50 protein-coding genes and 1 pseudogene (1 of these 51 running past the window's edge) are annotated in these 57139 nt (G+C 71.7%); 28 read left to right on the forward strand and 23 right to left on the reverse strand.

Features of this window, described 5'->3' with window-relative positions; genetic code table 11:
* The 8 genes from AB0B68_RS07970 to AB0B68_RS08005 all read left to right on the forward strand — a co-directional run.
* Positions 1–352 (forward strand): methyltransferase domain-containing protein (locus AB0B68_RS07970; protein ID WP_357258469.1); only part of this gene is annotated, 352 nt, incomplete at its 5' end.
* Positions 352–1659, forward strand: a complete 1308-nt coding sequence (locus tag AB0B68_RS07975; protein WP_357258472.1) for a glycosyltransferase family 2 protein — start codon at positions 352–354, stop codon at positions 1657–1659. The genes AB0B68_RS07970 and AB0B68_RS07975, both read left to right, overlap by 1 nt.
* A complete protein-coding gene (locus AB0B68_RS07980; protein WP_357258475.1) occupies positions 1652–2818 on the forward strand; it encodes a glycosyltransferase in 1167 nt (388 codons plus the stop codon). Before AB0B68_RS07975 ends, AB0B68_RS07980 begins: the two co-directional genes overlap by 8 nt.
* Positions 2815–4131, forward strand: a complete 1317-nt coding sequence (locus AB0B68_RS07985; protein WP_357196352.1) for a hypothetical protein — start codon at positions 2815–2817, stop codon at positions 4129–4131. The genes AB0B68_RS07980 and AB0B68_RS07985 overlap by 4 nt, the downstream gene beginning before the upstream one ends.
* Entirely contained in the window at positions 4128–5075 is a 948-nt protein-coding gene (locus AB0B68_RS07990) for a glycosyltransferase family 2 protein (protein WP_357258479.1), read from the forward strand. The genes AB0B68_RS07985 and AB0B68_RS07990 overlap by 4 nt, the downstream gene beginning before the upstream one ends.
* Entirely contained in the window at positions 5075–6274 is a 1200-nt protein-coding gene (locus tag AB0B68_RS07995; protein WP_357196358.1) for a glycosyltransferase, read from the forward strand. The genes AB0B68_RS07990 and AB0B68_RS07995 overlap by 1 nt, the downstream gene beginning before the upstream one ends.
* Entirely contained in the window at positions 6274–8283 is a 2010-nt protein-coding gene (locus AB0B68_RS08000) for a hypothetical protein (RefSeq protein WP_357196360.1), read from the forward strand. Before AB0B68_RS07995 ends, AB0B68_RS08000 begins: the two co-directional genes overlap by 1 nt.
* 87 nt (positions 8284–8370) lie before the next feature.
* Complete coding sequence (locus AB0B68_RS08005; protein ID WP_357196362.1) at positions 8371–9234, forward strand: TylF/MycF family methyltransferase; 864 nt, start codon at positions 8371–8373, stop codon at positions 9232–9234.
* Between the two features lie 68 nt (positions 9235–9302).
* Here AB0B68_RS08005 and AB0B68_RS08010 read toward each other — a convergent pair whose 3' ends face one another.
* Positions 9303–10349 carry an LCP family protein gene (locus tag AB0B68_RS08010; protein WP_357207252.1) on the reverse strand — a complete coding sequence of 349 codons (1047 nt, stop codon included), beginning with the start codon at positions 10347–10349 and terminating at the stop codon, positions 9303–9305.
* 188 nt (positions 10350–10537) lie between these two features.
* On the opposite strand from AB0B68_RS08010, the gene AB0B68_RS08015 reads away from it, so the two are divergent.
* The 6 genes from AB0B68_RS08015 to AB0B68_RS08040 all read left to right on the forward strand — a co-directional run bounded on the left by AB0B68_RS08015 (position 10538) and on the right by AB0B68_RS08040 (position 16402).
* Entirely contained in the window at positions 10538–10687 is a 150-nt protein-coding gene (locus tag AB0B68_RS08015; protein ID WP_357207250.1) for a peptidase, read from the forward strand.
* Positions 10684–11226, forward strand: a complete 543-nt coding sequence (locus tag AB0B68_RS08020) for a hypothetical protein (RefSeq protein WP_355006645.1) — start codon at positions 10684–10686, stop codon at positions 11224–11226. The genes AB0B68_RS08015 and AB0B68_RS08020 overlap by 4 nt, the downstream gene beginning before the upstream one ends.
* The gene (locus AB0B68_RS08025) at positions 11216–12769 is read left to right on the forward strand and encodes a glycosyltransferase family 2 protein (RefSeq protein WP_357258482.1); all 1554 of its coding nucleotides are present in this window, start codon (positions 11216–11218) and stop codon (positions 12767–12769) included. The genes AB0B68_RS08020 and AB0B68_RS08025 overlap by 11 nt, the downstream gene beginning before the upstream one ends.
* Positions 12770–12775: 6 nt before the next feature.
* Positions 12776–13639: a choice-of-anchor P family protein gene (locus tag AB0B68_RS08030; protein WP_357258485.1), complete on the forward strand. Its 864-nt coding sequence runs from the start codon at positions 12776–12778 to the stop codon at positions 13637–13639.
* A 6-nt stretch (positions 13640–13645) separates the two neighbouring features.
* On the forward strand, positions 13646–14806 hold the full coding sequence (gene wecB, locus AB0B68_RS08035; protein ID WP_357207244.1) for a UDP-N-acetylglucosamine 2-epimerase (non-hydrolyzing): 1161 nt from the start codon (positions 13646–13648) through the stop codon (positions 14804–14806).
* A 126-nt stretch (positions 14807–14932) separates the two neighbouring features.
* Entirely contained in the window at positions 14933–16402 is a 1470-nt protein-coding gene (locus AB0B68_RS08040; RefSeq protein WP_357207242.1) for an acyltransferase, read from the forward strand.
* Positions 16403–16467: 65 nt separating this feature from the next.
* Here AB0B68_RS08040 and AB0B68_RS08045 read toward each other — a convergent pair whose 3' ends face one another.
* The 5 genes and pseudogenes from AB0B68_RS08045 to AB0B68_RS08065 all read right to left on the reverse strand — a co-directional run.
* Complete coding sequence (locus AB0B68_RS08045) at positions 16468–17670, reverse strand: putative sulfate exporter family transporter (protein WP_357258488.1); 1203 nt, start codon at positions 17668–17670, stop codon at positions 16468–16470.
* A complete protein-coding gene (locus AB0B68_RS08050; RefSeq protein ID WP_357207237.1) occupies positions 17670–17816 on the reverse strand; it encodes a hypothetical protein in 147 nt (48 codons plus the stop codon). The genes AB0B68_RS08045 and AB0B68_RS08050 overlap by 1 nt, the downstream gene beginning before the upstream one ends.
* Before the next feature lie 174 nt (positions 17817–17990).
* Entirely contained in the window at positions 17991–18071 is an 81-nt protein-coding gene (locus tag AB0B68_RS08055) for a putative leader peptide (protein WP_355006783.1), read from the reverse strand.
* 177 nt (positions 18072–18248) lie between these two features.
* Positions 18249–20042 carry an adenylyl cyclase gene (locus AB0B68_RS08060; protein WP_357208491.1) on the reverse strand — a complete coding sequence of 598 codons (1794 nt, stop codon included), beginning with the start codon at positions 20040–20042 and terminating at the stop codon, positions 18249–18251.
* Positions 20043–20575: 533 nt separating this feature from the next.
* Positions 20576–20701 (reverse strand): annotated as a pseudogene (locus AB0B68_RS08065) (GlsB/YeaQ/YmgE family stress response membrane protein); the annotation flags it as partial.
* A gap of 463 nt (positions 20702–21164) precedes the next feature.
* On the opposite strand from AB0B68_RS08065, the gene AB0B68_RS08070 reads away from it, so the two are divergent.
* Complete coding sequence (locus tag AB0B68_RS08070) at positions 21165–24206, forward strand: BTAD domain-containing putative transcriptional regulator (protein ID WP_357258491.1); 3042 nt, start codon at positions 21165–21167, stop codon at positions 24204–24206.
* Positions 24207–24213: 7 nt separating this feature from the next.
* On the opposite strand, the gene AB0B68_RS08075 is transcribed toward AB0B68_RS08070, so the two are convergent.
* From AB0B68_RS08075 to AB0B68_RS08100, 6 genes are all read right to left on the reverse strand, one after another.
* A complete protein-coding gene (locus tag AB0B68_RS08075) occupies positions 24214–24768 on the reverse strand; it encodes a dihydrofolate reductase family protein (protein ID WP_355006634.1) in 555 nt (184 codons plus the stop codon).
* A gap of 73 nt (positions 24769–24841) precedes the next feature.
* Complete coding sequence (locus tag AB0B68_RS08080; protein WP_357203981.1) at positions 24842–25408, reverse strand: hypothetical protein; 567 nt, start codon at positions 25406–25408, stop codon at positions 24842–24844.
* Between the two features lie 17 nt (positions 25409–25425).
* Complete coding sequence (locus tag AB0B68_RS08085; RefSeq protein WP_357258494.1) at positions 25426–27273, reverse strand: S9 family peptidase; 1848 nt, start codon at positions 27271–27273, stop codon at positions 25426–25428.
* Positions 27274–29052, reverse strand: coding sequence for an N-acetylglutaminylglutamine amidotransferase (locus tag AB0B68_RS08090; RefSeq protein WP_357258497.1), 1779 nt, complete (start codon positions 29050–29052; stop codon positions 27274–27276).
* Positions 29053–29150: 98 nt separating this feature from the next.
* Complete coding sequence (locus tag AB0B68_RS08095; protein WP_357203975.1) at positions 29151–31820, reverse strand: carboxylate--amine ligase/circularly permuted type 2 ATP-grasp protein; 2670 nt, start codon at positions 31818–31820, stop codon at positions 29151–29153.
* Positions 31821–31932: 112 nt separating this feature from the next.
* Complete coding sequence (locus tag AB0B68_RS08100) at positions 31933–32499, reverse strand: DJ-1/PfpI family protein (RefSeq protein WP_357258500.1); 567 nt, start codon at positions 32497–32499, stop codon at positions 31933–31935.
* A gap of 53 nt (positions 32500–32552) precedes the next feature.
* Here AB0B68_RS08100 and AB0B68_RS08105 point away from each other — a divergent pair, with 53 nt between their 5' ends.
* Positions 32553–33497, forward strand: a complete 945-nt coding sequence (locus tag AB0B68_RS08105) for a DJ-1/PfpI family protein (RefSeq protein ID WP_357258503.1) — start codon at positions 32553–32555, stop codon at positions 33495–33497.
* Positions 33498–33621: 124 nt separating this feature from the next.
* Here AB0B68_RS08105 and AB0B68_RS08110 read toward each other — a convergent pair whose 3' ends face one another.
* The 5 genes from AB0B68_RS08110 to AB0B68_RS08130 form a co-directional block, all read right to left on the reverse strand.
* On the reverse strand, positions 33622–34974 hold the full coding sequence (locus AB0B68_RS08110) for a cellulase family glycosylhydrolase (protein ID WP_357258507.1): 1353 nt from the start codon (positions 34972–34974) through the stop codon (positions 33622–33624).
* 176 nt (positions 34975–35150) lie between these two features.
* Positions 35151–35351, reverse strand: coding sequence for a dihydrofolate reductase family protein (locus AB0B68_RS08115; RefSeq protein ID WP_357203968.1), 201 nt, complete (start codon positions 35349–35351; stop codon positions 35151–35153).
* A 70-nt stretch (positions 35352–35421) separates the two neighbouring features.
* Positions 35422–35988, reverse strand: a complete 567-nt coding sequence (locus tag AB0B68_RS08120; protein WP_357258510.1) for a helix-turn-helix domain-containing protein — start codon at positions 35986–35988, stop codon at positions 35422–35424.
* Positions 35989–35992: 4 nt separating this feature from the next.
* A complete protein-coding gene (locus AB0B68_RS08125; RefSeq protein WP_357203964.1) occupies positions 35993–36553 on the reverse strand; it encodes a carboxymuconolactone decarboxylase family protein in 561 nt (186 codons plus the stop codon).
* A 32-nt stretch (positions 36554–36585) separates the two neighbouring features.
* Positions 36586–36945 carry a hypothetical protein gene (locus AB0B68_RS08130; protein WP_357203962.1) on the reverse strand — a complete coding sequence of 120 codons (360 nt, stop codon included), beginning with the start codon at positions 36943–36945 and terminating at the stop codon, positions 36586–36588.
* 172 nt (positions 36946–37117) lie between these two features.
* On the opposite strand from AB0B68_RS08130, the gene AB0B68_RS08135 reads away from it, so the two are divergent.
* On the forward strand, positions 37118–38095 hold the full coding sequence (locus AB0B68_RS08135; protein WP_357258513.1) for an aldo/keto reductase: 978 nt from the start codon (positions 37118–37120) through the stop codon (positions 38093–38095).
* On the opposite strand, the gene AB0B68_RS08140 is transcribed toward AB0B68_RS08135, so the two are convergent.
* On the reverse strand, positions 38092–38859 hold the full coding sequence (locus AB0B68_RS08140; protein ID WP_357258516.1) for a DUF2071 domain-containing protein: 768 nt from the start codon (positions 38857–38859) through the stop codon (positions 38092–38094). The two genes, AB0B68_RS08135 and AB0B68_RS08140, sit on opposite strands and share 4 nt — an antisense overlap.
* Before the next feature lie 166 nt (positions 38860–39025).
* Between AB0B68_RS08140 and AB0B68_RS08145 the strand changes: the two genes are divergently transcribed.
* The 3 genes from AB0B68_RS08145 to AB0B68_RS08155 all read left to right on the forward strand — a co-directional run bounded on the left by AB0B68_RS08145 (position 39026) and on the right by AB0B68_RS08155 (position 41530).
* On the forward strand, positions 39026–39949 hold the full coding sequence (locus AB0B68_RS08145) for a sigma-70 family RNA polymerase sigma factor (protein WP_357258519.1): 924 nt from the start codon (positions 39026–39028) through the stop codon (positions 39947–39949).
* 114 nt (positions 39950–40063) lie between these two features.
* Positions 40064–40948, forward strand: coding sequence for an alpha/beta hydrolase (locus AB0B68_RS08150; RefSeq protein ID WP_357258522.1), 885 nt, complete (start codon positions 40064–40066; stop codon positions 40946–40948).
* 120 nt (positions 40949–41068) lie between these two features.
* Positions 41069–41530 (forward strand): DUF5709 domain-containing protein, encoded by a 462-nt coding sequence (locus tag AB0B68_RS08155; protein WP_355423851.1) that lies wholly within the window; start codon positions 41069–41071, stop codon positions 41528–41530.
* A 54-nt stretch (positions 41531–41584) separates the two neighbouring features.
* On the opposite strand, the gene AB0B68_RS08160 is transcribed toward AB0B68_RS08155, so the two are convergent.
* The gene (locus AB0B68_RS08160) at positions 41585–43165 is read right to left on the reverse strand and encodes a DHA2 family efflux MFS transporter permease subunit (protein ID WP_357207481.1); all 1581 of its coding nucleotides are present in this window, start codon (positions 43163–43165) and stop codon (positions 41585–41587) included.
* Positions 43166–43386: 221 nt separating this feature from the next.
* Positions 43387–43962 carry a DinB family protein gene (locus AB0B68_RS08165; protein WP_357258527.1) on the reverse strand — a complete coding sequence of 192 codons (576 nt, stop codon included), beginning with the start codon at positions 43960–43962 and terminating at the stop codon, positions 43387–43389.
* Between the two features lie 198 nt (positions 43963–44160).
* On the opposite strand from AB0B68_RS08165, the gene AB0B68_RS08170 reads away from it, so the two are divergent.
* Positions 44161–45585 (forward strand): aldehyde dehydrogenase family protein, encoded by a 1425-nt coding sequence (locus AB0B68_RS08170; RefSeq protein WP_357258530.1) that lies wholly within the window; start codon positions 44161–44163, stop codon positions 45583–45585.
* 298 nt (positions 45586–45883) lie between these two features.
* The gene (locus tag AB0B68_RS08175) at positions 45884–46717 is read left to right on the forward strand and encodes a helix-turn-helix transcriptional regulator (protein ID WP_357258533.1); all 834 of its coding nucleotides are present in this window, start codon (positions 45884–45886) and stop codon (positions 46715–46717) included.
* Here the strand turns inward: AB0B68_RS08175 and AB0B68_RS08180 are convergent.
* Entirely contained in the window at positions 46625–47527 is a 903-nt protein-coding gene (locus tag AB0B68_RS08180; RefSeq protein WP_357258536.1) for an AraC family transcriptional regulator, read from the reverse strand. The two genes, AB0B68_RS08175 and AB0B68_RS08180, sit on opposite strands and share 93 nt — an antisense overlap.
* Before the next feature lie 50 nt (positions 47528–47577).
* Here AB0B68_RS08180 and AB0B68_RS08185 point away from each other — a divergent pair, with 50 nt between their 5' ends.
* On the forward strand, positions 47578–48000 hold the full coding sequence (locus AB0B68_RS08185; protein WP_357207495.1) for a DUF2000 domain-containing protein: 423 nt from the start codon (positions 47578–47580) through the stop codon (positions 47998–48000).
* Positions 48001–48096: 96 nt separating this feature from the next.
* Positions 48097–49710 (forward strand): ricin-type beta-trefoil lectin domain protein, encoded by a 1614-nt coding sequence (locus AB0B68_RS08190; RefSeq protein WP_357207497.1) that lies wholly within the window; start codon positions 48097–48099, stop codon positions 49708–49710.
* Between the two features lie 52 nt (positions 49711–49762).
* Here AB0B68_RS08190 and AB0B68_RS08195 read toward each other — a convergent pair whose 3' ends face one another.
* Together AB0B68_RS08195 and AB0B68_RS08200 are read right to left on the reverse strand one after the other, a co-directional pair.
* Positions 49763–52294 carry an ABC transporter permease gene (locus AB0B68_RS08195; protein WP_357258539.1) on the reverse strand — a complete coding sequence of 844 codons (2532 nt, stop codon included), beginning with the start codon at positions 52292–52294 and terminating at the stop codon, positions 49763–49765.
* Complete coding sequence (locus AB0B68_RS08200) at positions 52291–53049, reverse strand: ABC transporter ATP-binding protein (protein WP_357258542.1); 759 nt, start codon at positions 53047–53049, stop codon at positions 52291–52293. The genes AB0B68_RS08195 and AB0B68_RS08200 overlap by 4 nt, the downstream gene beginning before the upstream one ends.
* 146 nt (positions 53050–53195) lie before the next feature.
* Between AB0B68_RS08200 and AB0B68_RS08205 the strand changes: the two genes are divergently transcribed.
* The 4 genes from AB0B68_RS08205 to sthA form a co-directional block, all read left to right on the forward strand.
* Positions 53196–54392, forward strand: coding sequence for a histidine kinase (locus AB0B68_RS08205; protein WP_357258545.1), 1197 nt, complete (start codon positions 53196–53198; stop codon positions 54390–54392).
* A complete protein-coding gene (locus tag AB0B68_RS08210) occupies positions 54389–55027 on the forward strand; it encodes a response regulator transcription factor (RefSeq protein WP_357207217.1) in 639 nt (212 codons plus the stop codon). Before AB0B68_RS08205 ends, AB0B68_RS08210 begins: the two co-directional genes overlap by 4 nt.
* A gap of 88 nt (positions 55028–55115) precedes the next feature.
* Positions 55116–56138 (forward strand): fibronectin type III domain-containing protein, encoded by a 1023-nt coding sequence (locus AB0B68_RS08215; RefSeq protein ID WP_357258548.1) that lies wholly within the window; start codon positions 55116–55118, stop codon positions 56136–56138.
* A gap of 53 nt (positions 56139–56191) precedes the next feature.
* Positions 56192–57139, forward strand: partial view of a Si-specific NAD(P)(+) transhydrogenase gene (sthA, locus tag AB0B68_RS08220; RefSeq protein WP_355006606.1) — the 5' portion only. It continues 456 nt past the right edge of the window; only the first 948 of its 1404 coding nucleotides appear in the window; its start codon is at positions 56192–56194; its stop codon lies off the right edge, out of view.

Genomic DNA, 57139 nt, shown 5'->3' on the forward strand with positions numbered 1-57139 from the left:
CGCACACACCGCCCTCACCCCCGGCGGCTGGCTCGCCCTCGAAGTACCCAACATCGCCTCCGCCGCCGCCAACCGACTCGGCACCGACTGGCCCGGCCTCCAATCGCGCTACCACCGTTGGCACTTCGCCCCCGACACCCTGGTCCGGATGCTCGTGGAGTCCGGGTTCCGGGTGATCTCCCACGACACGGTCTTCTCCCGGTTCTACTGGCAACCGGCGGCACGGCTGCGCAACGCCCGCGATCTGCTGGTCGCCGACGTCGCCGCCAGCCGGTCGCCCCGGGTGACGCACCCACAACTCGGCGACCTGCTGCGGATCTTCGCCCGCCGCGACGACCGGGCGGTGTCCTGATGGGCGCCCCGCTGCTGTCGGTGCTCCTGATCAGCTGGAACACCCGCGAGCAGACCCGGCAGTGCCTGGAGTCGCTGGCCTCGACAGTCGACCCCGACCTGGACTACGAGGTGATGGCCGTCGACAACGGCTCGTCCGACGGCTCGGCCGAGATGCTCAGCGACCAACCCCGGGTCCGGCTGATCCGCAACAACCACAACACCGGGTTCGCCGCCGCCGTCAACCAGGCGTACCGCCGGGCGAACGGGCAGTTGATCCTGCTGCTCAACAGCGACATCCGGTTCCATCCGGGCGCGCTGTCGCGGATGATCGACCACCTGCGGGAGCGGCCGGACGTGGCGGGGGTCAGCCCGCTGTACCTCAACCCGGACGGCACCTTCCAGCAGCACTACGTCCAACAGCCCAGCTTCACCGCCACCATCGCGCTGGTGACCGCGCTGCGCCGGCTGCCCGGGTTCCGCCAGGCACTGCACCGGTTCCAGATGCGCGGCGAGGACTTCAGCCGCCCCCGGCAACTCGCCTCGGGCAGCTGCATGCTGCTGCGCCGCTCGGTGCTCGGACAACAGACCATCTTCGACGAGGCGTTCCCCGTCTACTGGAACGACGCGGTCCTCGCGCGGCAGCTCGACCAGGCCGGGCACCAGCTGTGGATGCTCCCGGACGCCGTGGTGACGCACAGCCGGGGCGCGTCCTGCCGGCTGCTCGGGCCGACCATCCGCTTCCGACACCTGCTGGGCAGCCTGGTCGGGTATCTGCGGTTGACCCAGCCCCGGTACCGGTTGCCGGTGTTCCGGGCCGCGCTGCTCGCCGACCACCTGGTCAAGCGGCTCCTCGGTCGATCCGTACAGCTGGGTCTGGGCGACCTGCTCGCCGCGCTGCGCGGCGACGTCGGTCCGCTGCCCGACGGTGACACCCGCGACTGGGTGGTGCTGTTCAGCCGGACCCGATGGTCCGTCGACGGGCATTCGGCGGTGCTGGGGAAGTTGGCCCCCGGGCAACGGTTGCTCTTCGTCGACCCGCCGGGACGCCGGCCGCGCTGGCGGTGCGAGGTGACCCCGATCGGTGCGGCGGCCTGGCACGCCGTCGCACCGACAGCGCTGCCGCTGGGTGATGCGGTGCCGCTTCTCAACTGGATCAACCGGCGGATCGCGGCCGGAGCACTGCGTGGCTGGCTGGACCGGCACGCGGGCGCCCGACTGCTGCGACTCGACGACGAGCGCGCCCGCCCGGTGCTCGGCCGCCTCGGCGAGGACGAGTTGCTGCCCGCCGAAGCGCCACGGCCGATGGAACGGTCGGGCCGTGGCTGAGCACACGAGCACCCTGCAACCGGCGACCGCAGCGGTCGTGCCGCCCGCCGACGGCGACCGCGACTGGGTGGTCATCTTCAGCGGCACGCCGTGGGCGAACGGCGCCCACCGGCAGCACGCGCTGGCCCGCGAGCTGGCCGTGGACCACCGGGTTCTCTTCGTCGACCCGACCGGGCACCTCCCGCGCTGGCGGGTCCAGGTCCGGAAGGTGGCCGACGGCCTGTGGCAGTGCGCCGGTCCGGCGCTGCTGCCGTTCGGTAGGCACCTGCCTCCGGTCAACCGGGTCAACCGCTGGCTCGCCGCGCGGGTGCTGGGCCGCTGGTTCCGCCGGCGTGGGGCATCCGTACGACTGCTCTGGCTGGACGAGGACCTGGCCGCGCCGGTCGCCGCCCGGCTGGACGCGTCCGCCGTCGTCTACGACGCCACCGACCTGGACTGGACGTTCACCCGCCCCTGGAACCGTTGGCACCTGCGCCGCGCGCTGCGCTCCGCCGTCGGCGCCGCCGACCTCGTCCTCGCCTCGTCCACCGCGCTACCCGACCGGATGCCCACCTCCGACCCGGCACCGGTGGTCCTGGCGAACGGATGCGACCCGGACCGCTTCTCGCCGGACGGCCCGGTCGCACCCTGGTTGCTCGGCCTGCGCCGACCACTGATCGGCTACAGCGGGGCGGTCGACACCCGGGCCTTCGACGCGGACCTGGTCGCCTCGGTGGCGCGCGCCCACCCGGAGTGGACGTTCGTGTTGGTCGGGCCGTCCACCCGGGCCGGCCGTGCCCCGCTCGCCGGACTGTCCAACGTGGTGCTTGTCGACGCAGTCCGCTTCGCGGACGTGCCGGGCATCCTGCGGGCCTGCGACGTCACCATGATCCCCTACCGGGTTGGTGGGCTGATCGACTACGTGCACCCGAAGAAGTGCTACGAATACCTGGCCCTCGGCAAGCCCGTCGTCGCGACGCCGCTGCCGGCGCTGCGGTCCCTGGGCGACACCATCGCCCTCGCCGGCGACCCGGCGAGCTTCGCCGCGGCGCTGGCCGACGCGCTGGACCGCGCCGGCGCGCCCGACGACGCCGCCCGACGCCGAGAGGTCGCCGCCCGCAACAGCTGGTTGGCGCGGGGCGTCCAGCTGCGTTCCCTGTTGGCGGGGTTGCCGCGATGAGAGTGCCGATCGTCGCGCCCGGTGTGGTGCTCGCCGGGGCCGCGCTGGGCGGTGTGGTGACAGTGGTCACCCTGCTGCCCGGGCCGGTCGGCCTGGCCGCCGCCGTCGGAGTGCTGTGTTTCGGCGCGTTCCTGCTCTGGCCCTGGGCAGTGCTGCCGGTCGGCATCATCGGCGGCGCCGTGGTGGGTGCTGTGCTCAGCGGCGGCGACGTGCGCGGCTACATCGCGGTGAAGGTGCTGCTGCTGGCCGCCGGCGGTGCCGCGCTGGCCACCCGCCACTGGCTCGGGGCGGAGCGGGGCATCCGGCGTACCGCCGCCGACGTGGGGATGCTGGTCCTGGTCGGGTTGACCGTCGTGGCGGCCACCTACGGCCTGGCCGTCGGCAACCTCCCGGCCGAGGTACTGGTCGCCGCGTACCAGGTGGCCACGATCCCGGTGTACTTCTTCGTCGCCACCCACACCCTCACCACGCCCCGTCGGATCCTGGCCGCCGGCATCCTGTACGTGGTGCTGGCGGGGGCCTTCACCGCCATCTCGGTGACGGCACCGGGGCGCCACGGCGGGCTCATCACCCTCATGGCCATCCCCGCGCTGATCTGGATCGCCGGTCGGGTGCGGGGTTGGCGTCGGGCCGGTGCCCTCCTGCTCGGCGGGTTCTTCGCCGTCGACGTGCTCCTCGCGTCGTACCGGGGGATCTGGCTCGCCGCGGCACTCACCGGGCTGATCATGCTGGTTCGTGGCGGTCGCACGGTCCGCACCGGCCTGGCCGCCACTGCCGCGGCGGCGGTCGCGGTGGCCGCGATCCTGGCCCTGCAACCAGGGGTACGGGAGCGCGCCACGGAGATCACCAAAGGGTTCGAGCAGTCCGCCGGTTACCGGGGGGTGGAGTCCGAGGTGGGCCTGGGCGTCTTCGCCGACCAGCCGTTGGTCGGGGCGGGCCTCGGACAGACCACGCCGGACATCTACCTGTCCGGCTTCACCTTCACCGACGTCGGTCCGGTGTACCACGCCTTCTACGTCACGGTGCTGGCCAACCTCGGGCTGGTCGGCCTCCTGCTGGTCCTCTGGCCGATCCTGCGCAGCATCCGCGTCGGCCTGCAAAGTCGGGACGGGATCGCGCTGCCGTTCGCGGCGCTGTGCTGCGGTTTCCTGGCCGCCGCCCTCTTCGCCGCGCCGACCGACGGGCACTGGGAGTTGGGCCTGTTGCCGGCGCTGACCCTCCTCACAGCACACCACGAGGGGACGCGGCTGCGGCGAACCGCACAACCGCCGCTGCTACGCGACGTCCTGGCCCGAACGGGTGTGGCGGCATGAGCGCGGCCGACGCCACCGCGGTGGTGGTCACCCACAACTCGGCAGGACAGATCGTCGCCGCCCTGAGCGCGCTGCGGCAGGCGCAGGTGCCGGTGCGGTTGGTGGACAATGCCTCCACCGACGCCACTGTCGAGCTCGTCCGACGCCGCTTCCCCGAGGTGACGGTCCTCGCCAGCCCCACCAACACCGGGTTCGCCACCGCCGTGAACCGGGCCGCGGCCGGGGTCGACACCGACGTCGTGCTTTTGGTCAACCCGGACTGCGTGGTCACCCCCGGTGCGGTGGCGGAACTGGTCCGGGTGCTACGCGACCGACCGTCGGTGGGCATCGCGGGGCCACGGCTCACCGACGCGCACGGCCGGGTCGCGATCAGCGCCCACCGCTTCGAATCCCTCGCCACGGTGCTGGCCAGCCGGTTCGGTGGGTCGCTGGTGCCGGTCTCGCTGCGACGGTTGCTCAGCGGTCGGCAGCGCCGGGCCGCGTACGACGCCTGTGTGCGCGGGGCGCAGCCAGTGGCTGTGGACTGGCTCTCCGGTGCCTGCCTGGCGGTGCGTCGCGACCTGTTCGAGGCAATCGGCGGCCTCGACGAGGGCTACTTCCTGTACTACGAGGACGAGGAGTTGTGCCTCCAGGCGGCCCGGCACGGTGCCCAGGTGCTGTACGTGCCCTCGGTGACCGCCGTGCACACCGGCGGGGCGAGCAGCTCCGACCCGGCCTGGATCTGGCCCCACCTGTACCGCAGCATGCTGCGGTTCTTCGCCCGCCACCGCGCCGGCACCCTGCGCGCGGTACGCGGCGTGGTGCTGCTGCGCGCACTGATCGGCATCGGACTGGCCGGGGCGCGGATGCCGGTGCAACCCCGGGCCGGGACGGCCCGGCTGCGCGCCTGGACCCGCGTCGGCCGAATCGCTGTCAACAGACCTGAAACGAGAGGAGGAGCGTGATGCACGTCCTGACAACGGTCGTCGGCAAGCGCACCGAACACTGGACGGACCTGTTCGACGTCCTGTGTGAACAGCCGGACGTCACCCTCACTGTGCTCGCCGCGGACGTGTCCCCGACGACCCGACGCGAACTGGCCCGGCTGGCCCGTCGACACCACCGGCTGCGGTACCACGTCGTTCCGCATCTGCTCGGCGAGTCGCTGACCGGGCACATGGCCTCGGTGCTGTTCCGGCTGCCCGGCCAGCACGACGTGACCACCGCCCGCCCCGACATCCTGCACGTCATCGGCGAGGCCGCGTACCTCACCACCTGGCAGGCGCTGCGGCTGCGTCAACGCTGCTGGGCCGGGGTGCCCACCACGTTGTACGCCGCGCAGAACGTGGTCACCCGCTTTCCGGTGCCGTTCCCCCGGATCGAGCGACAGTCCTACCTCTCCGTCGACCACGCCTTCCCGATCACACCCGCGGCGCTGAACGTGCTGCGGATCAAGGGTTACCGGGGCCCGGCCACGATCGTGCCGCTCGGCGTGGACACCCGGATGTTCCGGCCGCTGCCCACCGATCCGGTCGCGCGGCCGTTCACTGTCGGGTTCGTCGGGCGGTTCGAGCCACACAAGGGCGTGGTCGACCTGCTACGAGCCGCCGAGCTGATCGACTGCGACGTGTCGCTGGTCGGGGAGGGCAGCCTCGGCGCCGAGATCGAACGGGCCGCCGCGCGCCGACCGGGCCGGGTGCACCGGCACGGCTGGGCCGGGCACGCCGAGTTGCCCACGCTGCTGAACGACATGGACGTGTTGGCGATGCCATCGATCGAGGTGGTGCAGCGCAACACCCTTCCGTGGATCGGTATCCCGCTGCGCGAGCAGTTCGGCCGGGTGCTGGTCGAGGCGATGGCCTGTGGCGTACCCGTCGTGGGCAGCGACGTCGGCGAGATCCCCTACGTGGTGGGCGACGCCGGTCTCGTCTTCCCCGCCGGCGACGTCTCCGCGCTCGCCGCCCGCCTCGCGCGGCTGCGCGACGACCCGGCGCTCTCCGGCCAGTTGGCCAACCGTGGGTTGGCCCGCGCCGGCGCCGAGTTCGGCTGGGACCGGATCGCCGAGACCCTCTGCACGACCTGGCGCGGACTGCGGTCCCCGGCCCGGTCGCTGCGCACATCGCCCGCCGAGGCCGGGCACCCAACCAGAGAGGCGATCGCCTGATGAGCGCGTCGATAGATGTCAAAGGTCTGCTCGGTGCCTCCTGGCGCCGGGTGGGCGTACCGCTGCTCGGCCTGTGCGCGGGCCTGGCCGCCGCCCAGGGAGTGACCCAGCTCCTCCCTGCGCGCTACGAGGCGGAGGCCTCGGTGCTGGTCAGCGCCGAGCAGACCAACGAGGACGGACCGGCGGATCTGACCCTCGCGCAGAACCTCACGCCCACCATCGCCCGACTTGTCGGGTCCCGGGAGGTCGCGCTGGAAGCGGCGCGTTCACTGCAACTTCCCGAGCGGGCCGTGCTCGGTCACGTCAGCGGCGAGTACGAACTGGGCCTCCAGATCATCACCGTGCACGCGAACGCCGGAACCGGCACGCAGGCCGCCGCGATCGCGAACGCCGCCTCCCGCGCCGTCAGTCAACAGCTGGGCCGACTGGACATGGGCGGTTCCACCAGCATCAACGCACGGGTTCTCGACACCGCCAGCCCGCCGACCCGGCCGGCCTTCCCGCGGCCGCTGCTGAACGGCGTGCTCGGAGCCCTGGCCGGGCTGCTGGCCGGTTGGGGCGCGACCATGCTGCGCGACCGGTTCGACAGCCGGCTGCGCGACATCGGCCAGATCGAGGCGCGCCTGGGCCTGCCGGTGGTCGGGGTGCTGCCGAAGCTGCCGCGCCGCTTCGCCCGCCACCACGCCGCCGCGCTGTACGCCCGCACCAACGTCGCCGACGCGGTGCGCGCCACGATCTCGACGCTCAGTGTGCTCACCGCTCCCCTGCCCCGTCGTCGGCTGCTGGTGACCAGCGCGCACGACGACGACGGCAAGGCGTTGGTGACCGCCCTGCTCGGTCTCGGCATGGCCGATGAGCACTGTCGGGCCACGCTGGTGGACGGGGCGGTACGCGACCCGGTGCTGTCGGGACACTTCCCGGAGGCACCGCACACCTGGCAGCAGGTGCTGGCCCAGAAGTGCCCGCCGGTGCGCCTGGTCGACTTCCCCACCCTGACCGTGCTGCCGGCCGAGCCCCGCGAGGGCGCCGACACGGAGGCCCTGCACGAGCTGGGCGGCCTGCTCAACGCGCTGGGCGAGGACGAGGACTGCGTGATCGTCCACGCGCCGCCGATCCTGGCCGGACGGGAGATCTCGGCGTTCGCCCAGCACGCGGACGGCGTGCTGCTGGTCGTCCGCGCCGGCCGGACGAACCTGGACGACAGCACCCGGGCGGCCCGACTCGTGCAACAGCTCGGGCTGCCGCTGGCGGGGGTCGTGGTCATCGGAGCGGTGCCCCGACCGGACCACCGGTCGAGCAGCGAGCAACCGGCCCTGGTGCCGGGCGCGACCCAGGATGCCCTGGCGCTGCCGGCGACGAAGGCGGGCGCTCAGGGCGCGGTCATCCGTGAGCTGGTCAGCGCCCTGGTCGAGGACAAGTCTGGGCCGCCCGGACGGCACCGCCGACAGAGCTCGGGTGAGTCGGCCACGGCCGGCAGGACCGTCGAGGGTAGGACGGTCGAGGGCACGACGGTCGAGCGCACGCCCGTCCACCGCAAGCCGGTCGCAAGCGCGACGGCTGGCAGCGTGCCGGTCGAGCGTCACCCGGTCGAGAGCACCGGGGGCGGCGTCGTGGCGCCCCCGGAGGCACCGGCCGAGCCGACCCGGATCGAGGATGCCATCACCCAGCCGAACCCGGTGGTGACGGATGCCCCGGACCGGCCCGAGCACGTGCCGACGCCCACCGCCCAGCCCGAGCCCGCGGCTCCGGCCTGGGGTGGCTCCCCCGCCGTGGCGGGTGTTCTCGGCCGACCGTTGGCCCGGCCCGAGACGGCCTGGCGGTCACCGGTGGTGGAGGCAGCGCTGCCGGAGCCTTCCCCGGACGCCCCGGTGGCCAACCACACGGACCATTGGCCGGTCTTCGGGCAGGAGTTGCTGGCCGCCGGGCGGCCGAGTGCGGAACGACCCTCCACCGGGCCCGTGGTGCTGCGACGGGCGGTAGCCGTCGGGGACGCCGATCGCTGGGGCTGACGACGGCCGGAGCAACGGTCGGCTGCCCGCCCACGACAGGCGGCCCGACCAGCTGGCTACAAACGACACCGACAAGGAGACAGGCCGATGAGTGAGATGTTGATACCCACACAGGCGTCCGAGCCGTCGCTGGACGACCCCCGCGCCCTCTACTGCGATCTGCTCAAGAAGGCGTTGACCCGCTACGTCTTCCGCGAGACGTGGATGCCGTACCAGCCACGTCAGGGCTCCCTGCACGGCCGGATCCTTCAGCACGGCCGGCACCTGCTGCGACGCAAGGGCCTGGAGCTGGTGCTCCAGTTCCCGTTCGACGCGGAGGCGCGGGCCACCGGCCGGGACTGGCCGCCGGAGGCAGAGACCATGATCGGGCTGCGGCGGCTGGACAACCTGGAGCGATGCGTCAAGGACGTGTTGGAGCGGGGCGTGCCCGGTGACCTGATCGAGACCGGTGTGTGGCGGGGCGGGGCGGTCATCTTCATGCGCGGGATGCTGCGCGCCTACGGCGACCGGGACCGGACGGTGTGGGTCGCGGACTCGTTCCGCGGCCTGCCGAAGCCGGCTCCCCACCGGGTCGAGGACGTCGAGGACGCGCTCTGGCAGGTGCCCTTCCTGGCGGTGTCGTTGGAGCAGGTGAAGGCGAACTTCGAACGGTACGGGCTACTCGACGGCCAGGTCCGGTTCCTCAAGGGCTGGTTCTCGGACACCCTGCCGACAGCGCCGGTGGAGCAGATCTCGGTGATGCGTCTCGACGGGGACCTCTACGACTCGACGATGGTCGCGCTGCGCTCGCTCTACCCGAAGCTCTCCGTCGGAGGCTACGTGATCATCGACGACTACCACGCGGTACGTGGCTGCAAACAGGCCGTCGACGACTTCCGCGCCGAACACGGCATCGAGGACGAGCTGCACCAGGTGGACTGGACCTGCCGCTACTGGCGGCGGTCGCGCTAGACCTGGCCCCACAGAAGTCGGCGGGTGGGGGTCCTGGGGACCTCTCACCCGCCGACTTTTCCTCGTGCTCAGTTAACCGGCGGCGCCTGCGGGTTGGCCGCGACCCACTGCGCCACCCGGTCCTCGCGCAGTGCGGCGAAGAGCGCCGGGGCCCGGGCCTCGTCCAGCCGCACCGCGGACCCGGCCGGGGTCTGCAGGTTCGCGTCACTGAACGGGACGGTGACGAACTGGACGGTCTCCGGCTTCACCTTGCGCAGCACGAGGGCGAGGTCGGTGAGGTTCAGGTCGCGGTCGACGACAAGCGATTCGGCAGCGGTAGTGAGCACCCGGTCGAGGCGGGTCGGGCTGGTGAGCAGATCTGTCGCGGTGACCCGCTCGGCCAGGGCGCGTACCACGAGCTGCTGGTCGTGGATGCGGCCGAAGTCTCCGCCGGGCACGCCGTGCCGCTGCCGCATCAGGTCGTCGGCCGCCCTGCCGTCCAGGTCGTGGCAGCCGGCGGGCCAGGTGGTGCCGGTGTCCGAGGACTTGACGGTGTACGGCAGGCACACGTTGATCCCCTCCACCGCGTCCACCAGCTTGCGGACGGCGGCGAAGTTGGCCACCAGCACGCCGTCGAGTGGTAGCCCGGTGAGCTTGGCGACCGTCTCGGCGGCCAGGGCGGCCCCGCCGAACGCGAACGCAGCGTTGATCTTGTTGGGGCCGCCGGCCCAGGTCTGCCCCGCCGCGGGCACGTCGACGTAACTGTCCCGGGGGATGGAGACGACGGTGGCCGCCTCTCGCGCGGCGTTGACGTGCACCAGCATGATGGTGTCCGACCGCTGCCCGAGGTAGAGGGCCTGGTCCGGCTCGCCGTCGCGGGAGTCCGACCCGAGCAGCAGCAGATTGAGCGGCCCCGACTCCCACCTGCGGTCGTCGTGGGTGCCCTGGCCGAGGATGTCCTCGCGCTGGACCCGGCCCTCGTACCGGTGCTTCAGGCCGAAGCCGACGGTGACGAGGCCGGCGCAGAGTACGCCGAACATCAGGAGCAGGGCGAGGCCCGCCTTCTTCCACCCGGCCATCGCCCGCCACCTCGACGGCGCCGGCGTGGCCGTGCGTCCGGGGATACCGGTCACCATCTTGACCACCTCTGCACGAACTATCGGGACGCTGAACCTGTTGTGTGGCAAGGGATGCAACCGCTCGGGACACGTGCCTGCCACACTCATGAAGCATTTAATCACTCTTTAGGGTTTCTATGCCGCTTTATCCTCTTTGCCCGATTTGGCGGTGCCATTCTGGCCTTCGAGTTAGCGAGGGAGTTGGCATGTACGGAGTACCCACCAAGGGGCCACACATCGGAGGTGGCCTTGCCGCCACCGGGGTTGCCGTTCAGTCCTGGTTGCTGGTCGGCGTCGGGCTGGTAGTGCTGGGTATGGCACTGTGGCTCGTCGCCATGTTGGGCCGCGAGCGATGACAGGTTCCCGACGCGGGTCGTGGCTGCGCGCCAGCGCAGGTGGCCTGATCGGAGTCGCCGCCGCCGTCGCCATGCTCTGGCGGTGGCACGACATCGCCAGCGCGGAGGCGTGGCTGAACGCCCATCTCGTCAACGCCGTCGGGTTGGCGGACACCAAATCCATCGGCGCGGCCGTGATCTTCCCACTGGACGAGCGCTGGGTCGGCTTCATGGTCTCCAGCGGCTGCTCGGTCGCGATGTTGCTGATCCCGCCGATCGTGCTCGCGTCGACGTTGATCGGGTTCCGCCGCATCTCCCTGACGCGTGGACTCAACGCCCTGGCGATGGCCGTCGCGCTGCTGGTCACGGTGAACCAGATCCGACTCGGCGCGGTGGTGGTCTCGATGCAGACCTGGGGCTTCAAACTGGGCTACGAACGCAGCCACGTGCTGATCGGCTCGGTGATCACGACCGCCGGTCTGATCGCCGTCACGATCCTCTTCGTGGTCCTGGTCAGCCGGACCAAGCGGATCTCCGGGACGGTCGCCGGTGTCCACTGAGACGCAGTCGCTCGCCCTGCTCAACACCGCGGCGTTCCTGCTGTGCGTCAGCTTCTGCGCGTACGTGCTGAGCATCCTGGTGTTCCACCTGAAGAGCGGACGTAGTCGGGGCGGCAGCCCGGACGGCTTCGACTGGCACATCATCGTGCCGTGCCGCAACGAGGCGTCGGTCATCGGCGACACCGTGCGGCGTCTGCTCTGCGATTTCCCGCAGGCGACCGTCTGGTGCGTCGACGACGCGTCCGACGACGGCACGCTGGCCGAACTGGCGGCCTTCACCGACCAACCGCGGGTTCACGTGATCCAGCGTCAGCTACCGGACGCGCGACGGGGCAAGGGCGCCGCGCTCAACGCCGCCTGGCGACGCATCGATCAGTCGTTGCCCGCCAACGCGGACCGTGGTCGGGTCATCGTCGGGGTTCTGGACGCGGACAGCCGACTCGACCCCCAGGGTCCGGTGGCCCTCTCCGGCCGTCAGTACTTCGGTTCGGCGCAGGTCGGGGCGGTCCAGGTGGAGGTGCGGATGCTCCAGTGCGCGCCGCGCCGGTACGCAGAGCCGACCGCGGTCAGTCGCTGGGGACGGCTGCTGATCCGGCTCCAGGACATGGAGTTCCGCGCCCCGATCGCCGCCATGCAGTCGCTGCGGCGACGCACCGGCAGCGTGGCGATGGGCGGCAACGGGCAGTTCACCCGACTGTCTTTGCTCAACGAGATCGCCGACCAGCACGGCACACCGTGGCACGGCGCCCTCCTTGAGGACTTCGAGCTGGGCCTGCACATCCTGCTGGCCGGGGGCCGCACCGAGTACTGCCCGGAGAGCTGGGTGGCCCAGGAGGCGCTGACCCGGATCCGCCCGCTGGTGCGGCAACGCACCCGCTGGGCCCAGGGGTCGATGCAATGTGGCCGCTACCTCGGTCGGGTGCTGCGCTCGCCACGAATCGGCAACTCGGCCACCCTGGAGATCGCCCACTTCCTGGCCGCACCGTGGACCCAACTGCTCGGCACGCCGATCTACATCGCCTGCCTGGTGGTGATGTCCTACTACATCGACCACACGATGGGTGGACTGCGCGGCTGGTGGAGCAGTGGCGGCTGGGGCGTACCCCCGTTGGTGCTCGTCTTCGGCATCGGACCCTTCGCCCTGTGGGGCATCGTCTACCGGATCCGTTGTGAGCCGCAGCTGTCGATTCCCAAGGCCCTGCTGCTCGGCGTCTGCCACTGGCTGTACAGCTACGCACAGTCAGTGGCGGTCTGGCTGGCCTTCGCCCGCATGGTGACGGCCCGCACGGACTGGCAGAAGACCGCCCGCGCCTCCGATCCGCAGCCGGCCCCGGCTCGGGCCGTGGGTCGAGTGGCCGTCGGCCAGACGGCCGTGGGCCGGGCCGCCGTGCCGGCCCAGCCGCGCCGGGCCCAACCGGCACGCCGGTCGGGCCGCAACGACGGGCCACGGTCGATCCGACCACCCCGGCACCTGAGCCACCTCACGCACCTCACCACCACCCCCACCACAGACCGCCCCGCAATCGCCCACATCAGAAAGTAGACATCTATGCCACGAGTTAGATCCGGTCTCGCCCGCACCGCCGCGGTGCTGGCCGGTGGTCTCGCCATGGTCGTCCTGGCGGCCTCCCCGGCGATGGCCGACACCTCCCAGTCCTCCGCCTCGGCGCTTCAGATCAGCCTGCTCGGTGGTGGCCTCGCCAGCTCCGGCACGGCGTCGGCCACCAACGACGGCACCACCGAGTCGATCTCCGGTAACCAGAATCCCCCGCTGGCCGTGCTCGGCGCGCAGACCGTCATCACCGCCGGGGTGCTCGCCCAGAACGTCCGGGCCTTCAACGACGGAACCTCGGCGGCCTGCGCCGGCGTGCTCGGCACCGGCGGCTCGATCACCATCGGTCCCGGCGGGTCGTGCCTCGTCACGCCCGGCGCGGCGGTGACGCTGACCCTCGGTACCAGTGGCCTCGCCACGATCTCGCTCGTCGCCGACGCCATCTACTCGTCGTGCACCGCCACCAGCAGCCCGTCGGCGACCGGCACCGCGTCCCTGGTCAACGCCCGGATCGTCTCGACGCTGCTGGGTGTCGAGACGACGCTGCTCAACCTTCCGGTCAACCCGGCGCCGAACACCGGGCTGAGCATCCCGGGTCTGATCGACCTGACCCTCAACGGCCAGTCCACCTCGGGCGTCGGTCAGCTCACCGTCAATGCGCTGAACCTGACGGCGCTCGGTGGAGCGCTGGCCGGGGTCAGCATCGGCACGTCGAGCTGTGGCGCCAACGCGGTCGCTCCCCCCATTCCGGTGATCCCGCTCGCCGGGGCACCGCTCGCGCTCGGCCTCGGCGCACTCGTGGCCGGCACCACCGGCGGGTTCTCGCTCTACAGGCGTCGCCGCGCGGCTGCCAGGAGCTGACCCGACATGTGTGCGAGCAGCTCGACACCGCGAGAGGTCCTGATCCTCGCCGGCACCAGGCCGGAAGGAGTGAAGACCGCGCCTCTGATCCACCGTCTCCTCGATGATCCGAGGTTCACGGTACGGGTGGCGGATACCGGTCAACAGCCGGGACGCGTCGCCGAGGCACTCGCCCCGTTCGGTCTCCGCCCGGAGGTGAGTCTGCGCCCGCAACGGCGTACCGGCTCGCTCGCCGAACTGGCGGCGGCACTGATCACGGGCATCGACGAGCTGCTCACACACCACCGTCCAGCGGCGGTCGTGGTGCAAGGGGACACCACGACCGCCCTGGCCGGCGGGACTGCCGCGTTCTGGCGGCACGTCCCGGTCGTCCACCTGGAGGCCGGACTGCGGACCAACGACCTGGACCGGCCGTTCCCGGAGGAGGCCAACCGGGCCATGCTCGCCCGTATCGCCGCGCTGCACCTGGCACCAACACAGGCGGCCCGGGCGAACCTCATCGGCGAGGGCATTCGCTCCAGCGCGATCGTGGTGACCGGCAACACCGTCGTGGACGCCCTGCACGACCTGGTCGAGCGCGGCATGGCCCAGGCACCGGAATGGGTCGACCCGGCCCGCAAGCTCGTCGTGGCCACCGTGCACCGACGGGAGAACTGGGGCCACGGGGTGACGGCCACTGTGGATGGACTCCGTCGCCTGGCGCAGGCGTGCCCCGACGCCCAGATCGTTATGGTCGCCCATCCGAACCCGCAGCTCAGCGCGGAGGTCACCGCGGGCCTCGCGGGCGTGACGAACGCCCGGGTCACGCCACCACTGCCGTATCCACAGATGGTCGGGCTGCTGCGGACGGCCGACCTGGTCGTCACCGACTCGGGCGGGCTCCAGGAGGAGGCCGCCACCCTGGGGGTGCCGTTGTTGGTCACCAGGGAGACCACGGAACGTCCGGAGGCCCTGACTCCGGGCCGCGGCGAGTTGGTGGGCACCGATCCCGAACGGCTCCTGTCGGCCGGGCTCCGCCACCTCGCCAGTGGGCGGACCGCCGTCGTAGGGTCGCCGTTCGGTGACGGGCGGGCGAGTGACCGCTCTGTCGTTGCCCTGGCGGGGCTGCTGAACGTACCGGCCCGTCGGGTCGTGCAGCGTCGCCGCACCGCCGCCGCCGTCAGCTGACGTCGGCTGATCCGGACAATCAACCAAATTCCGGACAAACCTCCTCTATCCACTGATAATTGGCACATCGATCGGCGGCGCTCCGATCCGTCGGTCCAACAGTTCAGTGATCAGAGGAGTCGTCAGGTGCAGGCGAAGTTGAACGGGCAGCGTTCCGCGACGCTGCAGGGCAGATACTCCGCCCAGCACAACGCCTTCGGCGTCCTTCGCCTGGCGATGGCGTGTGGCGTGATCATCGCGCACGCCGGCCCGCTCGGCTTCGGCCAGCACAACCTCGGCGCGGCCACCTTCGGCCGGCAGAGCGACCTCGGCACCCTGTGCCTGTACGGATTCTTCCTGATCTCGGGCTTCCTCATCACCGACAGCGCGCTGCGCTCCACGCTGCGCCAGTACGTCCGCGCCCGCCTACTGCGGGTCTTCCCCGGGTTGTGGGCCTGCCTGCTGGTCACCGCGTTCGTCTTCGCGCCGCTGGCCGCGCTGTACGAGAACGGCAACCTCGACGGGTTCTGGGGGCACCCGGAGGGGCCCTTCGACTACGTCACGACGAACTTCCTCGCCTCGATGGAGCAGTTCCCCATCTCCGGGTTGCTGGCCGACACCCCGTACGGCCTGATCGTCGGCGGGCCGAGCGCGTTCGACGGTTCACTGTGGACGCTGCGGTACGACCTGGCCTTCTACGGGATCGTCGGTATCCTGGTGGTGACCTCGGTGCTGCACCGGGCACCTCGCGCGGTGCTCGTCCTCACCGCCGTCTGTTACGCCCTGGTCCTGCGCGACTTCTTCACGGCGCCGACCTGGAGCTCGCGTCCGCCGCAACACGGCGCGATCGGGCCGTTCCCGCTGCTCGGCGCGTTCGCCGCCGACTGGACGCTGATGCTCGGCTTCCTGTTCCTGCTCGGTGCCGCCGCCCGCCTGTACGCGCACCGGATCCCGATGACCAGGGAGCTGGCCGTGCTGGCCGGCGTCGCGTTGGCCGGCTCACTGTGGCTGGGCGGGTTCTTCGCGGTGGGCCTGCCGGCGTTCGCCTACCTGGTGCTCTTCGCCGCCGTCGCGCTGCCGAAGCGGCTGTCCGCAATCAGCCGCCGGCACGACTACACGTACGGCATCTACATCTACGGCTTCCCGGTGCAGCAGATGATCGCCCTGCTCGGCGGGGCCCGGTTCGGGATGCTCGGCTACATCGTGCTGAGCCTGCTCGGTGCCCTCCTGTTCGCCGTCCTCTCCTGGCATCTGGTGGAACGGCCCGCCCTCGGGTTCAAGACCGGCAGCGGACGCGCACGGCACCGGCGCGCGGGCCGCACCGCCAGCCCGCACGCCGTGCCGATCCCCAACCCGGTGAGCGTCAAGGGAGCCGAGGCGCGCGCCGGCCGGCACAAGGCGGGTGCCCGGCACAGCCGGTCGTCGAAGAACGCCCCCGCCACGGCAGCCACCCCGCGCCGCGCCAAGCGGCTCACCGGAACGGCGTCGTCGTTCCTGGCGGTGCCCGTACGGACCAGGAAGGACCTTCCGTTCGACCCGGTGAAGACGCCCACCTCGCACGCTCGGTCGGGTCGGTCACACCGCGCGCCGACCACCTCGACGACACCGCCCCGCTGACCACGCTGGGGCCGGAGCCAGGCTGGCTCCGGCCCCAGCACCGTCCGCAGGGGCGACCGGCTGACTCAGGCCGAGAAGTTCCGGAACAGCAGGGACGCCAGGGCGAGCGCCAACGCCAGGTTGAACACTGTGGCACTGGCGAACACCGCCACCGGTCGCCAACCCGCCTCCCGCAGCGACGCGACCCGGACCTCCAGGCCGATGCTGACGAAGGCCAGGATCAGGAACCACACGCGCAGGTCGTTGACGATGGCGATGGTGGCCTTGCCGTCCGCGCCAGTGGCGTCGAGGTACCAGGTGGCGATGACCGAGGCCGCGATGAAGCCGAGGACGAACTTCGGAAACCGCGTCCACAGCTCACCGAGGCCCGGTCGGGCCGCGCCGGGCCGCCGTTCCACCCGCAGTGTGAAGTACGCGGTGAGCGCGACCGCCACCACACCCATCAGGGCATTCTGGGTGACCTTGACGATGCTGGCGATCTGGAGCGCCTCCTCACCGGCGAGCGCTCCCGCCGCGGTGACCGCCGCCGTGGTGTCGATGTTGCCACCGATCCAGGCGCCGGCCACCGCGTCGGAGAGCCCGAACACGTCGGCCAACCAGGGCAGGACGAAGATGGACGGCAACGCGAAGACGATGACCAGACTCGCCGTGTAGGCCAACTGCTCGCGGCGCGCCCGCACGGCGCCGGCGGCGGCGATCGCCGCGCTGACCCCGCAGATCGACACCGCCGACGCGAGCAGCGCCCGCAGCTTGTCGTCGAGGCCGAACCTGCCGGCCAACCACCAGGTGAACAGGAACACCCCGCTGATCAGCAGAATCGCCTGGGCGATCGCCGGGCCGGCCGCGCTGGCGATGACGGCCAGGTTGATCGACGCCCCGAGCAGCACCAGACCGGTCTTGATGAAGAACTCGGTCCGGAACGCGGCGGCGATCCGGTCCCGCCACCCGAGCAGCGTGACGGCGACGTTGCCGAGCAGGCCGAGCAGGATCGCGTACACCGGGTACTCGATCGCCGCTCCGATGTCCTCGACGGTGGTGCCCTCGGCCCAGGCCGGGACGTTCTGCTCCAGGTAGCGGGTGAGCGCGGCGAGACCGACCACGATCAGCAGGCCGAGCACTGTCCACGCCCAGAACGCCCCGTCACGCGCCACATTTGTCGGCTCGGCGGGATCGGCTGTGGTCGACGACGTGTCGCGCTCGCTTTCGGTGGGCGGGTCGTCGGCGGAGGTGCCGGGCTCGTTGCCGGTGCGGGTCGCGTCGGCGGTCATCAGGGCACCAGCCCGGCGGGGATGGCACCGAGCAGGACCAGGGCAAGCAGGGCCAGGCCGAGGATGGTAGCCGCCCAGTCCTCGTTGAAAGCGAGCCGGGAATCTCCGGCGGTCTCCGGACTGGGCGGTGACGGATCGGTGGTCATGACGTACCTCCAGGAATGGCCCGATCCGGCCGTGGCGGGATCGGTTGAGGGCGAGCAAGGCAGGCGGGCCCCGGTGACCGCGCGAAGGCCGCCGGGCCGGTTGGACCACGGGGCGGCGCGTGATTCGGCAGCGGGGCCAGAGGAAGGGTGCGGGTGGTGCCAGCCGGTCGGTGGTCAGCGACCCGGACAGAGCTCGGAGGCGACCCGCATCAGGTCAACGGCCCGACGCGAGGTGAGGAACGGACCATCCGGCATTGGCCCATTTTCCTATCGACTCGATAGGAATTCAAGACCGTGAGCGAGATTCCTCGCCAGCCGTCGACGGCAAGTCGAGCTGGGCAACCACCCGCAGCAGGCCGGGGCCCCGACGAACCAGCCCAGAGGGGCCGGAGCCATCGCCGGCTCCGGCCCCGTCGGTACGCCCGATCCCCGCTACGGGGTCGGGTACTGGGTCAGATAGATCGGAGCACCGACCTTCGTCATATCGGCGGCGTCCCCGACGCCGTTGACCACATGGTCGATCGTGCCGGCGCTGAGGTTGACGGTCATGATGTGGTGCAGCCGCACCCCGGGCCGGCTCGGGACCTCGAAGCCGTTCTCGGTGTGGATCGACGGGTTGTTCTGGTTGAACACGTACACCCCGCCGCCGTACAGGGTGTGGTGACGCACCCGGTCACCGACCTTGTACCCGGCCCAGCCCTCGACCGCGCCGTTCATCCAGTCGGCCTGCGTCGGCGGGTCGTACGGCAGCTCGTTCTGGTAGAGGATCGTGGTGCCGTGCTCGCCGTTCCAGACCGTGTTGTAGCGCTGGAAGTGCTCGACGAAGAGGCCCGTCGCTGTCACGTGGTCGCCGTTGATGACGGCCCCGTAGCGGCCGGTGTTGGTACGCCAGCGGTCGGTGTCACCGTTGACGCCCTCGGTGAAGCCCTCGACGCCGTGATCACCACGCCACACCCAGGTGTGGTCGATGAGCACGTTGTCGCTGTTGACCTCCAGCGCGGTGTTCGTCCGCCCGATGTGCGGGCCGCCGACCCGGAAGTACACGTCGGAGAGCGTGGTCGGGTTGTGCGGGCTGCTCGCGTTGCGGCCGTGCTCACGTCCGACCCGCAGCAGGACCGGCGACTCGACGAGGCCGGCGTCGATCGTGACACCGGCGACGATCACCCCGGGAACACCGGCCACGTCCAGCGGGATCGCGCCGTTCACGGCGGTCAGCGTGGCGTGCCCGATCCCCAGCACCACGGTGTTCGGACGCCGAACCTCGATGCTGCGCGCGATGTCGTACGTGCCGGGCGTGAGCAGCAGGTGCTTGCCGCGCGCCAACTGGCTGTTGATGACGCGTACCGAGTCCGACGGCTTGGCGATGAAGAAGTCGCCGATCCCGATGGTACGCCCCGGCGTGATGCCGTCAGCCCAGGAGACGCCCCGGCTGTCGCGCTGCGCGGCGGGCACCCGCACCTGGTAGCGACCCTTGCCGTCGACAAAGAGGTAGGGCTTCTCCCGGCTCAGCGGGGTGGTCTCCAGGGTGGTGTACGGCGGGTCGGGGAACGTGGCGTCGTCCGGCGCGCCCTCGACCCCCGCGAACACCTGGTTCCACACCGCGTTGGACCAGCTGCCGACCTCACTGTTGCGGGTCAGCCACTGTTGCTGTGAACCGTTCGTCGTGGCCGGCAGCCGGGAGTCGGCGATGAACCCGCCGCTGGCGTACTGCGGGCCGGCGGTGCAGTAGTCCATCAGCGACAGACCGCCGCCGCCGATGTTCAGGCGGCGCATCGACACCGCCTGGGAGACCGCCCAGAAGTTCGCCGACGACCGGCAGTCGTCCTGGCCGGCCGCGTTGATGGTGAGCGAGAGGTTGGACAGGGTGCGCCAGAAGTTGACCAGCGCGAGGCAGTTGCCGGTGCCGCCGTCGGCGAGGCAGCGGTTGTAGACCTCCAGCTTGCCGTTGACGGTGACGTCGGTGGGCGAGGCGCCCAGGCCGGACACCTCGGTGTAGTAGCCGACCTTGGCCTGCAACGGCTGCGCGGCCGTGCCGTACGTGCCGGGCTTGAACAGGTAGGCGTGCCGCTCGGTGCCCATCTCGTTGTTGACCTGCCGGGCGTGCGCCGCGTCGAGGGTCTGCTGGATCTCGCCGACCGGCATGGACGGGTCGAAGATCGTCACGTTCGGACCAAAGTCGGGTGCGCCGTGCGTCGGGCGGCCGGCGCTGGCCACCGTGCTGGTCATCGTGGTGGCGGTGGTCAACACCAGGGCGAGCAGGAGGGTACGACCGGATCTCCGGCGTACGCGTCGGGACAGGGTTGTCACGTGGTTCGTCCTCTCCGCTGGCCGGCTTACTTCCGGCGCAGCTGGGGGCGGTGAGAGCGCTCTCTGACCCCGACGGCCGAAGGTGGTGTCGCACCGAAGGGTTGACATGTTTCTACCCCCTGAGCCGGCCGCGCGCCATGACCACGGACAAGCGAACTTCGGGCATGCGATGCGGGCCGGCTCGTTGTCAGCCCAGGCAGCACCGACGCAAGCATGCCCAGGAGGGCCTCGTGGTGGAGGCTGGTGCTGAGCGGCGCAGTTCCGTTCCCCTGAGACGTGCATCAGGCCGGGGCGCATTCATCACCGCACGGCAGACGGGTCGAAGGCCGGCCGGCCCATTCGAACGGTGACGCAGCGCCGGCCCACCCTCCTGCGGAGGGCGGGCCGGCGCGATGGCGCGAGAGGCGCGATGGTGCGAGAGGTCAGCGCACCCGGCGGCGGCCGTGGGTACCGGCGACCACACCGATGAGCAGTGTCAGCCAGATGGGGATGTTCTGCTTGCCTGGCACGACCAGCCGGCCCAGCGCGCCGATGACCAGGCCGATGATGATGGCGGCGAAAAAGCCGGAGATTTCCACGGAAAGCCGTCCTTCAAGAGAGAGATGTAGTCGACGGCTTGATTGCCCCAAGCAACCAACCCCAAAACATCCCCACCCCACCCCCACCCCAGCCCACGCGATCTTGCACTTTGTGCTGCCGCAATGCGGCTTACACCACATATGTCACCGCAGAAAATGCAAGATCGCGGGAGAGCGGGTCTCCCGCACGGCGGCAACCCCCTACGCCGTCGATCATGGAGTTGTGGTGGTGCACAGAACGGTTGTTCGCGGCTAAAGCGGCCACCACAAGTCCATGATCGACGGAGTGGGGGTGCGGGGGCGCGGGGCGGGGCGGGGGGTGCAGGGCCGGGCGGGGGGTGCAGGGCCGGGCGGGGCGGGGCGGGGCGGGGATCGGCGCTGGCGGGTCCCTCTGTTGTGCGGGGACGGGTCGGTGGTTTCCGTCCGTCGCGGTGTGCCTTTGGGTCGCCTGAGCGGCGCTAGGATGACCGCCGTGCAGTTCGGGGTGCTCGGGCCGCTCGCCGTGACCACGGACGTCGGCGAGCCGGTGGTGGTGCCCGGCACCAAGGTGCGGGCGTTGCTGGCCGATCTGTTGGCCAACCGCAACCAGGTGGTCTCGGCGGACCGCCTCATCGACGACCTGTGGGGTGACGACGCCCCCGCCAATCCGACCGGGGCCCTCCAGGTGCGGATGTCGCAGCTGCGCAAGGCGCTCAACGATGCCGAGCCCGGCGCCCGCGAGCTGGTCGAGTCCCGACCACCCGGCTACCTGCTGCGGGTCGACGCGGTCGACGTCGACCGCTTCGACGAACTGGCCCGCTGCGCCGACGTCGACAGGCTGACCGAGGCCCTCGCCCTGTGGCGCGGCGAGGCGTACGCCGACGTGGCCGACGCCGAGTTCGTGCGGGCCGAGGCGGCCCGCCTCGCCGAGCAGCGCCTCGTCGTTCAGGAGCGGTTGGCGCAGGCCCGGCTGGCCCGGGGTGAGCATGACCTGGTGGCCGCTGACCTGGCTGAGCTGGTCGCGAGGCATCCGCTGCGTGAGGGCCTGCGGGCGGTGCAGCTACGCGCGTTGTACGCGGCCGGCCGCCAGTCCGAGGCGTTGGAGAGCTACGCCGAGCTGCGGGCCCGCCTCGCCGAGGAGCTGGGCCTCGACCCCGGCCCGGAGCTGGTCGCCCTGCACCGCAGGATCCTCGAACAGGATGCCGGCCTGAACGCCCCGCCGAAGGCCGCGATCGTCCGGGGCAACCTGCCGGCCCCGCTCGACGAGTTGATCGGGCGGGACGAGGCGCTGGCCGAGCTTCGGGCGCTGCTGCCCCGGCAGCGGCTGGTCACGCTGGTCGGCCCGGGCGGCGTCGGCAAGACCCGGCTGGCCACCGAGACGGCCCGAACGGCGTCCTATCCGGACGGCGTCCGACTGGTCGAGCTGGCGCCGCTCCCGGCCGGTGACGCCCGCGTCGCCGAACAGGTCCTCGCCGCTCTGGGCGCACACGAGGCCGCCGGAACAACCCAGTCCCCCGCCGACCGGTTGGTCACGGCCCTGCGGCACCGGCAGTTGCTGCTCGTGCTGGACAACTGCGAACACGTCATCGAACCGGTCGCCGAGCTGGTCGCCCGGCTGCTGCGCGACGTGCCCGGGGTGAGCGTTCTGGCCACCAGCCGGGAGCCACTCGGGCTGACCGGTGAGCGGCTCTGGGAGGTACCCCCACTGCCGGTGCCCGACGACGGTGACCTGGACGCGGTCCGGCGCTCGGCGGCGGCCCGGTTGTTCGTCGCCCGCGCCGCCGCGCAGCAGCGCGGTTTCCGCCTCGACGGGCCGACCGCGACGGCGGTGGCCCAGCTGTGCCGCCGCCTCGACGGGCTGCCGCTGGCGTTGGAGCTGGCCGCGACCCGGGTCCGCGCGCTGGGCGTACGCGGGGTGGTGGACCGGCTCGACGACCGGTTCCGGCTGCTCACCTCCGCGCAGCGGGACGTGCCACAGCGGCAGCGGACGCTCACCGCGGTGATCGGTTGGAGCTGGGACCTCCTGGACGAGTCCGACCGGGTGGTGCTCGCCCAACTGGCGGTGTTCCCGGACGGCTGCACCCCGGAGGCTGCCGAAGAGGTCTGCCGAACCGACCTGGACGCCCTCGCCCGGCTGGTGGACCGATCGCTGGTAGTGCTCGACGACTCCGGCGCGGCCCCCCGCTACCGGCTGCTCGAATCGGTGGCCGCCTTCTGCCTGGACCGTCTCAGCGACGCCGACGAGGTACGTGGGCGGCACGCCTCCTACTACACCGAGCTGGCCGAACGCGCCGACCCCGGGCTTCGCGGGGCCGACCAGCAGCGGTGGCTGGCGCTGCTCGACACCGAGCTGGCGAACCTGCGGTCGGCGCTGGCGCACGGTGGCGGGCTGCGCCTGGCGGTCGCACTGAGCTGGTACTGGTTCCTGCGCGGCCGACTCACCGAGGCACGGCGGGCGCTGGCCGTGCCCGGCGACGCGGAGCAGGAGGCCCGCGCCGCACCCTGGCGGGTCGGCTTCGCCCTGTCGCAGGGCGAGGTGATCGCACCGGACGACGTGCGCGACGCAGTGGCCGCCGACCCGGACAGCCACGCCGCGTGGTTCGCTGCCAACGCGGTGATCGAACACGGCGACCTGGCCCTGGTCTCGGAGCTGCTACCGACCGCCGCCACCGACGCGTGGACCGAGGCGGCGGTGCTCACCTCCCTGGCGCACATCGCCCACGCCAACGGTGACCAGGCCACCCTGGAGCGCACAGCGACCCGCAGCGCCGCGCTCTTCGCCGACCTCGGTGACCGGTGGGGTCGGCTCCGGGCGACGGAGTGGGTGGGTGGGCTGGCGGATATGCGCGGCGAGCACGAGCGCGCCGCCGCGCTGCACCGGGAGGGGCTGCGCTGGGCCGAGGAGTTGGCGCTGTGGCCGCAGGTCTGCGCCGAGCTGTCCTGGCTGGCCTGGCTCGCCGTGCAGACCCGCGACTACGCCCAGGGTCGGGAACTGGCCGAGCGCGCGTACGACCTGGCGGTGGAGCAGGGCTCGCCCGGCGCGGTGATCTTCGCGGAGATGAGCCTTGGGCTGGCCGCCCGCCGCGACGGCAAGCTCGACCTGGCCGTCACCCACCTCAGCCGCCTCGCCGACCTGGGCCGGGGAGAGAGCCAATCCGCGCTCTACCTGCCGATGGTGCTGGTGGAGCTGGGCTACGCGGTCGAGCAGGGCGGCGACCCGGACGCCGCGTTGGCCCTGCACATCGAGGCGTTCGAGGTCGCCGAGGCGATGGCGACGATGCGGGACGCGGTCGGCCCGCTGGAGGGGATGGCGGCGGCGGTGCGCTCCCCCGAGGTCGCCGCCCGGCTGCTGGGCGCCGCGGCCGCCGCCCGGATCGCCACGCAGTCCCCCGCCGCGCCGGCCGAACGCGACGACACCGACCGGGTGACCGCACGCCTGAGGGCCGAACTCGGGCCGGAACGTTTCGACGCGCTGCTCGCCGAGGGCGCGCGGCTGAGCCCGGGCGAGGCCCGGGCCCAGCTCTGACCGGTGTTCAGGAGGTCACCTTCGGCTGGTACGAGGCGACGATCACGCCGCTCTTGTGCACCCGGGTGTCGACCAGGTCGAACGATGCCTTGACGTCGGCCAGCGGCGTGGTGAGGCTGGGGCCGCCCTCCAGCACCGGGTGGATCCAGAACCGGACCTCGTCCACCAGGCCCGCCCGGATCAGCTGGGCGGTGACCGAGCCGAAGCCGTACTGGATGATGTTCTTGCCCGGCTGGGCCTTGAGCGCGGTGACCGCCTCGACCAGATCGCCCTGGAGCACCTCCGTGTTGTTCCAGGTGGGGTTGGTCAGGGTGGTCGAGGCGACGTACTTCTTGACGTTGTTGAAGTACGCGGCGCCCGTGGTCGGGTCGCTCTCGTCCCTGGTCGGCCAGGCGGCGGACATGCCGTCGTAGGTGGCCCGGCCCATCAGCATCGCGTCGGCCTCCTCGGTCTGCGCCCCGGCGAGGCCGGCCGCCTCCTCGTCGAAGTACGGCATGGTCCACATCGGGTTCTCGATGACGCCGTCGAGGGTGATGTAGGTCGAGTTGACGAGCTTGCGCATCGGGATCTCCTGGGTGTCTGTCGTGCTCTCCGGTGACACCCAGAACTCTGCCGGAGCCCGCTTACGATTCGCTTCAGGTGCGCTTACCGGCGTCGTCGACGGGGCCCTGCGCCGGGTCGGCCGACGGGATCGGCAGCGCCTGCGGGGTCACCGTGCCGCCGGCCGTCGAGTGGGCCGGGGCGGGGCGGTCACCGCCGCGGCTGTGCAGCCGTCCGCGCCCGGCCGGACCGGGCCGCCGGGTCACCTCGACGGTCACCATCCGCACCGGCGGTGGCGGCGCGGTGAAACGCCCGACGCCCCACCGCACCCAGATCGGGATCCGGCCGGCGTCCGCCTCCGCGCGCAGCTTCTGCACCGTACGGGCCCGGTCGGTGTGGTCGACCTCCACCACGACGGGCGGACCGTCCGGACGGGCACACGCCACGTCGAGCACCGAGTGCCGCTGCTCCAGCGGCGGTGGCAGCGGCAGCACGCTGGGCGCGCGCCGGTAGACCCGCCAGCCCTGGGCCTCGGCCCACCGCACCACCGAGTCGATCACCCGCGCGGTGACCTCGTCGGTGTCCAGGTCGACGAAGGTGACCTCGGCCAGCCAGCGACCCAGGTCCGCGGCCAACCGCTCGTCCTGCGCCGCGACCTCCACCGGCGCAGGATAACGCCTCAGCCGACGACGGTCGCGGTCGCGGCGAGGTGCCGGGTGAGCCAGCCGGTGGTGGCCGTACGGGCCGCCTCGGCGTTGGCCCGCGACAGGAAGTCGTGCCCCTCCCCGTCGAGCACCAGGTGCCCGTGCGGCACACCCCGGTCGGCGAGGGCCTGGGCGACCTGGGCCGACTCGCCCGCCGGCACGTTGGTGTCGTTGGCGCCGTGGATCAGCAGCACCGGCACGTCCAGCCGGTCGATGTGGGTCAGCGGGGAGAGGTCGCGCAGCAGGTCGGCTTCCCGCTGCGGGTCGCCGTACTTGCTGACCGCGGCGGCGGCGATCCACGGCTCGGTGCCGGCGAAGAAGGTCCGGAAGTCGGAGATGCCGCACTCGGCGACCCCGGCGGCGAACAGACCGGGGAAGTTCACCAGCACCGCGAGGACCAGGTAACCGCCGTAGGAGCGGCCCAGGACGCCGAGCTGGCCGGGCCGGGCGACGCCGGCGGCGACGAGGAAGTCGGCGCAGCCCGCCACGTCGGCGATCGCGCCGTAGCGGCCGGCGAGGTTGTCGGCGGCGACGAACGACCGGCCGAACCCGGACGACCCACGGACGTTGGGCGCGAAGACCGCGATGCCCTGCGCCACCAGGGCCTGGAACAGCGGGTTGTAACCGGGACGCTCCTGCGCCTCCGGGCCACCGTGCAGGCTGATCGCCGTCGGCCAGGGGCCCGGCCCGGCCGGGCGGTAGAGCCAGCCGGAGAGCGGCAACCCGTCGCGGGCCCGCAGGTCGACCAGTTGCGGCGCGACACCCGCGTTGTCCGTACGCGGGACGCCCGTGTCCGGCCGCAGCGGGCGCGGCGCCCCGGTCGACGGGTCGACCAGCCACACCTCCCGGGGCTGCACCGGCCCCTGTGCGGTGAGGCAGAGCAGGCCGCCGTCGGCGGCGAAGACGGCGTCGCCGAGCACCTCGCCGGGGGCGGCGACGGCCCGCTGCACACCGCTGGCGAAGTCGAGCAGGCTCAGCTCGCTGCGCCCGCCGTAGGTGTTCCACAGCAGCGCGCCGCGCTGACCGTCCGCGCTGGGCGTGACGTGTTCCAGCTCGGCGTCCGGTCGTCCGGCGAGCCGGGTCGGCGGCTGCTCCGGTCGGGTCAGGTCGACCCGTACCAGCGCGGCGAGTTCGGAGTACGCGTCGGTGCGGGCCAGCACGCTCGTTCCGTCCGGGCCGAACCAACCCTGGTCGGTGCTGCCCCGCCCGGTGTCCGGGCAGAGCCGCCGGCGGACGCCGGTGGCCACGTCGAGCACCTCCAGCCAGCGGGCGTTACGGGGGCCGCGGCGCAGCAGCGCGGTGCCCGCGTCCGGGGTCACGTCCAGGAGGGTGAGCAGGTCGCCCTGGGCGAGCACCCGCCGGTGCCCGGTGGCCGCGTCGACAAGCAGGGCCTGCCCGTGCTCGTCGGTCTCGGTGACCGCCAGCACCGCGCCGTTCGGCAGCCAGCCGGCCAGCGCGGCGCTGCGGCGGCCGAACCCGGCAATCTGGTGGCGTCGCGTGCCGTCCGGGCGCAGCACCCACAGCTCGGTGCGGGGCGCGCCACCGGGGGCGACGACACAGGCCAACCACTGGCCGTCCGGGGACCAGCTCAGCGCGAGAACCGGTTCGTCGCCGACGGGCAGCGCGACGGGCGCACCCGCGTCGACCTCGCAGACCCAGACGCCGGGCGTGCCGGCCCGGTCGGAGAGGAACGCCACCTGGCGGCCGTCGGGGGACGGCGCGGGGGCGAAGTCCTCGCTGATCGGCACCGGTGGTGACACCGGCCGGTGGCTCGCGGGTCGGGGCCGCCGGGTGGTGCGCGGCGGCTCAATCCGTACGCTCATCTAAACCCCGATCCGCTGCAACCAGAGCTCCAGCAGTCCCAGCTGCCAGAGCGCGTTGGAGCCCAGCGTGGTCCGCCGGGCGTTCGGCGCGTCCAGTAACTCCTCCAGGTAGTCCTTGCGGAACAGGCCCCGCTCGCGCGCCGGCCGCGCGGTCAGCGCGTCCCGCACGTCGTCGAGCAGTGGACCGGAGAGGTGCCGGATGGCGGGCACCGGGAAGTAGCCCTTCGGCCGGTCGATCACCTCGTCCGGGACGATGCCCCGACTCGCGGCCTTCAGCACCCCCTTGCCGCCCTGCGCGAGCTTCATGCTCGGTGGGCAGGCAGCGGCCAGCTCGACCACCTCGTGGTCGAGGAACGGCACGCGGGCCTCCAGCCCCCAGGCCATCGTCATGTTGTCGACCCGCTTGACCGGGTCGTCGACAAGCATCACCAGGCTGTCCAGGCGCAGCGCCGCGTCCAGCGCGGTGTCCGCGCCGGGCGCGCCGAAGTGCGCGGCGACGAACTCCAGGCTGGCGTCCTGGTCGAGCATCCACTCGGGCGCCAGGTGCCCGCCGAGCGCCTCGTGGCGACGATCGAAGAACACCCGGGCGTACGCCTCGACGGCGTCCGCGCGGGCCACGTTGGCCATCGGCGGGTACCAGTCGTAGCCGGCGAGGATCTCGTCGGCGCCCTGTCCGGACTGCACCACTGTGATGCGCTGCGAGACCTCCTCGGAGAGCAGGTGGAACGCGACGCAGTCGTGGCTGACCATCGGCTCGCTCATCGCCGCGATGGCCCGGTGCACGGCGGGCACGAACCGCTTCGCGCCGATGCGGATCTGCTGGTGGTCGGTGTCGAAGTGGCGGGCCATCAGGTCGGAGTAGTGGAACTCGTCGCCGCTCTCCCCCGCCGCCGCCTCGAAGCCGATGCTGAAGGTGGCCAGGCCGGTCTGGCCCTGCTCGGCCAGCAGGGCGACGATCAGACTGGAGTCGAGACCGCCGGAGAGCAGCACGCCGACCGGCACGTCGGCGACCATCCGCCGTCGTACGGCGGTGCGCAACGCCGCCATGAGCCGTTCCTGCCACTCGTCGGCGGACATGGTGGGGGCGGCGGCCCGGTTGAACTGCGGCCGCCAGTAGGTGGTGTCGGCGCTCCGGCCGTCCGCGGTGATCACCCGGACGGTGGCCGGCGGCAGCTTCCGGACCCCGGCGAGGATCGTGCGCGGTGGCGGCACCACCGAGTGGAAGCTCATGTAGTGGTGCAGGGCCACCGGGTCGAGGTCGGTGTCCACCTCACCGGCGGCGAGCAACGCCGGCAGGGTCGAGGCGAAGCGCAGCCGGCCCGGCCCCTCGGCCAGGTAGAGCGGTTTGATGCCGAGCCGGTCCCGGGCCAGCACCAGGGTGTGCGTGGCCAGCTCGACCAGGGCGAACGCGAACATCCCGTAGAACCGTTCGACGCAGGCCGTCCCCCACCGGTGGTACGCCTTGAGGATCACCTCGGTGTCCGAGGTGGACCGGAAGGAGTAGCCGGCGGCGGTCAGCTCGTCGCGCAGCTCCCGGTAGTTGTAGACGCAGCCGTTGAAGACCACTGCCAGACCCAGCTCGTGGTCGACCATCGGCTGGGCGCCCGCGTCGGACAGGTCGATGATGCGCAGCCGGCGGTGAACCAGGGCCACCGACCCCTGCTGCCACCGACCCTCGCCGTCCGGGCCACGGGAGGCCAGGGCGGGGAGCATCCGCTCGACGGCGGCCAGGTCCGGTGGCGCCCCGTCGAGGCGGAACTCGCCTCCGATACCGCACATGGCTCACACCTCTCATCGGCTGGATCCGCTGGGGGCGCTGACCGGTCCAGGCTTGGCGGACCGGGTTGCGTCCCGATGACGGGTGGGTCAAGCGTCGGTTACGCCGACGGTTCGTCGGCTCCACCGAGCAGCCAGGTGTCCTTCGAACCGCCGCCGCGCGACGAGTTGACGATCATGCTGCCGGCCGGCGCCACCCGGGTCAGCGCCACCGGCGCGACCTCGGCGGTGTCACCGAGGAACACGAACGCCCGCAGGTCGACGTGGCGGGGAGCCAGCGCGGTGCCGTCGAAGACCGGGTGGGTGGTCAGCGCGATCATCTCCTGGGCGATCCACCGGTGCGGGGCAGCGAGGATCTGGTCCCGGACGGCGTCCAACTCCTCCGCCTCGGCGCGGGGGCCGATCACCACCCGGTCACCGCCGTACCCGTCGACCGGCTTGAGGACCAGTTCGTCGAGCCGGCCCAGCACCTCGGCCCGCTGTTCGGGCAGCCCACACAGGTACGTCGGCACGTCCCCGAGCAGCGGCTTCTCGCCCAGGTAGTACTCGATCAGCCGGGGCACGTACGCGTACAGCGCCTTGTCGTCACCGACGCCGTTGCCCAGCGCGTTGGCCAGTGTGAGCCGCCCGGCGTGCACGGCGGCGAGCAGCGGCCAGCCCAGCGGCACCCCGTCCGCGCCGGGCGCGTGCAGCAGCGCCTCCTCGTCCATCCGCAGGTAGATCACGTCGACCTCGCGGCGGCAGCCCTCGCGGACCAGCCGGACCCGCCCCTCCTCCACCAGCAGGTCGCTGGTCTCGGTCAGCGGCACACCCATCTCGTCGGCAAGCAGCCGGTGCTCGAACCACGCCGGATCACCGGGGCCGCTGCTGAGCACCACCACGGCGGGGTCGTCGGCCGCGGCGGGCGCGGCGGCGACCAGCGCCCGGTACAGCATCGCCGGCGTCTCGTCGGCGGGCAGCAGATCCGCCGGTACCGGCAGCTCCGGCAACACCGCCTGGGTCAGCCGACGGTTCTGCACCGCGTAGCCGATCCCGGAGGGCACCCGCAGGTTGTCCTCCAGCACGTACCACCCGCCGTCCGGGTCCCGGACGAGGTCGGTGCCGGACACCTGGGCGCGGGTGCCCCGCCGGCCCATCAGCGCCCCGGTCGGGCGCAGGCCGGGTGAGGACTCCACCACCCACGCCGGCACCACACCGTCGGCCACCACCGCCCTATCGGCGTAGACGTCACGCAGGAACGCGTCGAGGGCGCGGGCGCGTTGCACCAGGCCGGTACGCAGGGTCCGCCAGTCGGCGGCGGGCACCACCCGGGGCACCAGGTCGACCGGGAAGAGCCGGGTGCTCGCCTCGCCGGCCACGCTGAACGTCACGCCCCGGGCCCGCTGCTCCTCGTCCCGGTCGTGTTCGCGTCGACGCAGGGCCCCGGCGCCGAGTTGGCGTAGGGCAGCGAGCATCGGGGCGTACGCCGGCTGCGGTCCGGCCGGTCCGAAGACCTCGTCGCCGGCGTCGGCGTACGTGGGCAGCGCCGGCGGCGTCGGCGTACCCGGCAGCGGCCCGCGGACCCGACCCCGGGTCTCGTCGAGCAGCAGGTCGACCACGTCGGCCAACCGGCCCCGTCGTTCGTACGCCCGCCGCTGCCGGGCGGCGGAGCTGCCGCGTTCCAGCGCGTACCGAGTCAGCTCGCTGACCTGTTCCCAGTCCCCGGTCGCCTCCAACTGTGGGCGCAGGTCGCTCACCAGGCGGCGGACCGCCTGGGCGGCCGGCACCGGTCGGGCCGACCGGGGCAGGTCGAGCAGGTCACCTTCCAACCCCGAGCGGGCCGCCCGCCACACGGCGGCGCGCAGCACCGGTGGTCGCACGGCCGTACGCTCCACCCCGGCGCGCAGGGCGGCGACCTCCCGTCGGACGAGCGCCCGGAACAGACCGGTGAGCAGGACGATGGTCTCCACGTCGGCGTTGGCGTCGGTGATCCGCAGCTCCACTGTGGGCACGTGCGCCGACGGTCGGACGTCGAAATAGATCATGGCGGGGTCGGTGATGGTCTCGGAGGAGATCAGCTCGGCGACCAGCGCCTCGTGGTCCGCGGCGCTGGTCACCTCGCCCGGGTCACCGGCGGTGGGCCACCGCTGCCAGACCAGGGACCGCACGCTGGCGTAGCCGCTGTCCTGGCCCATCCAGTACGGCGAGCTGGTGGAGAGGGCGAGCAGCACCGGCAGCCACGGCTGGACCCGGCGGGTGACCGCCACCGCCAGGTCCCGGTCGGAGACGCCGACGTGCACCTGCGCTCCGCAGATCAACTGCTCCCGGGCGAGCATCTGGTACTCGTCGAGCATCCGCCGGTAGCGGGAGGTGGGGGTGACGCTGGGATCGCCGTCGGCGCGCAGCGGCACCGTACCGGCCGCCACGATGCCCAGACCGGCCCGGTCGGCGACCTGGACGGCCGCCTGACGCAGCCCGGTCAGCTCGGCGCGGATCTCGTCCAGGGTGCGGCAGACCGCGGTGTTGGTCTCCACCACGCTGCGGTGCAACTCGGCGGTGAACGAGGCCGCCGGCAACCGGTCGAGCAACTCCCCGGCGCGGGGCACCAACTCCCGGGTGTGCAGGTCGACGACGTGGAACTCCTCCTCCACCCCGATCGTGGCCAGGTCCGCCGGGTCACCGTCGTCCAGCGACAGGACCGGATTCGGACGGGGGGCGGGCAGCGTCCGGCCGTTGCCGGACCGGCTGACCGGCTCGTCGTACGTCGGCGCGTTCGTGGTGTTGTCGGCCATGGTCACCCCGGTTCGCGTGTCGGTGGTCTGGCTGTCCGACGAGCGTTCCCAGGGTTGGTACCGGGGGTGTTTCCGGCGCGTTAAGGTGACGCGCCCGTTCTGTCCGCGCTGCTCAGCGCTGCGCGTCCCGGTACTCGATGGTCGCGGCGACCCGGTTGGCGGTGGCGGCGCCCAGTTCCCGTTCGGTGAGCCACAGCCCCAGATCGAGGCCGGCCGACAGCGCGCCAGCGGTGACCCGGTCACCGTCGTCGACCACCCGCTCGTCGACGACGCTGACGTCGTGGGCGCGCAACTCGTCGTACGCGTTGCGGTTGGTGGTCGCCCGCCGGCCGGTCAGCAGGCCGGCGGCGGCGAGTAGCAGCGCACCGGTGCACACCGACGCCATCCACTGCGCCGATGCCGCCACTGCGGCCAGCTTCGCCGGCAGCACATCGCGCTGCGCCTGCGCCCAGGCACCCTCGGGTGCCCGGTTCAGCCATCCGCCACCCGGGACGATCACGCCTTCTGCCTGACCCAGCACCTCGGGCACCTGGAGTTGGACACCACGCATGCTGGTGACCAGCCCCGATCGTTCGACCGCGACCAGCGCCACGTCGAAGCCAGCCATCGACAACACCTCGAACGGTCCGAAGACGTCCAGTTCGTCGAAGCCGTCGAACACCACGATCTCGATCCGCATACGGCCCAGGATCTCCTGCCGACCGGGCGGCGGCGAGTGGCATCCTTGCCACCATGCGTAAGCATCCTGCCAAGCATCGGGTCGTCGTCCTCGCCCTACCCCGGGTTGTCGCCTTCGATCTGACCATCGCGACGCAGGTGTTCGGCCATGAGGGCCACGGCCGGTACGCGATGACGGTGTGCGCAGTGGACGGTGGTTCGGTGTCCACCACCACCGCGGGCCTGGAGCTGACCGTCGCCGCGACGCTCGACGCGCTCGACGACGCCGACACGGTGATCGTGCCCGGATTCCGCCGTGGCCCGGCACCGCCGCGTGCCCTCGATGCGTTGCGGCACGCACACCGCCGTGGCGTCCGCATCGCGTCGATCTGCACCGGCGCCTTCGCGCTGGCCCAGGCCGGTCTGCTCGACGGCCGCCGCGCGACGACCCACTGGGCGCACGCCGATGCGCTCGCCCAGGAGCATCCAGGGATCGTCGTGGACGCGAGTGCGCTGTACATCGACGAGGGTCAGGTGATCACCAGCGCCGGACTCGCCGCCGGTCTGGACATGTGCCTCTATCTCGTCGGCCGCGACCACGGGCAGGCTGCCGCCATCCAAAGGGCTCGCCACATGGTCACACCGCTGCACCGAGCCGGTGGTCAGGCCCAGTTCATCCCGGTCGGCGTTCCGGGTGAGGACGACGAGTTGGCCGAGATCATCACGTGGGCGAGCAGCAACCTGCACCGCCCGATCACCGTCGCGGACCTTGCCCGGCAGGGTGTGATGTCCAGCCGTACGCTGCACCGCAGTTTCCGGAGCCGGTTCCGGATGAGCCCACGAGCGTGGCTGATCCAGCAACGGCTGCGGGCCGCCTGCGCCCTGCTGGAGAACGGCGGGATCACCATCGACGAGGTCGCACGGCGTACCGGCCTGGGCACGGCGACAAACCTCCGCGCGCATTTCCAGCGGGCTTTCGCCACCACCCCTACCGCGTACCGGCGGGCCTTCACACAGTGACCGTCCGACGGTGGCCGTGGCGCGGTGGTGGTGACAGCCGGTGATGTCGGGGTGTCCCACCGGCCTGGACACCCCGACATCAGCAGTCTCGATTCGATCAATCCCGGTCAAGGAGCCGCCGGGGTCACCGCATGTTGGCCACCACGAATGGCGCGTGGCCGTGCAGGTAGTTGGTCCACCCACCGGTCACCGGCGCTCCCGGGCTGAGCAGGTTGGTGGTGTCGGTGCCGACGTCGAGCTTCCAGGCCGTCCAGGAGACGCCGTTCGCCTTCATCCAGTCGATCCAGGACTGCGCCTCCGGCAGGCAGGCCCGGCCGTCGAGACCGCCATCGGCGTTGCTGGCCCCCCACTCCGTGACGAACAGCGCCAGACCCGCACGGATCGCCGCATCGCCCTTGGCACGCAGCGACGCCCCGTGCGTGCAGGAGTAGAAGTGCAGGGTGTACATCAGGTTGGTGCCGGTGACCGGGCTGGCCGCCGCGACGTCCACGTCCTGTGACCAGGTCGGGGTGCCGAGCACGACGATGTTGTCCGGGTCGGCGGCGCGGATCGCGGACACCACGGCCTGGTGGTACGGCTTGATGACGTTGGTCCAGCTGACCTGGAGTGGCTCGTTGTAGGGCTCCCAGATGACGTTGGGCAGGTGGCCGTACCGGCGGGCCAGGTCACCGAAGAACGCCACCGCCTGGGACTGGTTGTTCTGCGCCTCGTGCGCGTGCCAGTCGACGATCACGTAGACCCCTGCGGTGACCGCGTTGTTGATGATGGTCTCCACCTGCGCGCGGGCCTTGTTCGGGTCGCTGAGGTACGCCCCCGCCGGCTCCACCCCCATGGCCGCGCGGATCACCTGGAGGTTCCAGTTGTCCCGCATCCAGCGCAGCGCGGAGAGGTTCTCGGCGTACGGGGCGGTTTCCCAGTTGAGCCACATGCTGCTGATGCCCCGTAGCTGCACCCGCGCGCCGTTCTTGTCGCACATCGTCGTGCCGCAGACCCGCAGTTGCCCGTGCCGCTCGACCGGCGTGCCGGTGGTCGGCGGCGGGGTGGTGGGCGGCGGGGTGGTGGGCGGCGGGGTGGTCGGGGGCGTGCCACCGCCGCAGGACGCGCCGTTCACAGTGCAGTTGAGCGGGGTGCCGGTGCCGTTGGCAAGGAAGCCGAACGACGTCGACGCGCCGGCACCCAGAGTGCCGTTCCACACCACGTTCCTGAAGGTGTAGTGGCTGCCTGAGGTCGTCTGCTCGGCGTTCCACGACTGGTTGATGCTCGTGCCGGCCGGCAGGTCGAACTCGACCCGCCAACTGGTGATCTGGGCGGACGTGTTGTTGGTGACGGTGACCTGCCCCTGGTAGCCGTTGCCCCAGTTGTTGGTCACGGAGAACACGGCGGTGGCCGCGCTGGCCGGGGTGGCGGCGGCCAGGGCCGCCCCACCGGCGAGCAGGCCGGTGACGGCCAGGGTCGTGACAAGTCTCAGTGTGCGCATGCGGAACCCGCTTCGGATCGACGGTGGTGGTCTGAGGCGGGGCGGCGCCTGGGCGCACAATATCGATCAATGACTATGGGAGCAAGGTGGGAGCAGTGGCCGGAGGGCTCGGCACGGGGGCCCCACACCAGGCCCCGGCCCCGATCAGGCCCCCCGGCGCTCAGGAGGCTCGGCGCTCAGGAGGCTCGGCGTACCCGGTAGGCAAGGTGGGTGACGCCGTCGCCCTCGACGACGCTGAACGGGCCGTCCAGCTGAAGTGGGGCGATCTTCAGGTCGCCGAAGAGCGGGACGCCGGCACCGAGCAGGACCGGGACGAGGTCGACGTGCACCTCGTCGAGCAGGCCGGCCTCGACGAGGCCGGCTGCTCCGGCCCTCAACCCAAGGTCGAAGCCGGCGCACCGTCCTCGACACGTCGGCCGAGCCTTCCCCCAGTGTCGACCGAAGCCGTCAGGGCCGTAGGGCGTTGAGCACGAGGTCGGCGTACCGGCGCCACACCGCCGGGTCGCGCTCGTCGAGCACGATGAGCTGCCGGACCGCTCCGCAGAGGATCACCCGGATGTCCTGCTCGCCGGCGTCCGGGCGGATCCTCCCGGACGCTCGGGCTGCCGCCACCAGCTGCCCGATCAGGGCCAGGATGCGCGCGGCGGGCACCAGCCTGCCCTCGAAGAACGCGTCGGCGAGGACCCGGTCGCGGGCGAGGCGTCCGAACAGGTCGGGCACGAAGGAACACCACTCCCGGTACGCGTCGGCGCCGTCGAGCGCCGCCCGGACGCGCTGCTCCAACTCCTGGAACTGCCGCTGGACGACCGCGACGATCAGGTCATCCTTGCTGGGGTAGCTGCGGTAGACCGTCGCGCGTCCCACTCCGGCCCGCTCCGCCACCTGCGGCACCGTCACCTGGAGGCCCTGCTCGGTGAAGAGCTCCCGGGCGGCGGTGATGACCCGCTCGTGGTTGCGACGGGCGTCCAGACGCCGATGGGGAGTCTCCGGGTCGCTCGGCGTCGGTGGGGTCATGGCCTCAGTCTGCCCGCTCGGTCTCGTCGGTCAGCAGCGGCTCGTCGCCGTACACGGTGGTGAGTTCGACGTTGAGCACCGTGGCCACCCGTCCGAACGACCAGTAGTAGCCGATCACCTGGAGCACCTCGACGATCTCGCGCTCGCTGAGGATGTGCCGCACCTGGTCGAAGAGGTCGTCGGAAACGCGTGGCGACCGCACCACCTCGGCGGCGAACCGGATGAGCGTCCGGTCGTACGCCGGAAGGCCCGGGTTGTCGATGTCCCGGCTGCTGATGATCTCGCGAGTGCGCTGGTCGACGCCGGCCGCCTCGGACAAAGGGCCGTGCTGGGCTGCCACGAACTCGCACCCGGCGTACTGGGCCACCGTCAGGATGACCAACTCCCGCGAGCGGGCGGGCAGCTCCAACGAGGTGAACTGCGCCCTCGCGAGCTGGATGAAGAGCTTCACGGTGCCGATCGAGTGGGTCATCATCTTGACCATCGGATCGGGCGGCAGGGCGGACAGGAAGTCGCGGACGTCGGTGGGAATCGCGTTCGGGTCGGGGTCGGTAAGGCGGGGCATGACTCTCTCCTGTTTCTGGTCGTCGAGGTGGGTCAGGCGGGCAGGTCGAAGCCCGTTTCGCTGAGGTGGCGGAACCGACCGTCCTCGGCGTACGACCCGAAGATGGCGATCTCCCGCTTGGCGGTCGACCCGTCGGCCATGGTGATCTCGAAGACGTGTCGTTCGGCGTAGCGGAGACCGTCGCGCAGCTCGTCGAGGACCCGCACGGTGCCGCTGACGATCTGACCCCGTACCTGGGTCACCATCTCGACGAATCCGGCCCGGTCGAGGGTCTCGCCGTCGCTGCGGTGGGTGTAGTCGGGGGCGTAGAACTCGTCGAGCGCCTCGGTCAGGTCGCGCGTCGGCTCGAAAACCACCGCACGCAGGGCGTCGCTGATCAGTACCGGTTTCATGGGGCTCCTCGTGGGTCACAGTGGGACACATCCGGACTCGTGGGTCCGCTTAATCTCCACCGTACCGGACTCCCGAGTCCACTTCCCGGTGAGTGTCGTCACGTACCCCGGGGAGCGGCTGTGCCCGCCACGGCGGGTGCGGGTCCGCCGCTCCGGTCGTAGCGTGGGGCGCATGCGAACCACCACGCTGGGCAGCACCGGACCCGAGGTCGGCGTCATCGGCCTCGGCTGCATGGGCATGAGCCACGGCTACGACATCACCGGCCCTCGCGACGACGACACGTCGATCGCCGTCATCCGCCAGGCACTGGACCTGGGCGCGACGCTGATCGACACGTCCGACGTGTACGGGCCGTACACCAACGAGGAGCTGGTCGGGCGGGCGCTGGCCGGCGGGCACCGGGAGCGGGCCGTGCTGGCCACGAAGGTCGGCCTGGTGGCCACCTCCCCCACCGGCGGCCCCGGCAACTCACCGAAGATTGGCAACAACGGCCGCCCGGAGCACATCCGGGCGGCGATCGACGAGAGCCTGCGCCGGCTCGGCACCGACCACGTCGATCTCTACCAGCTGCACCGGGTCGACCCGGAGGTGCCCATCGAGGAGTCCTGGGGCGCGATGGCCGAGGTCGTGGCGGCGGGCAAGGCCCGGCATCTCGGGTTGTCCGAGGTGACTGTCGCTCAGATCGCGCGGGCCCAGGCGGTGCACCCGGTCGCGTCGGTGCAGTCCGAGCTGTCGCTGTGGACGCGCGACCCGTTGGCCGAGGTGTTGCCGTACTGCGGCGAGCAGGGCATCGCCTTCCTGCCGTTCTCCCCGCTCGGTCGCGGTTTCCTCGCCGGCCGGTTCACCTCGTTCGACGACCTGCCCGCCGACGACTTCCGGCGTGGCCTGCCGCGCTTCCAGCAGGACGCGCTGCGCGCCAACCTCGCCATCGTCGCCCGGGTCCGGGAGATCGCCGACCGGGCCGGCGTCAGCCCCGCGCAGGTCGCCCTCGCGTGGGTGGTCGCCCAGGGTGACCGGGTCGTTCCGATCCCCGGCACCAAGACCCCGAAGTACCTGGTGGACAACTGCGCTGCCGCTGACGTGCGGCTCAGCGCCGAGGACCTGGCGGACCTGGACGCGCTGCCCGCTCCCGAAGGTGGCCGCTACTAGTCCTGCCGCTCTGACGGCCCGGCACCACGCGGCCGGGCCGCCACCGGCGGGCCGAACCTGACCCCGACACCTGGCGAGTAGAGCACGCTCACCGGTGGCCCGACCTGCGCCGGCAGCCCGGCGGCGGCGACCAACTCGTCATCGAGGTGCAGCACCTCGGCCCGGTGCAGTGGCCAGCTCGGATGCCAGTTCGGCAGGTGCAGCGTGCGCCCGTAGGCCCGGGTGTGCAGCCCCCAGCGGGCGGTGACGAAGTGTTCCAGCGGGGTCGGCTCGACGATCCGCTCCCCTACCCGCACCACCATCCGGCTCGACGCGCCCGCCGGCCCCGGCCACCGTCGCCGGCAGCGGTAGGTGCGACGGTCGCCGTCGCGATCCAACCGCATCGACGACCAGAGGTACGGCAGGCGCAGCGTCGCCCGCGCCACCAGCACCGGCACCAGGCGGGACGCGTCGAGCGACCGGAACACGACCGCTCGTCGGCCGGCGTCGTCGATGGAGTAGAGCCGGACGTTGGTCTCTGCGAACGTGCCGAAGTACGGCACCCCCGGGCCACGGCCGAAGCCCAGCCCGACCATCCGGAAACCGATCAGGCCCACGTAGCTGACCCCGTCCACGGTGTCCGGACGGGTGCCGGCGGGCAGCAACGGCGCGACGAGGGCCGGAGCGACGGCCCAGTGCAGGAAGGTGAGGTCCTCCCAGCGCTGCCGCAGCAGCGTCCAGGGAAACGCCTGCCGGGGTGCGTGGTCTACCGGTTCGGGGTGCACGCTCCCCATCGTGGCTCAGACGGTGGGCCGGCGTGACCCCAGGCGGGCGCCGATGGTCAGCACGCCTCGTAGGACGGTCGGCGGCCCCGGGCATCGGCACGCCGGTCCGCCGTACGCTTGATGGAGCACAAGCGTTCAGAACAGGTGTTTCGGGGAGGAACTGGGCGTGACGCAGAGCGACGCGGAGCTGGTGGTGCTCGCGCAGGCCGGAGACCCGGCCGCGCTGGGGGCGCTGCTGGCCCGGCACGAGGCCGGGATGCGGGCCGTCGCCCTGAGCGTCCTCGGTTACGGGCCGGACGCCGAGGACGCGGTGCAGGACACCATGGTCGTCGCCCTGCGTCGCATCGGCGAGGTCCGCGACCCGAGCGCCGTCGGCCCCTGGTTGCGAGCCATCGTCCGCAACAACAGCAGGATGGCGTTGCGCGGGCCCAGGGCCCTCCCGGTCGCCGAACCCGAGTGGTTCACCCGCCCCGCCGACACACCCACCCCGGAGGAGGCGCTGGACCGGGCCGCGACGAGCGACTGGTTGTGGCACTCCATCGGGCAACTGTCCGAACCTGACCGGCTCGTCACCCTGCTGCGGTACTTCAGCGACGCGTCCTCGTACGAGCAGATCGCGGCCGTGTGTGGCGTGCCGGTCGGCACCGTCCGCAGCCGCCTCAGCCACGCCCGCCGGGCGCTCGCCGGCGGCCTGCGGACGACGGCGGACGCCGCGCACACGGACGTCGCCGCCTCGAACGACTCGCGGTGGCGGGCGGGCCGCGACATGATCACCACGGCGATGGGCGGTAACTTCGAGCGGGTGGTCCGCGAGAGCTGGTGGCCGGACGCCGAGATGATCGTGCCTGGCGGCCCACGCGGTGGCCGTGACCTGGCGATCAGCGGCATGGACCGCGACCTGGCCGCCGGGGTACGTCAGCGGCTGCGCAACGTGGTGGGCAGCGGCGACGTGCTGATCTGGGAAACGGACCTGATCAGCCCACCCGACGACCCGGAACACTGCCCACCCGCGGCACTGTGGTTGCAGGTGCTGCGCGAGGGCCGCGTACGCCAACTCACCCTCTTCCACCCCGTGCCCGCGCTGGTCTGAAAAAACTTTCTCCGACCGAGCGAACTTTCCCCGCGACCCGCGCATCTGGTCTGCGTCATGCACCAGTTGCCGTGTCGGCGGACGCCGCGCGGGTCTCGGATCGGGAGATAGTTCATGGGTTTCACCAGCCACGACGTCAGCGCCCTCGCACCCGGTGCCCACACGTTCACAGTGGATGGCGTTCGGCAGGTCTACCACGTCGCCGGCACCGGCCCGGTCTGCGTAGCGCATTCGGGTGGCCCGGGCATCGAGTGGGCGTATCTGCGCACGCCCAGCCTTGAGACGCACTTCACGATGGTCTACGTCGAGCCGGTGGGCACTGGCGCGTCGGGGCAGCTCGACAACCCCGCCGATTACCGTCTCGACACGTATGTCCGGTTCCTGCACGCCGTCGTCGAGCACCTCGGCGAAGACCGGGTGTACCTCCTCGGGCACTCGCACGGTGGCTTCGTCGTCCAGCGGTACGCGCTCGCCCACCCGGACCGGATCTCCGGCCTCGCCCTGTACGACACCTCACCCGTCACCGGCGCCGAGTTCTGGGGCGAGGCCATGGCCGGCCTCGCCGCCTACCCGCAGCGGCACCCGGACCGGCCGGAGGCAGCGGCGGTCCCGGCTGCCTTTGCGCAGATCGGCGGCGCGACGGACGACGAGTCGCTGGGGGCCGCACTGCGCGCCGCCCTGCCGGTGTACTTCGCGGACTTCTGGGACCGACAGGACGAGTTCGCCCCGTTTCAGGCGGCTGTCCGGATCTGGGCGACGCCGGCCGGCGCGCAGGACCCCACGCCCTTCGACGTGCGGGAGAACCTCGGTGAGATCACAGTGCCCGTCGTGGTGATCGTCGGGACGTACGACTTCATCTGTGGTCCTCGCTGGGCCGAGCAGTTGCACGCGGGGCTTCCGGACTCGCGACTGGTGACGCTGGAGCGAAGCGGACACTTCGCGCACATTGAGCAGCCGGTGGAGTTCACCGACGCCGTAGCGGAGCTGCTGAAGCGTTGACCCACAGCGGTGCCGCCCGCCCGAGGTCCGTTCGTCACAGCGGGCAGACCTCGGGGTGCGGGTGCGTTGCACGGTCATAAGCTGATCGCTTTGCTGCACCGTGACGTAGAGGAGACCGCCGTGAGCCAGACCGAACGGATGGATTCCGTCGACGAGTGGAACGTGGCCGAGGACGACGGGGTGCTGGACGCCTCCGACACCCTCGACGACGACCGGGTCGGCGACCCCCTCGACACCGGCATCATCGCCGAGGACCACTGGACGGCGGCAAACCGGTTCGGCACCACGCCGGCCGAGGAGCGGGCGGGTGAGTCCCTGGAGCAGCACCTCGCCCAGGAGGTGCCGGATGTGGACCCGTACGCCGAGGGTGGCGACGACGAGGACGAGTTGACCCGCCGGGGGTACGAGGCGGAGGCACGCGCCGGCCGTCTCGTCGCCTACGACGAGGGCGTCCGCGAGGACGACGAGGCCGAGTCGGTGGCGTGGGACGCCGGCATCGACGCGGGTGCCGCCAGCGCGGAGGAAGCGGCGATCCACCTGGTCGAGGACCCGGACGGGCCCGGCGACGGTCCGTTGCGCTGACGCCGTACCCGCCGCGCTCGGCACCCGGTGGGATGACGAGCGCGGCGGGGTCGGTCAGTGGATGACGACGGGCGTCCTGACCTGCTCGCCCTGCGGGTCGTCGAGCTGCGCCGGCTGACGTCGGCGCGGCAGGAACGCCGCCGGGATGATCGTGAGCACGACCAGCGCGAACGCGACCCAGAACGTGCTCGCGAACGACTTGGCGGCGAAGTCCAACCCGCGCTCGATGATCGACGGGTCCACCGGCATCTGCTGGAGCAGCTCCGGCCGCTGCTGGGAGGCGATGGCCAGCCCGGCTTCGGTGATCGGCTTGCCGCTCTCGTCCACCAGCCCGGGGATCGGCCGGGAGCCGTTGAGCTCGTTGGTGAGGATCACCGACATCACGGCTGCGCCGACCGAACCGCCGATCTGCTGGAGGATGTTGACCAGCGTCGAACCGCGGGCCACCTCCTGTGCCTGCAACGTCCGCAGCGCCGACGTCATGATCGGCATCATCGTGCCGCCCATGCCCAGACCCATCACGAACAGCGAACCGCCGAGCAGCCAGTACGAGGTCTGCGGGTCGACCTGGGTGAAGCCGAAGAACCCGACGACGATGAGCCCCAGCGCGAACGGGACGGTACGCCCGATCGGCACCCGGTCGGCCAACGTGCCGGCGATCGGCATCGTGATCATCGCGCCGATGCCCTGCGGGGCCATCAGCAGGCCGGCGGCCAGCGTCGACTCACCGCGCACCTGCAGGAAGTAGCTCGGGAACAGCAGGCCGGCGCCCATGAACGCGATGATGAACACGAACATCGTCACTGACGCGATGGTCAGACTGCGGTTGCGGAACAGCCGCAGGTCGAGCAGCGGGTGCCGGGGCTTGAACGAGTAGAGCACGAACGCCACCACCAGCGCGCCGCCGACCAGCATCGGGGCCCAGACCTTGGCCTCGGCGAAGGTGCCCGCCTCCGGCAGGGACGAGACGCCGTAGAGGAACAGCGCGAGACCCGGCGAGAGCATGAGCATGCCGACGAAATCGAACGACTCGGACGGCTCGGGCGCGTCCTTCGGCAGCGCGAACTGCGCGTAGATAAGGGCGATCAGGCCGATCGGCAGGTTGATCAAGAAGATCCAGTGCCAGCTCGCGGTGTCGATCAGCCAACCACCGAGGATCGGGCCGCCGATCGGTCCCAGAAGCATCGGGATGCCGAGGACGGCCATCAACCGACCGATCCGGTGCGGACCGGCCGCCCGGGTCATGATGGTCATGCCCAGCGGCATGAGCATGCCGCCACCGAGGCCCTGCAGGACCCGGTAACCGATCAGCTCGCCGATCGTGTCGGCCATGGCGCAGAGCCCCGACCCGATCGTGAACAGGGTCAGCGCCACCATGTAGAGCCGCTTGGTGCCGAACCGGTCCGCCGCCCACCCGCTGAGCGGGATCACGGTCGCGAGCGCAAGGGTGTAGGCGGTCATGGTCCAGGCGACGCGGGCGTAGGACGCGTCGAACTCACTCTGGAATTTGGGCAGCGCCACGCTGACCACCGTCACGTCGAGGATCGACATGATCGCGCCAAGGACGACGACGCCCGCCACCTTGAGCACCGCGGCGTCGAGTTTGTCCGATGTCGCGAGAGATTGCTGTGTCACTAACTCTCCTGAAGTCGATTGAGCCGGCCGACGGTGGGCGGTGGCGGCGATGCCGCGCCAACCGGGCGCGGGGCGCGACGTGCCAGGACGACGACGCGCGGAGGAAGACTAACCGCCCTCTGTGACGATTCGCCGCCGGATTTCGTGACGGACCGGCCGCGTATCCGATCGGCCGTGCGAACTGTGGCCGGACGTCGGGGTGGCAATCAGCCGGCAGAGAACTAGCTGCTGCCCCGGCTGGCGTCGAGGGCAGCCTGCTCCACTCGCCGACGGTGGTCCCGCCACCATGACTCGTCCACGGGGGGCAGATTGTCGTGCCTGGGCAGCAGCCCGGCCGTGCCGTCGATGAGTTCGCGCACGATGTCAGCGTGGCCTGCGTGCCGCTGGGTTTCCGCGATGACGTGGACCAGGACATGGTGCAACGTGACCGCCGCATCGCCCCACCACGGCACGTGGCCTATGTCGTGCAGTGCGAGGGCTTCGATGGTGGTGTCGGCGTGGGCGATCGCGCGCTCGTACAGCGCCACGATCTCCTCGCGGGTCTCATCCGCACTCGCCCACATGTCGGCATTGGTCTCCGCCCCGTCACCGACATACGGCAGTTCCTGCTCGAACGGACGGCCGAACACGACGCCGAAGTAGAGGATCTCCATGGTCGCCGAGTGCTTCACCAGACCGAGCAGGTTGGTAGCGGTCGGGGTCAACGGACGCCGAATATCGTATTCGCCGAGCCCGTCGAGCTTCCACAGCAGCGACTCACGGCCGCCCTTCAAGTAACTGAGCAGATCCGCCTTCATCGCGGCACTATGACATCCGGTCGGGTGTCGGCGTTGCCCCGAGCAGTCCGCGAAGCTCCCGATCGGCAGGACACGCCACCCAGCCACGCCGCTGCTGGGGGCACGGCCAACCCGACGTGCGGGGCCCCAGCCAGGGATCGCCGAACCGCGGATGAACCGCACCTGGTTGGGGTTCGGCAGCGGTGCGACGGTCGGTCCATGACACCTTCCACCTACACCGTTGCCGGCCACTGGATCGGTGGCGAGACCGTCACCGGCTCCGCCGGCACCCTTCCCGTCGTGAACCCGGCCACCGGCGAGGTCGTCGCCGAGACCCCGGCCGGCACCGCCGCCGACGTCGACCGCGCCGTCGCTGTCGCCCGAGCCGCCTTCCCGGCCTGGTCGGCGACCACCCCGCGGTACCGGGCAGACGTGCTGCGCCGCCTCGGTGCCGGCCTCGCCGCCCGCACGGAGGAGATCGCCCAGGCGATCACCGCCGAGATGGGCTCTCCGATCGGCATGTCCCGGACCGCCCAGGTCGCGTTTCCGGCCGCCGTGGTCGAGTCCATCGCCGGCCTGGCCGACGACTTCGCCTGGACCGAGGAGGTCGGCAACTCGCTCATCGTCCGCGAGCCGATCGGCGTGGTCGGCGCGATCACGCCGTGGAACTTTCCGCTTCAGCAGATCGTCTCCAAGCTGGCACCGGCTCTGCTCGCCGGCAACACGATGGTCTTCAAGCCGTCCGAGAACGCCCCGCTGACCGCGCGCATCCTCGCCGAGGTCGCCGCCGAGGCCGGCGTACCGGCGGGTGTCTTCAACGTGGTCTACGGCACCGGCGCGACCGTCGGCGAGGCGATCTCCGCCCACCCGGACATCGACATGATCTCCTTCACCGGCTCCACCCGGGCAGGACAGCGGATCTCCGCGGTGGCCGCGGCGACCGTCAAGCGGGTCGCGCTGGAGCTGGGCGGCAAGGGCGCGAACATCATCCTCGACGACGCCGACCTGCCCACCGCTGTCGAGCGGGGCGTGATGATGGCGTTCAGCAACGGCGGTCAGGTCTGCGGCGCGTGGCCACGGATGCTGGTGCCCGCCTCCCGTCAGGACGAGGTCGTGACGTTGGCCGTCGAGGCCGCGAAGCAGTACACCGTCGGCGACCCTGGCGACGAGGCCACCCGGATCGGCCCGATGGCGTCCGAGGCCCACCGGCAGAAGGTCGTCGGCTACATCGAGCGGGGTACCACCGACGGCGCTCGGCTCGTGTTCGGCGGCCCACAACGGCCCGAGGGGCTGACCGTCGGGGCCTACGTCCAGCCGACGATCTTCGCTGACGTCGATCCGGCCTCCGCGATCGCCCAGGAGGAGATCTTCGGCCCGGTGCTGACGATCATCCCCTACGCCGACGAGGAGGAGGCCGTTGCCATCGCCAACGGCACGCTGTACGGCCTGACCAGCGGCGTCTTCGGTGAGCCGGAGCACGCGCTGGCGATCGCCCGGCGGCTGCGCGTGGGCCAGGTCGACGTGAACGCCGGCCACTGGAATCCGCTCGCCCCCTTCGGCGGCTACAAGCACTCCGGCAACGGCCGCGAGTTCGGCCGCTTGGGGCTGGAGGAGTTCCTGGAGACCAAGTCCATCCAACGCTGACCGCCCCAGACGGCCCCGACCCACACCTGTCGGTCGACATCGGGACTTGGACACCCGCCCCGCCCCGCCCCGCCCCGCCCCGCCCCGCCCCAAGATCGTGCTGGATCGTGGATGTAGTGGCCTCGATCGCCCCGCACACCACTACAACCAGGATTTAGTGCGATCTTGGGCGCGGGCGCGGGGCGCAGGGCGCGGGCGGGAGTGCGATCTTGGGGTGGGGTGGAACAGCGGGGCGGGGCTGGTCTGTTGCACTCCATGTGCCTGTCGATTCGCCGGCACCCACCGATCGGAGACACCCGTGGACCGCGCCCAACTCGCGAGCTTCCTGCGTACCCGTCGGGAGGCCCTGCAGCCCGAGGACGTGGGGTTGCCCCGGGGCCCCCGTCGGCGCACCGGAGGGCTGCGGCGTGAGGAAGTCGCCACGTTGAGCGGGATGTCCACCGACTACTACAGCCGGTTGGAGCAGCAGCGCGGGCCGCACCCCTCGGAGCAGATGCTCGCCGCCCTGGCCCGGGGCCTGCGGCTCTCCCTCGCCGAACGGGACCACCTGTTCCAGCTCGCCGGTCACGCCGCGCCGCGCCGCGCGGTGCGGGCCGACCACGTGAACCCGGGAATGATGCGCATCCTCGACCGGATGCACGACACCCCGGCCCAGGTGGTGAACCACCTCGGCGAGACCCTGGCGCAGACCGCGCCGGCCGTCGCCCTGCTCGGTGACGAGACCCGGTACACCGGGTTGGCGCGCAGCGCGCACCACCGCTGGTTCACCGACCCGACGGCACGGCAGCTGCACCCGGCGCAGGATCACCAGACACAGAGTCGCCTGCTCGTGGCGCACCTGCACGCGGCGTACACCCGCGACGGGCGCGGCTCACGGGCCGCCGCGCTCGTCGACGACCTGCTGGCCAGGAGCCCGGAGTTCGCGCAGCTCTGGCGGGAGCACCCGGTGCCCGCCGGCTACTGCCCGCCCAAGCACTTCGTGCACCCGGAGGTCGGGGCGTTGGAGCTACACTGCCAGACGCTCGTGGATCCCGACCAGTCACAGACACTGTTGGTCTTCACCGCCGTACCCGGGTCGCCGAGCGACGAGAAGCTGCGCCTGCTCGCCGTCATCGGCGGCCAGCTCGTCTGACCGCGATCGGCTCGGGCGGGGGTAGCGGGCCGGGCTGACCCCCAGGTAGCGCCGAAAGTGGCGGGTCAGGTGCGCCTGGTCGAAGAACCCGGCCGCGACGGCGGTCTCGGCGGGCCGCTGCCCGGCGAGGAGCAGTCGACGGGCCAGCTCGACCCGGCGGCCGGTCAGGTACGTGTGCGGTGGCACGCCGTGCGCCTGGGTGAACGCCCGGACCAGGTGGGTCGGGTGGGCGTGCAGCAGCTCCGCGGCCTCCCGAAGGGTGACGCCCTCGACGGTCCGGGCGTCCAGCAGCTCCCGTAGGCGCACCGCGAGGCCGTGTCCGGCCGGCTGGACACCGACCGGGCAGCGCTGGCGGAGCTGGTGGCGGAGCCGGTCCAGGATGAACGCGAGCCGGCTCTCGGCCTCGAACTCGTCGCCGGGTCCGGCGAGCGCCTGGTGCAGGTGGTGGACCCGGTCGCGCAGCCGCGCATCGGCCAGGTCCGGCTCGTCGACGGCCCGCCCGATCAGCTCGGCGTCGAGCGCCGAGGTGTCGAGGTACAGGACGCGCTTGCGGAAGCCGTCGGGTGTGGCGGATCTGCCGTCGTGCGGCACGTACGGCGGCAGGAGGGTGACCGACGTGCGCAGCGCGCCGTGCCGGTGCCGGTCCAGGTCGAAGCGGACCGCGCCGTCGTCGACGATCAACAGCGTCCACACCTCGTGGATGTGCCGGGGGTAGGCGTGGTCGACGAAATGGGCGTGGAAGACCTCGGCGACCCCGGCTACCGCGGGTCGCCACGCGCTGACGTGCGAGCCCGCCGGGCGGGTGGCCACGCTAAGAACGTACAAGACCGGTAGGTGTTCGGGCGGGCAGGCTCGACGCCATGACCGAACCGATCCGCTTTCCCACCAAGATCGCCGTGCTGCTCCGCAACGACCTGGCGGGCTGGCAACGGTTGAACGTCACCGCCTTCCTGGTCAGCGGCATCGCGAGCACGCTGCCAGAGCTGGTCGGCGAGGAGTACCGCGACGCGGACGGCACCGGCTACCTGCCGATGTTCGGTCAGCCGGTGCTGGTCTTCGCCGGGGACCGGGCGACGTTGGTCGGCGCGCACTCGCGCGGCCTCGCTCGTGGCCTACGGCTGGCGATCTTCACCTCCGAGCTGTTCGCCACCGGCAACGACCGGGACAACCGGGCCGCCGTCCAGGCGGTCGGACGGGAGAAGCTCGACCTGGTGGGACTGGCGTTGCACGCGCCGCGCAACGTGGTGGACAAGGTGCTCAAGGGTGCGTCCATGCACCCGTAACGGCATCCGTGGCGACGAAGACATTGATATCGGCCTGTATGACTGTAATGATTAACACACTTTACAGTTGTTTCGCCGCCCCGGAAGGACCCCCACATGGCGCGACGATCGGCCGGGCTCACGCCCCGCCACCCCCGCATCAGACTGATCACTGCGCTCGCCGCGGCCCTGCTCGCCGTACCGACCGGTCTGGTCGTCGGCGCATCGCCCGCCGTGGCGGCCGCGACGGGCACCATCACCGGGTACGGCGGCAAGTGCGTCGACGTGGCCGCCGCGAGTTCGGCCAACAACACCGCAGTCCAGCTCTTCGCCTGCAACGGCTCCTCCGCGCAACAGTGGACGGTCGGCGACGACGGCACGATCCGGGCGCTGGGCAAGTGCCTGGACATCGCCGCCGCCAGCACCGCCAACGGCGCCCGGGTGCAGATCTACGACTGCAACGGCACCGGGGCGCAGCAGTGGTCGGCCAACGCCGGGCAACTGGTCAACCCGACCTCGGGCAAGTGCCTCGACGCGACCGGCCAGAGTTCCGCCGACGGCACCCCGCTGCAGATCTGGAGCTGCACCGGCACCGCCAACCAGACCTGGACGCTGCCCACCGGCGGCGGCACCACACCACCCCCGTCCGGCGGTTTCACGCACCCCGGTGTGCTGGTCAGCCGGGGTCAACTCGACTTCGTCCGCGGCCGGGTGCAGGCCGGCGCGCAGCCGTGGGCGTCGGCCTACAGCCAGATGATGGGCAGCCGGTACGCCTCCCTGTCGCGCACCCCGGCGCCCCGCTCGGTGGTCGAGTGTGGTTCCTACTCCAACCCGAACAACGGCTGCACCGACGAGCGGGAGGACGCGATCGCGGCGTACACCGACGCGCTCGCCTGGTACGTCACCGGGGACGCCCGGTACGCGCAGAAGTCGATCCAGATCATGGATGCCTGGTCGGCGACGATCACCGCACACACCGGCAGCAACGGCCCGTTGCAGACCGGCTGGGCCGCCTCGGTCTGGCCCCGGGCGGCCGAGATCATCAAGTACACGTACACGAGTTGGCCCAACGCCAACCGCTTCGCCACCATGCTGCGCAACGTCTACCTGCCGGTGGTGCGCAACGGCTCGAACAGCAACGGCAACTGGGAACTGACCATGATGGAGGCCGCAGTCGGCATCGCCGTCTTCCTGGACGACCGGAGCGCCTACGACGCGGCGGTCACCCGCTTCCTCAACCGCACCCGGGCCTTCATCTACCTGCCCAGCGACGGCGCGTTGCCGTACACGATGCCCGGCAGCGGCCTGGACACCAGCGCGGAGATCATCGGCTACTGGCAGGGCCAGTCCACCTTCGTCGCCGGCCTCGCCCAGGAGACCTGCCGCGACTTCGTTCACACCGGGTACGGAATCTCCGCGATCTCGCACGTCGCGGAGACCTCCCGGATCCAGGGACGGGACCTGTACCCGCAGGTCGGTGAGCGGCTGCGCCAGGCGCTGGGCTTCCACTCGCGCTACCAGCTCGGCGAGGCGCCACCCTCCTGGCTCTGCGGTGGCAGCCTCACCCGGGGCCTCGGGCCGATCACCGAGGTCGGCTTCAACGCGATGAGCACCCGGTTGGGCAACGTCATGACCAACACCCAGACCCTCACGTTGCAACAACGTCCGGCCGGGACGAACAACCTCTTCGTCGCCTGGGAGACGCTGACCCACGCCAACAACCCCAACTGACCAGGTCGTCGTGGGGTGGCGCCGAGGGCCCGGCGCCACCCCACGACGGTGCTCAGTTCTCGGCCCCCAGCGCCTCCACCGGGCTGACCCGTGACGCCCGACGGGCCGGCAGCACCCCGGCCAGCGCGGTCAGCCCGACCAGCACCACGAAGAGCCCGGCCAGCGGCAGCAGCGGCGCGGTCAGCGGCGCCTCGATCCCGAGGGTCTGGACGGCCAACCAGGCGTACGGAATGCCGAGCACCAGGCCGATGGTCGCGCCGATCACCCCGTACAGGCCCGACTCGACGGTCAGCATGGTGCGCAGACCGGTCCGGGACAGCCCGATCGCCCTGAGCAGACCGGACTCGCGGACCCGCTCCACCACCGACAGCGCTGTCGTGGAGCCCACGCCGACGACAGCGATCAGCACGGTCAGGCTGACCAGACCCACCGCGATCCAGACCAGGGTGCGCACCAACGCGTCGTTGCGGTCCCGTTCGTCGGCGAGCACCGCGAGGCCCACCCCGTCGCTGCCGCCGATCGCCTGCCGCAGCGCCCGCACCCCGGCGGTGCGACCGTCCTCGCCGGCCCCGGCCGCGTCGGCCAGCAGACCGGTGTACGCGGCTGGCACACCGAGCCGGTCCAGGTCCGCCGGATCGGCGAGGATGCCCGCGTGCAGCGGACCGTCACCGGGCAGGACCGCTGCCACCCGCACGTCGACCCGGCCGGTGGCGACGGCGAGCGTGACCGTGTCGCCGGCCCGCAGACCCGCGTCCCGCGCGACCCAGCTGTTGACCACGATCCGGCCGGGGCCGCGATCGGTCAGGGCGCCCTGGGCCACGTCCAGGGCCTTGGTGCTCGGCAACGCGGCCAGGTCCAGGTCGCTGGTCGGATAACCGGCCTCGACGTCGCCGAGCTTGTCCGCGCCGCGCAGCAGCCGGGCGTCGTCGACCCTCCGGTACGGCACCACCCGGGCCAGCGCACCGCGCGCCGCCTCGGCCCGGGTCACCACGGCCGGCGGCAGGGTCCCACCGTTGGTCGTGACCTCGAAGTCGGTCGGAGCCGACAGCGCCATCTCGCGGTCGGCGAGGATCTGCAACGACGCGCCGCCGATGACCACCCCGGAGATCAGGGTCACGCCGAGGGCGACCACGACGGAGACCGCAGCGGCGCGGCGTGGGGCACCGCCGATCCCGCCGATCGACATCCGCCCGATCGGCCCGAGCTGGCGCAGCGGCCAACCCACCACGGCCAGCACCGGGCGCACCAGCAGCGGGCCGAGGGCCACCAGCGCGAAGAACGCCAACGTGCCGGACCCGATCAGCAGGAGCAGTGGCATCGACGCGTCGTAGTTCGACTGCTCCGGCTTCGGCAACCGGCTGATCGTCCCGACCGCCGCCAGGATCGCGCCGACGGCCAGGAGCAGCCCGAAGGCCAGACGCAGCACGCCGATGCCGCGGCGGCCGGCGGTGGTGCTCGCCGACCGTAGGGCCTCCAGCGGGGAGACCCGGGCGGCGGAGAGCGCCGGTGCCAGCACGGCCAGCACGGTGATCACGACAGCGCCGATCACCACCGTGACCGCCGCCACCAGCGGCAGGCCCGGCGTGGAGACCTGGTGGCCGGCGGCGCGCAGGGCCGGCGGCAGCGCGTACCCGAGGGTGAGTGCGGCAGCGACCCCGACGACGCCGGCGACCAGCCCGGTCAGGGCGCCCTCGGCGGTGAGGGCCCCCACCAGGGTGGCCCGACTCGCGCCGACCGCCCGCAGCAGCGCGAGCTGCCGCATCCGCTGGGCGAAGACGATGCGGAAGGTCGAGGTGACCACCAGCGCGGCGGCGGCGACCGCGATGGAGACGAACATGCCGACCAGGATGAAGAGTTTCCCGACCTGCTCGGCCACCGCGTTGGCCTCGGCGTCGCGTACCTCGGCACCGGAGCGGATCGGCTGGGCGGCGACCACGGCGGTCACCCGTTGGCGGACCGCGTCGGCTTCGGTGCCGGGCGTCACCCGCACGTCCACGCGATCCACTGCCGTCAGTCGCGCCCAGCCGATCACGGCGCTCTCCGGGGCGTACGCGTCGTTGCCGGCGTCGGCGGTGGTCTCCACCATGGCGGTCACGGTGAGCGGAGCGGGCGCGCTGAGTTCGCCGCCGGTAGCGCTGGTGGTGGTGCCGACCGACAGCCCGAGCCGCTCGGCGGTGCGCGGGGTGATCGCGATCTGGCCCGGGGCGTCGGGGTACCTGCCCTCGACGACCCGGACCGTGCTCAGCGGGCCGGCGCCCGGATCGGACTGCAGGTTGAGGTATCCCTCGCCGATCGAGACCCCGGTGGCGACCCGGGCGACCGCCTCGGCAACCCCGGGCACGGCCCGGATCTGCTGCACGTCCCGCACTGTGGGTGGCGGCACGTCGACGCTGCCGATCACCAGGTCGGTGACGGCCGGAGTGCCGCTGAGGTTGTCCCGCACTGTCCGTTCGGTGATCTGTTGCACCAGCACGGTGCCGAAGACGACGAACGACGCGACCAGGATCGCCAGGCCGGTCAGGATCAGCCGGCCGGGCCGTCGGGCCGCGGCGGTCGTCTGGGTACGCAGCACTGCCGCCCTCATCGGCGGGCCGCCAGGTCACGCAGGGCGTCGGTGACCGACACCTGGTTCGGCTTGTCGATCTCACCGGCCAGCCGCCCGTCGGCGAGCAGCACCACCCGGTCGGCGTACGCGGCGGCGATCGGGTCGTGGGTGACCATGACGACGGTCTGGCCAAGGTCGCGTACCGAGTCGCGCAGGATGGTGAGCACCTCCGCGCCGGAGCGGGAGTCGAGGTTGCCGGTCGGTTCGTCGGCGAAGACCACCTCGGGGCGCGCCACGAGCGCCCGGGCGAGCGCGACCCGCTGCTGCTGACCGCCGGACAGCTCGCTGGGCCGGTGGTTCAGGCGGTCGCCGAGGCCCAGCATCCGCACCAGGTGCGCGAGGAGTTCGGCGTCGGGCTGCCGACCGGCGAGGTCCAGCGGCAGGGTGATGTTCTGTGCGGCATTGAGCTGTGGCAGCAGGTTGAAGGACTGAAAGACGAACCCGATCCGTTCCCGGCGTACCCGGGTCAGCGTCCGGTCCGACTGGCCGGTCAGCTCCGTGCCGCCGAGCAGGACGCGACCGGAGGTGGCCGTGTCGAGGCCGGCGAGGCAGTGCATCAGGGTCGACTTGCCGGATCCGGACGCGCCCATGATGGCGGTGAACTCGGCCCGGCCGAAGCCGACCGAGACCCCGTCCAGGGCACGGACGGCCGTGTCGCCGCTGCCGTACACCTTCACCAGGTCGACCGCGGCTACCGCGGCGTGGCTGGTCTCCGGCGGGGCGTGGGTTGTCATCGTTCCTCCAGTGGCTGCGTGGTGACCGGGAAAGCCTCGCCGCGACCGGCGGGCGGGCGCATCGGCCCGGGGCCGGGTATCGCCGGTGCGGGGTCTGCCTTTTGGCCGATCCGACACCTCCGTCCGGCTGGCTACGCTGGGTCACCATGAGCACGCCGGATCTTCGACGATGGTGGGTACGCCTGGCCCAGACCGCCGGGCTGGTGGCCATGGGGCTGCTCGCCCTCTTCGACCTGCGGTACAGCTCGCCCACGAGCCTGGCCGCCCTGCTGCTCCTGCTGGTACGGGTGGGGCTGGCGGTGGCGACGGTCCCGCTCTGGCTGCCGGTGCACCGACCGGGCTCCCGCCGGCTGCCGTTGGCCGCGCTGATACTCGCCTCGGCGTCACTGGTCGTGACCGCGGCGATCGTGATCATTTCCGACGGCCGCTACGGGCTCGGTGGCGGCAGCTGGGGGCTCGCCGAGTCGGCCGGGCTGATCGGGGTGGTCTTCGTGGTGACGCGCTGGGGCGCGCCCCGACTCGCCCCGGCGGCGGCGGTGGTCGCCGGGCTCGCCGTCGCCGCGCTGCCGCTGCGTTCCGGCGCCGACAGCCTCCTGGTGATCTTCGGTCTGCTTCAGGTGATCGCCGCTGCCGGCGCCGCCGGGGTGGGGCTCTACCTGCGCGTCGTGGCCGCCGGCCGGGAGCGGGCCATCGCCCTGGTACGGGCCGAGCAGCGTGCGGAGTTCGCCCGGGACCTGCACGACTTCATCGCCCACCACGTCACCGGCATCGTGGTGCAGGCACAGGGCGCCCGGTTCGTCGCCGAGCAGGACCCGCAGCGGGTGATCGTCGCCCTGGAGCAGATCGAGCGGGCCGGCGCGGAGACGATGGCCTCGATGCGGCGGATGGTCGGCATCCTGCGCAACCCCGACGCCCCGCCGGACGCGCCGCTGGCGCCACTGGCCGGGGTGACCGAGCTGGAACCGCTGCTGACCGGGTTCAACGGCGCGGCGAACGCGCCGGCACGACTGCACGTCGACGGCGACCTGAACGGACTGCCGGTGGAGGTCTCGACGTCGGCGTACCGGGTGGTGATGGAGGGGCTGACCAACACCCGCCAGCACGCGCCGGACGCGCGGTCCGTGGCCGTGGCCGTGCGGCGTACCCCTGACTGGTTGCTGGTCCGGGTCGCCGACGACGGCGCGTCGCCGCGAACCGCGCCGGCCCGGGGGCACGGCTTCGGCCTGATCGGCCTCACCGAGCGGGTACGCGCCCTCGGCGGCACGATCACCGCCGGGCCTGGCGTCGCCGGTGGCTGGGTGCTCGACGCGGCGTTCCCGCTCCACGTGGCGGTGGCCCGGTGATCCGGGTGCTGATCGCCGATGACCAGGCCATGGTCCGGACCGGCTTCGGCATGATCATTGGCGCCCAGCCGGACCTGGAGGTGGTCGGCGAGGCCGCAGACGGCGTCCAGGCCGTCGAGCTGGCCCGACGACTGCGTCCGGACGTGGTGCTGCTGGACATCCGGATGCCCCGCCTCGACGGTCTGGAGGCACTGCGGCTGCTCGCGGGGCCGGGCGTCGCCGACCCGATCCGGGTGGTCGTCGTGACGACGTTCGACCTCGACGAGTACGTACACACGGCGCTCTCCAACGGAGCGTGCGGCTTCCTGCTCAAGGACTCCGGCCCGGCCCTGCTGGTGGAGGCCGTCCGCGCGGCCGTGTCCGGAGACGCGCTGATCAGCCCCTCGATCACGGTACGGCTGTTGGAGCACCTCAGCTCGCCGGCCCCGGCGCGCGACGACGGCGGCCTGTCGCCACGGGAACTCGACGTCGTGAAGCTCGTCGCCCGGGGCCTGACCAACGCCGAGATCGCCACCCAGCTCTTCATCGCCGTGGGCACGGTCAAGACCCACCTGGCGAGCGTGCAGATGAAACTCACTGCCCGCAACCGGGTCGAGATCGCCGCCTGGGCCTGGGAACGGCGCCTCGTCGGCTGACGGGACAACGCCCCGACCACCGCCGACCTATCATCGTCATCAGTCGATGACTGGTCCGCTGCGGTCACTCGAAGCGAGGCGATCAACCATGCGCGATCATCCGAGGCGCGGCGCCCGGTCCAGGGCCGCCGCACTGGCCGCCTGCACGCTCACGGCAGTCCTGGTGGCGACGGGCGCGACCCCGGCGTACGCGGCCGCCGACGACACCGAGCCCCCCACCGCCCCCGGCCCGATCACTGTCGCCGCCATCGACACCACCTCGGTCGAGCTGACCTGGGCTGCCTCGACCGACAACGTGGGGGTGGTCCGTTACCCGGTCTCCGCGCAGTTCGAGGACAACGGCCTGACCTGGTCGACCGACACCAACAGCATTCGGATCACCGGCCTGCGGCCGTCGCGCACGTACACCTTCTTCGTGTCGGCGCTGGACGCGGCCGGCAACAGCTCACCGTCGAACCCGAGCCTGCGGCTGACCATGCCACCGGGGGACGACCAACCGCCGGGCGCGCCGGGTCAACCGGTGGCGTCCGACGTCACCGCCACGGCGGTCCGGCTGCGCTGGGCGCACTCGGTGGAGAACGCGGCGCTCGAACGGTACGAGGTGTTCCGGGTGGACGCTGGCGGCGCTCTCACGCTGGTCCGCGACGTTTCCCAGTACCCGCCGGTCAACAGTGCCACGATCAACGGGTTGGCGCCGAACACCACGTACACCTTCGTGGTGCGGGCCCGCGACGAGGTCGGACTGCTGTCCGTGCTGTCCGCACCAGTCACCGTCACCACCCTGCCGCCGCCGCCGAGCTGCGCGGTCCGGTCAATCGTGGGGCAGTGGCCCGACGTGTTCGTGGCGCGTCTGACGATCACGAACACCGGCCCGACGGCGATCGACGGGTGGACGATGAGGTGGCGGTTCTACGCCGGCCAGCAGTTGCGCAGCCTGTGGGGCGCGGAGGTGGTCGACCGCGACAGCAGCTACCTGCGGGTGCGCAACGTGCGCCACAACAAGCTGATCCCGCCCGGCGGCACCGTGTCGGTGGGGCTGGTCGCCACCGGGACGCAACTACCGGAGGAAATCATGCTGAACGGCGGCCTCTGCACGGTGGCAGACGAATAACGCTCGACTCCGGGGTCTGGCGTGCGCCGCGACATCTTGCGACGCTAACGCCTGTGTATGACTACGACCTGTTGGTGCTGGGCTCCGGGCCCAGCGGTCAGAAGGCCGCGATCGCCGCCGCCAAACTCGGCAGGCGGGTCGCCATCGTGGACCGCCGCGACATGATCGGTGGGGTGTGCATCAACACCGGCACCGTGCCCTCCAAGACCCTGCGCGAGGCCGTGCTCTACCTGACCGGCCTGAGCCAGCGCGACCTGTACGGCAGCAGCTACCGGGTCAAGGAGGACATCACCGTCAGCGACCTGGCGGCCCGGACCCAGCACGTCATCACCCGGCAGACCGACGTCATCCGCAACCAACTGTCCCGCAACCGCGTCACGATGATCACCGGCACCGGGCGTTTCGCCGACGCGCACTCGATCTGGGTCGACGGCGGCTCCGGCCGCGAGTCCAAGGTGACCTTCGACAAGAGCGTCATCGCCGCCGGCACCCGCCCGGCCCGCCCGGACAGCGTCGACTTCGACGACCGGACGATCGTGGACTCCGACGGCGTCATCAACCTCCAGGCCGTACCCCGCAGCATGGTCGTGGTCGGCGCCGGCGTGATCGGCATGGAGTACGCCTCGATGTTCGCCGCGCTCGGCACCAAGGTGACTGTGGTGGAACGCCGCGACCGGATGCTGGATTTCTGCGACGACGAGATCATCGAGTCACTCAAGTACCACCTGCGCGACCTGTCCGTGGCGTTCCGCTTCGGCGAGGAGGTCGCGGCCGTGGAAAAGCACCAGACGGCGGCGCTGTGCATCCTCAAGAGCGGCAAGAAGATCGTCGCCGACACGGTGATGTACTCGGCCGGCCGGCAGGGCCAGACTGACGACCTGGCGCTGGAGGCGGCCGGGTTGGAGGCGGACCGACGCGGCCGGATCACCGTCGACGCCAACTACCGCACCGCGGTGGAGAACATCTACGCCGTCGGCGACGTGATCGGCTTTCCCGCGCTC

Source organism: Micromonospora sp. NPDC049049 (genome assembly GCF_040649115.1).
Lineage (GTDB): Bacteria > Actinomycetota > Actinomycetes > Mycobacteriales > Micromonosporaceae > Micromonospora.

Excerpts from the sequence above, each read along its gene's own strand:
- AB0B68_RS08020 (WP_355006645.1), top strand. The coding sequence starts at position 10,684 with ATGACAGGTTCCCGACGCGGGTCGTGGCTGCGCGCCAGCGCAGGTGGC.
- AB0B68_RS07995 (WP_357196358.1), top strand. The coding sequence starts at position 5,075 with ATGCACGTCCTGACAACGGTCGTCGGCAAGCGCACCGAACACTGGACG.
- AB0B68_RS08205 (WP_357258545.1), top strand. The coding sequence starts at position 53,196 with ATGAGCACGCCGGATCTTCGACGATGGTGGGTACGCCTGGCCCAGACC.
- AB0B68_RS08060 (WP_357208491.1), bottom strand. The coding sequence starts at position 20,042 with ATGACCAGCACGGTGGCCAGCGCCGGCCGCCCGACGCACGGCGCACCC.
- AB0B68_RS08000 (WP_357196360.1), top strand. The coding sequence starts at position 6,274 with ATGAGCGCGTCGATAGATGTCAAAGGTCTGCTCGGTGCCTCCTGGCGC.
- AB0B68_RS08045 (WP_357258488.1), bottom strand. The coding sequence starts at position 17,670 with ATGACCGCCGACGCGACCCGCACCGGCAACGAGCCCGGCACCTCCGCC.
- AB0B68_RS08130 (WP_357203962.1), bottom strand. The coding sequence starts at position 36,945 with ATGAAACCGGTACTGATCAGCGACGCCCTGCGTGCGGTGGTTTTCGAG.
- AB0B68_RS08215 (WP_357258548.1), top strand. The coding sequence starts at position 55,116 with ATGCGCGATCATCCGAGGCGCGGCGCCCGGTCCAGGGCCGCCGCACTG.
- AB0B68_RS08095 (WP_357203975.1), bottom strand. The coding sequence starts at position 31,820 with ATGGCCGACAACACCACGAACGCGCCGACGTACGACGAGCCGGTCAGC.
- AB0B68_RS08135 (WP_357258513.1), top strand. The coding sequence starts at position 37,118 with ATGCGAACCACCACGCTGGGCAGCACCGGACCCGAGGTCGGCGTCATC.
- AB0B68_RS08070 (WP_357258491.1), top strand. The coding sequence starts at position 21,165 with ATGACCGCCGTGCAGTTCGGGGTGCTCGGGCCGCTCGCCGTGACCACG.
- AB0B68_RS08085 (WP_357258494.1), bottom strand. The coding sequence starts at position 27,273 with ATGAGCGTACGGATTGAGCCGCCGCGCACCACCCGGCGGCCCCGACCC.
- AB0B68_RS08150 (WP_357258522.1), top strand. The coding sequence starts at position 40,064 with ATGGGTTTCACCAGCCACGACGTCAGCGCCCTCGCACCCGGTGCCCAC.
- AB0B68_RS08185 (WP_357207495.1), top strand. The coding sequence starts at position 47,578 with ATGACCGAACCGATCCGCTTTCCCACCAAGATCGCCGTGCTGCTCCGC.
- AB0B68_RS08055 (WP_355006783.1), bottom strand. The coding sequence starts at position 18,071 with ATGCCGGATGGTCCGTTCCTCACCTCGCGTCGGGCCGTTGACCTGATG.
- AB0B68_RS07990 (WP_357258479.1), top strand. The coding sequence starts at position 4,128 with ATGAGCGCGGCCGACGCCACCGCGGTGGTGGTCACCCACAACTCGGCA.
- AB0B68_RS08105 (WP_357258503.1), top strand. The coding sequence starts at position 32,553 with ATGCGTAAGCATCCTGCCAAGCATCGGGTCGTCGTCCTCGCCCTACCC.
- AB0B68_RS08200 (WP_357258542.1), bottom strand. The coding sequence starts at position 53,049 with ATGACAACCCACGCCCCGCCGGAGACCAGCCACGCCGCGGTAGCCGCG.
- AB0B68_RS08125 (WP_357203964.1), bottom strand. The coding sequence starts at position 36,553 with ATGCCCCGCCTTACCGACCCCGACCCGAACGCGATTCCCACCGACGTC.
- AB0B68_RS07985 (WP_357196352.1), top strand. The coding sequence starts at position 2,815 with ATGAGAGTGCCGATCGTCGCGCCCGGTGTGGTGCTCGCCGGGGCCGCG.
- AB0B68_RS08015 (WP_357207250.1), top strand. The coding sequence starts at position 10,538 with ATGTACGGAGTACCCACCAAGGGGCCACACATCGGAGGTGGCCTTGCC.
- AB0B68_RS08165 (WP_357258527.1), bottom strand. The coding sequence starts at position 43,962 with ATGAAGGCGGATCTGCTCAGTTACTTGAAGGGCGGCCGTGAGTCGCTG.
- AB0B68_RS08100 (WP_357258500.1), bottom strand. The coding sequence starts at position 32,499 with ATGCGGATCGAGATCGTGGTGTTCGACGGCTTCGACGAACTGGACGTC.
- AB0B68_RS07975 (WP_357258472.1), top strand. The coding sequence starts at position 352 with ATGGGCGCCCCGCTGCTGTCGGTGCTCCTGATCAGCTGGAACACCCGC.
- AB0B68_RS08050 (WP_357207237.1), bottom strand. The coding sequence starts at position 17,816 with ATGACCACCGATCCGTCACCGCCCAGTCCGGAGACCGCCGGAGATTCC.
- AB0B68_RS08090 (WP_357258497.1), bottom strand. The coding sequence starts at position 29,052 with ATGTGCGGTATCGGAGGCGAGTTCCGCCTCGACGGGGCGCCACCGGAC.
- AB0B68_RS08030 (WP_357258485.1), top strand. The coding sequence starts at position 12,776 with ATGCCACGAGTTAGATCCGGTCTCGCCCGCACCGCCGCGGTGCTGGCC.
- AB0B68_RS08190 (WP_357207497.1), top strand. The coding sequence starts at position 48,097 with ATGGCGCGACGATCGGCCGGGCTCACGCCCCGCCACCCCCGCATCAGA.
- AB0B68_RS08010 (WP_357207252.1), bottom strand. The coding sequence starts at position 10,349 with ATGGTGACCGGTATCCCCGGACGCACGGCCACGCCGGCGCCGTCGAGG.
- AB0B68_RS08075 (WP_355006634.1), bottom strand. The coding sequence starts at position 24,768 with ATGCGCAAGCTCGTCAACTCGACCTACATCACCCTCGACGGCGTCATC.
- wecB (WP_357207244.1), top strand. The coding sequence starts at position 13,646 with ATGTGTGCGAGCAGCTCGACACCGCGAGAGGTCCTGATCCTCGCCGGC.
- AB0B68_RS08110 (WP_357258507.1), bottom strand. The coding sequence starts at position 34,974 with ATGCGCACACTGAGACTTGTCACGACCCTGGCCGTCACCGGCCTGCTC.
- AB0B68_RS08120 (WP_357258510.1), bottom strand. The coding sequence starts at position 35,988 with ATGACCCCACCGACGCCGAGCGACCCGGAGACTCCCCATCGGCGTCTG.
- AB0B68_RS08005 (WP_357196362.1), top strand. The coding sequence starts at position 8,371 with ATGAGTGAGATGTTGATACCCACACAGGCGTCCGAGCCGTCGCTGGAC.
- AB0B68_RS08170 (WP_357258530.1), top strand. The coding sequence starts at position 44,161 with ATGACACCTTCCACCTACACCGTTGCCGGCCACTGGATCGGTGGCGAG.
- AB0B68_RS08195 (WP_357258539.1), bottom strand. The coding sequence starts at position 52,294 with ATGAGGGCGGCAGTGCTGCGTACCCAGACGACCGCCGCGGCCCGACGG.